This window comes from Kitasatospora sp. NPDC088779 (genome assembly GCF_040685395.1).
Lineage (GTDB): Bacteria > Actinomycetota > Actinomycetes > Streptomycetales > Streptomycetaceae > Kitasatospora.
Window position 1 is genome coordinate 1 of the sequence record NZ_JBFBHW010000051.1, and the last position, 55,790, is coordinate 55,790.

General features: G+C 74.2%; 51 protein-coding genes. 25 read left to right on the forward strand and 26 right to left on the reverse strand.

Annotated elements, in window-relative coordinates:
* Positions 1-116: 116 nt before the first annotated feature.
* The 4 genes from AB0P03_RS32895 to pdxH all read right to left on the reverse strand — a co-directional run bounded on the left by AB0P03_RS32895 (position 117) and on the right by pdxH (position 4,790).
* Positions 117-926: an AAC(3) family N-acetyltransferase gene (locus tag AB0P03_RS32895; protein ID WP_363632238.1), complete on the reverse strand. Its 810-nt coding sequence runs from the start codon at positions 924-926 to the stop codon at positions 117-119.
* 15 nt (positions 927-941) lie between these two features.
* Positions 942-3,302, reverse strand: coding sequence for an FxsB family cyclophane-forming radical SAM/SPASM peptide maturase (locus AB0P03_RS32900; protein WP_363632240.1), 2,361 nt, complete (start codon positions 3,300-3,302; stop codon positions 942-944).
* Between the two features lie 122 nt (positions 3,303-3,424).
* On the reverse strand, positions 3,425-3,607 hold the full coding sequence (gene fxsA, locus AB0P03_RS32905; RefSeq protein WP_350877535.1) for an FxSxx-COOH cyclophane-containing RiPP peptide: 183 nt from the start codon (positions 3,605-3,607) through the stop codon (positions 3,425-3,427).
* A gap of 550 nt (positions 3,608-4,157) precedes the next feature.
* Positions 4,158-4,790 (reverse strand): pyridoxamine 5'-phosphate oxidase, encoded by a 633-nt coding sequence (gene pdxH, locus AB0P03_RS32910; protein ID WP_363585069.1) that lies wholly within the window; start codon positions 4,788-4,790, stop codon positions 4,158-4,160.
* Positions 4,791-5,206: 416 nt separating this feature from the next.
* Here pdxH and AB0P03_RS32915 point away from each other — a divergent pair, with 416 nt between their 5' ends.
* Together AB0P03_RS32915 and serC are read left to right on the forward strand one after the other, a co-directional pair.
* Positions 5,207-6,307, forward strand: a complete 1,101-nt coding sequence (locus AB0P03_RS32915; protein WP_350877533.1) for a citrate synthase 2 — start codon at positions 5,207-5,209, stop codon at positions 6,305-6,307.
* A 194-nt stretch (positions 6,308-6,501) separates the two neighbouring features.
* Entirely contained in the window at positions 6,502-7,620 is a 1,119-nt protein-coding gene (gene serC / locus AB0P03_RS32920; RefSeq protein ID WP_363632241.1) for a phosphoserine transaminase, read from the forward strand.
* A 317-nt stretch (positions 7,621-7,937) separates the two neighbouring features.
* Here serC and thpR read toward each other — a convergent pair whose 3' ends face one another.
* Positions 7,938-8,525, reverse strand: coding sequence for an RNA 2',3'-cyclic phosphodiesterase (thpR, locus tag AB0P03_RS32925; protein ID WP_363632242.1), 588 nt, complete (start codon positions 8,523-8,525; stop codon positions 7,938-7,940).
* 45 nt (positions 8,526-8,570) lie between these two features.
* On the opposite strand from thpR, the gene AB0P03_RS32930 reads away from it, so the two are divergent.
* Positions 8,571-9,089: a GNAT family N-acetyltransferase gene (locus AB0P03_RS32930; RefSeq protein ID WP_363584960.1), complete on the forward strand. Its 519-nt coding sequence runs from the start codon at positions 8,571-8,573 to the stop codon at positions 9,087-9,089.
* Positions 9,090-9,168: 79 nt separating this feature from the next.
* Here AB0P03_RS32930 and AB0P03_RS32935 read toward each other — a convergent pair whose 3' ends face one another.
* Both AB0P03_RS32935 and AB0P03_RS32940 read right to left on the reverse strand, forming a co-directional pair.
* Positions 9,169-10,458 (reverse strand): MFS transporter, encoded by a 1,290-nt coding sequence (locus AB0P03_RS32935; RefSeq protein WP_350877760.1) that lies wholly within the window; start codon positions 10,456-10,458, stop codon positions 9,169-9,171.
* A gap of 357 nt (positions 10,459-10,815) precedes the next feature.
* A complete protein-coding gene (locus AB0P03_RS32940; protein ID WP_063348195.1) occupies positions 10,816-11,250 on the reverse strand; it encodes a MarR family transcriptional regulator in 435 nt (144 codons plus the stop codon).
* A 151-nt stretch (positions 11,251-11,401) separates the two neighbouring features.
* Between AB0P03_RS32940 and AB0P03_RS32945 the strand changes: the two genes are divergently transcribed.
* Positions 11,402-11,821 carry a VOC family protein gene (locus AB0P03_RS32945; protein ID WP_363584958.1) on the forward strand — a complete coding sequence of 140 codons (420 nt, stop codon included), beginning with the start codon at positions 11,402-11,404 and terminating at the stop codon, positions 11,819-11,821.
* A gap of 309 nt (positions 11,822-12,130) precedes the next feature.
* Positions 12,131-12,937: an MHYT domain-containing protein gene (locus tag AB0P03_RS32950; protein ID WP_363584956.1), complete on the forward strand. Its 807-nt coding sequence runs from the start codon at positions 12,131-12,133 to the stop codon at positions 12,935-12,937.
* A 124-nt stretch (positions 12,938-13,061) separates the two neighbouring features.
* On the opposite strand, the gene AB0P03_RS32955 is transcribed toward AB0P03_RS32950, so the two are convergent.
* From AB0P03_RS32955 to AB0P03_RS32965, 3 genes are all read right to left on the reverse strand, one after another.
* The gene (locus AB0P03_RS32955) at positions 13,062-14,774 is read right to left on the reverse strand and encodes a hydrogenase maturation protein (protein WP_363632244.1); all 1,713 of its coding nucleotides are present in this window, start codon (positions 14,772-14,774) and stop codon (positions 13,062-13,064) included.
* Between the two features lie 217 nt (positions 14,775-14,991).
* Positions 14,992-15,915, reverse strand: a complete 924-nt coding sequence (locus tag AB0P03_RS32960; protein WP_363584952.1) for a DUF4231 domain-containing protein — start codon at positions 15,913-15,915, stop codon at positions 14,992-14,994.
* 257 nt (positions 15,916-16,172) lie between these two features.
* Complete coding sequence (locus AB0P03_RS32965) at positions 16,173-17,633, reverse strand: NCS2 family permease (RefSeq protein ID WP_363584950.1); 1,461 nt, start codon at positions 17,631-17,633, stop codon at positions 16,173-16,175.
* 162 nt (positions 17,634-17,795) lie between these two features.
* Here AB0P03_RS32965 and AB0P03_RS32970 point away from each other — a divergent pair, with 162 nt between their 5' ends.
* From AB0P03_RS32970 to AB0P03_RS32980, 3 genes are read left to right on the forward strand one after another with little or no spacing between them, the layout of a single operon-like run.
* Complete coding sequence (locus AB0P03_RS32970; protein WP_363584948.1) at positions 17,796-18,098, forward strand: DUF2530 domain-containing protein; 303 nt, start codon at positions 17,796-17,798, stop codon at positions 18,096-18,098.
* Between the two features lie 52 nt (positions 18,099-18,150).
* On the forward strand, positions 18,151-20,625 hold the full coding sequence (locus tag AB0P03_RS32975) for an HAD-IC family P-type ATPase (protein WP_363632245.1): 2,475 nt from the start codon (positions 18,151-18,153) through the stop codon (positions 20,623-20,625).
* A gap of 57 nt (positions 20,626-20,682) precedes the next feature.
* Positions 20,683-20,940, forward strand: coding sequence for a hypothetical protein (locus tag AB0P03_RS32980; RefSeq protein ID WP_363584944.1), 258 nt, complete (start codon positions 20,683-20,685; stop codon positions 20,938-20,940).
* A gap of 64 nt (positions 20,941-21,004) precedes the next feature.
* Here the strand turns inward: AB0P03_RS32980 and AB0P03_RS32985 are convergent, their stop codons facing one another.
* Both AB0P03_RS32985 and AB0P03_RS32990 read right to left on the reverse strand, forming a co-directional pair.
* The gene (locus tag AB0P03_RS32985; RefSeq protein ID WP_363632246.1) at positions 21,005-24,301 is read right to left on the reverse strand and encodes a molecular chaperone Hsp90; all 3,297 of its coding nucleotides are present in this window, start codon (positions 24,299-24,301) and stop codon (positions 21,005-21,007) included.
* Between the two features lie 169 nt (positions 24,302-24,470).
* Positions 24,471-25,352, reverse strand: coding sequence for a DUF3027 domain-containing protein (locus AB0P03_RS32990; protein ID WP_363585068.1), 882 nt, complete (start codon positions 25,350-25,352; stop codon positions 24,471-24,473).
* 624 nt (positions 25,353-25,976) lie between these two features.
* Between AB0P03_RS32990 and AB0P03_RS32995 the strand changes: the two genes are divergently transcribed.
* The 4 genes from AB0P03_RS32995 (at position 25,977) to AB0P03_RS33010 (ending at position 29,536) form a co-directional block, all read left to right on the forward strand.
* Positions 25,977-27,314: an MFS transporter gene (locus tag AB0P03_RS32995; protein ID WP_363632274.1), complete on the forward strand. Its 1,338-nt coding sequence runs from the start codon at positions 25,977-25,979 to the stop codon at positions 27,312-27,314.
* A gap of 72 nt (positions 27,315-27,386) precedes the next feature.
* A complete protein-coding gene (locus tag AB0P03_RS33000; protein WP_363584940.1) occupies positions 27,387-27,917 on the forward strand; it encodes a hypothetical protein in 531 nt (176 codons plus the stop codon).
* Between the two features lie 10 nt (positions 27,918-27,927).
* Positions 27,928-28,692, forward strand: a complete 765-nt coding sequence (locus AB0P03_RS33005) for a futalosine hydrolase (RefSeq protein ID WP_363584938.1) — start codon at positions 27,928-27,930, stop codon at positions 28,690-28,692.
* Positions 28,685-29,536, forward strand: a complete 852-nt coding sequence (locus AB0P03_RS33010; RefSeq protein ID WP_363584936.1) for a 1,4-dihydroxy-6-naphthoate synthase — start codon at positions 28,685-28,687, stop codon at positions 29,534-29,536. Before AB0P03_RS33005 ends, AB0P03_RS33010 begins: the two co-directional genes overlap by 8 nt.
* 9 nt (positions 29,537-29,545) lie before the next feature.
* Here AB0P03_RS33010 and AB0P03_RS33015 read toward each other — a convergent pair whose 3' ends face one another.
* Positions 29,546-29,929, reverse strand: a complete 384-nt coding sequence (locus tag AB0P03_RS33015) for a cold-shock protein (RefSeq protein WP_063348207.1) — start codon at positions 29,927-29,929, stop codon at positions 29,546-29,548.
* Positions 29,930-30,401: 472 nt separating this feature from the next.
* On the opposite strand from AB0P03_RS33015, the gene AB0P03_RS33020 reads away from it, so the two are divergent.
* The gene (locus tag AB0P03_RS33020; RefSeq protein WP_363584932.1) at positions 30,402-30,644 is read left to right on the forward strand and encodes a hypothetical protein; all 243 of its coding nucleotides are present in this window, start codon (positions 30,402-30,404) and stop codon (positions 30,642-30,644) included.
* A 46-nt stretch (positions 30,645-30,690) separates the two neighbouring features.
* On the opposite strand, the gene AB0P03_RS33025 is transcribed toward AB0P03_RS33020, so the two are convergent.
* The gene (locus AB0P03_RS33025) at positions 30,691-31,317 is read right to left on the reverse strand and encodes an HAD family hydrolase (RefSeq protein ID WP_363584930.1); all 627 of its coding nucleotides are present in this window, start codon (positions 31,315-31,317) and stop codon (positions 30,691-30,693) included.
* Positions 31,318-31,417: 100 nt separating this feature from the next.
* Here AB0P03_RS33025 and AB0P03_RS33030 point away from each other — a divergent pair, with 100 nt between their 5' ends.
* From AB0P03_RS33030 to AB0P03_RS33050, 5 genes are all read left to right on the forward strand, one after another.
* Positions 31,418-32,449 carry an iron ABC transporter permease gene (locus AB0P03_RS33030; protein WP_363632247.1) on the forward strand — a complete coding sequence of 344 codons (1,032 nt, stop codon included), beginning with the start codon at positions 31,418-31,420 and terminating at the stop codon, positions 32,447-32,449.
* Positions 32,446-33,522, forward strand: coding sequence for an iron ABC transporter permease (locus tag AB0P03_RS33035; RefSeq protein ID WP_363632249.1), 1,077 nt, complete (start codon positions 32,446-32,448; stop codon positions 33,520-33,522). Before AB0P03_RS33030 ends, AB0P03_RS33035 begins: the two co-directional genes overlap by 4 nt.
* Positions 33,522-34,328, forward strand: a complete 807-nt coding sequence (locus AB0P03_RS33040; RefSeq protein ID WP_063348212.1) for an ABC transporter ATP-binding protein — start codon at positions 33,522-33,524, stop codon at positions 34,326-34,328. The genes AB0P03_RS33035 and AB0P03_RS33040 overlap by 1 nt, the downstream gene beginning before the upstream one ends.
* A 66-nt stretch (positions 34,329-34,394) precedes the next feature.
* Entirely contained in the window at positions 34,395-35,366 is a 972-nt protein-coding gene (locus AB0P03_RS33045) for an iron-siderophore ABC transporter substrate-binding protein (RefSeq protein ID WP_363584922.1), read from the forward strand.
* Between the two features lie 140 nt (positions 35,367-35,506).
* Positions 35,507-35,950 carry a MarR family transcriptional regulator gene (locus AB0P03_RS33050; protein ID WP_363584920.1) on the forward strand — a complete coding sequence of 148 codons (444 nt, stop codon included), beginning with the start codon at positions 35,507-35,509 and terminating at the stop codon, positions 35,948-35,950.
* A gap of 30 nt (positions 35,951-35,980) precedes the next feature.
* On the opposite strand, the gene AB0P03_RS33055 is transcribed toward AB0P03_RS33050, so the two are convergent.
* The gene (locus tag AB0P03_RS33055) at positions 35,981-36,580 is read right to left on the reverse strand and encodes a short chain dehydrogenase (protein WP_363632251.1); all 600 of its coding nucleotides are present in this window, start codon (positions 36,578-36,580) and stop codon (positions 35,981-35,983) included.
* A 122-nt stretch (positions 36,581-36,702) separates the two neighbouring features.
* On the opposite strand from AB0P03_RS33055, the gene AB0P03_RS33060 reads away from it, so the two are divergent.
* Positions 36,703-37,569, forward strand: a complete 867-nt coding sequence (locus AB0P03_RS33060) for a LysR family transcriptional regulator (RefSeq protein ID WP_363584916.1) — start codon at positions 36,703-36,705, stop codon at positions 37,567-37,569.
* Between the two features lie 32 nt (positions 37,570-37,601).
* On the opposite strand, the gene AB0P03_RS33065 is transcribed toward AB0P03_RS33060, so the two are convergent.
* Together AB0P03_RS33065 and AB0P03_RS33070 are read right to left on the reverse strand one after the other, a co-directional pair.
* Positions 37,602-38,222, reverse strand: coding sequence for a cysteine hydrolase (locus AB0P03_RS33065; protein ID WP_363632253.1), 621 nt, complete (start codon positions 38,220-38,222; stop codon positions 37,602-37,604).
* Positions 38,223-38,294: 72 nt separating this feature from the next.
* On the reverse strand, positions 38,295-39,710 hold the full coding sequence (locus tag AB0P03_RS33070) for an MFS transporter (RefSeq protein WP_363632255.1): 1,416 nt from the start codon (positions 39,708-39,710) through the stop codon (positions 38,295-38,297).
* A 251-nt stretch (positions 39,711-39,961) separates the two neighbouring features.
* On the opposite strand from AB0P03_RS33070, the gene AB0P03_RS33075 reads away from it, so the two are divergent.
* Together AB0P03_RS33075 and AB0P03_RS33080 are read left to right on the forward strand one after the other, a co-directional pair.
* The gene (locus AB0P03_RS33075) at positions 39,962-40,567 is read left to right on the forward strand and encodes a TIGR03086 family metal-binding protein (RefSeq protein ID WP_363584910.1); all 606 of its coding nucleotides are present in this window, start codon (positions 39,962-39,964) and stop codon (positions 40,565-40,567) included.
* Positions 40,568-40,794: 227 nt separating this feature from the next.
* A complete protein-coding gene (locus AB0P03_RS33080; protein ID WP_363584908.1) occupies positions 40,795-41,157 on the forward strand; it encodes a nuclear transport factor 2 family protein in 363 nt (120 codons plus the stop codon).
* A 78-nt stretch (positions 41,158-41,235) separates the two neighbouring features.
* Here AB0P03_RS33080 and AB0P03_RS33085 read toward each other — a convergent pair whose 3' ends face one another.
* The gene (locus AB0P03_RS33085) at positions 41,236-41,712 is read right to left on the reverse strand and encodes a hypothetical protein (RefSeq protein ID WP_363632256.1); all 477 of its coding nucleotides are present in this window, start codon (positions 41,710-41,712) and stop codon (positions 41,236-41,238) included.
* A gap of 54 nt (positions 41,713-41,766) precedes the next feature.
* Entirely contained in the window at positions 41,767-42,417 is a 651-nt protein-coding gene (locus AB0P03_RS33090) for a hypothetical protein (RefSeq protein ID WP_363632257.1), read from the reverse strand.
* A gap of 102 nt (positions 42,418-42,519) precedes the next feature.
* On the opposite strand from AB0P03_RS33090, the gene AB0P03_RS33095 reads away from it, so the two are divergent.
* Complete coding sequence (locus AB0P03_RS33095; protein ID WP_363584902.1) at positions 42,520-43,254, forward strand: TetR/AcrR family transcriptional regulator; 735 nt, start codon at positions 42,520-42,522, stop codon at positions 43,252-43,254.
* Here the strand turns inward: AB0P03_RS33095 and AB0P03_RS33100 are convergent.
* A complete protein-coding gene (locus AB0P03_RS33100; protein ID WP_363584900.1) occupies positions 43,151-43,990 on the reverse strand; it encodes a hypothetical protein in 840 nt (279 codons plus the stop codon). The two genes, AB0P03_RS33095 and AB0P03_RS33100, sit on opposite strands and share 104 nt — an antisense overlap.
* Positions 43,991-44,333: 343 nt before the next feature.
* Here AB0P03_RS33100 and AB0P03_RS33105 point away from each other — a divergent pair, with 343 nt between their 5' ends.
* A complete protein-coding gene (locus tag AB0P03_RS33105; protein ID WP_363632258.1) occupies positions 44,334-46,835 on the forward strand; it encodes a helicase C-terminal domain-containing protein in 2,502 nt (833 codons plus the stop codon).
* A gap of 20 nt (positions 46,836-46,855) precedes the next feature.
* Here AB0P03_RS33105 and AB0P03_RS33110 read toward each other — a convergent pair whose 3' ends face one another.
* Complete coding sequence (locus AB0P03_RS33110) at positions 46,856-47,107, reverse strand: hypothetical protein (RefSeq protein ID WP_280678786.1); 252 nt, start codon at positions 47,105-47,107, stop codon at positions 46,856-46,858.
* Between the two features lie 189 nt (positions 47,108-47,296).
* On the opposite strand from AB0P03_RS33110, the gene AB0P03_RS33115 reads away from it, so the two are divergent.
* Both AB0P03_RS33115 and AB0P03_RS33120 read left to right on the forward strand, forming a co-directional pair.
* Positions 47,297-48,934 (forward strand): DNA repair helicase XPB, encoded by a 1,638-nt coding sequence (locus AB0P03_RS33115; protein WP_063348223.1) that lies wholly within the window; start codon positions 47,297-47,299, stop codon positions 48,932-48,934.
* A 343-nt stretch (positions 48,935-49,277) separates the two neighbouring features.
* Positions 49,278-51,329, forward strand: a complete 2,052-nt coding sequence (locus tag AB0P03_RS33120) for an AAA family ATPase (protein ID WP_363632260.1) — start codon at positions 49,278-49,280, stop codon at positions 51,327-51,329.
* A 57-nt stretch (positions 51,330-51,386) separates the two neighbouring features.
* On the opposite strand, the gene AB0P03_RS33125 is transcribed toward AB0P03_RS33120, so the two are convergent.
* The 5 genes from AB0P03_RS33125 to groL form a co-directional block, all read right to left on the reverse strand.
* Entirely contained in the window at positions 51,387-52,073 is a 687-nt protein-coding gene (locus AB0P03_RS33125) for a copper homeostasis protein CutC (RefSeq protein ID WP_363632261.1), read from the reverse strand.
* Positions 52,074-52,130: 57 nt separating this feature from the next.
* Positions 52,131-53,129 (reverse strand): hypothetical protein, encoded by a 999-nt coding sequence (locus AB0P03_RS33130; RefSeq protein WP_363632263.1) that lies wholly within the window; start codon positions 53,127-53,129, stop codon positions 52,131-52,133.
* Positions 53,126-53,509 carry a PadR family transcriptional regulator gene (locus AB0P03_RS33135; protein WP_363584890.1) on the reverse strand — a complete coding sequence of 128 codons (384 nt, stop codon included), beginning with the start codon at positions 53,507-53,509 and terminating at the stop codon, positions 53,126-53,128. The genes AB0P03_RS33130 and AB0P03_RS33135 overlap by 4 nt, the downstream gene beginning before the upstream one ends.
* A gap of 121 nt (positions 53,510-53,630) precedes the next feature.
* On the reverse strand, positions 53,631-53,987 hold the full coding sequence (locus AB0P03_RS33140; protein ID WP_363632265.1) for a hypothetical protein: 357 nt from the start codon (positions 53,985-53,987) through the stop codon (positions 53,631-53,633).
* Positions 53,988-54,082: 95 nt separating this feature from the next.
* Entirely contained in the window at positions 54,083-55,705 is a 1,623-nt protein-coding gene (gene groL / locus AB0P03_RS33145; protein WP_063348228.1) for a chaperonin GroEL, read from the reverse strand.
* Between the last annotated feature and the right edge of the window lie 85 nt (positions 55,706-55,790).

Here is a 55,790-nt window from a genome sequence, read left to right on the forward strand (position 1 = left end):
GTGGTGGCCTATTTCTCTCTACCATTTGCCGTGCCTTGTAGCTGCGCCGGTGCGGGGGGCGCCCCGGGCCGACGGGAGCAACCGAACTGGAGGAGGGGTGGGGGACGCGCGGGGGCTCAGGGGCGGAGGAGGTGTTCGGCGAGGTCGACGGCTTCGCGGACGGGGACGAGGCGGCAGTCGGTGGTGCCGAGGTGGATGGTGGTGATGCCGGTGGCGGCGGCGAGGACCTGGGTGCCGAGGTCGGCGAAGTGGAGGTCGTCGAGCTCGGGGGCCCGGAAGGTGAGCCAGCCGTCGGGGCCGACGCAGCGGTACTCACGCAGGGGGACGTCGGGCATGCGCTGGTCGGCGAGGTGGAAGGCGGTGAAGCGGGCCATCGGGACGCCGAGCATCAGCACCCTGGCGTCGAGGTCGTAGAGGCGTCCGAGCGGGGACTCGGGGCCGAGGTGGGAGGTGAGGGGGTGGTGGGCGGTGATCTCGCGGGCGTGCCGGCCGAGGGCCGTCCAGGAGGTCTGGGGGTGGCGGCTGCGCAGGGCGCCGGGGCGGGTGCGGATCTCCTCGGAGAGGGCGCCCATGGTCGGCGAGCAGGGGGTGTTCGCCGGGTCGAACCGCGGCATCCGGGCCCGGTAGGCGGCGGTCTCGGCCGGGGTGAGGCCGGCGGTGGCGGTCTGGTGGATGCGCGAGGTGGCGGAGTTCTCGGGGGTGGCGGTGTAGGCGACCAGGGTGCCGCCGGGGCCGAGGACGTGGAGCAGCGCGTCGGCGACGGTGGCGGCGCCGCCGTCCACCGGGCCGAGGGCGCGCAGGGAGGCCTCGACGTGCACCACCATGCCTGGGCGGACGCCGAGTTGGGCGAACCCGGCGGCCAAACCCCCAGCGGTGAGGGCGGTATCGGTGAGGGCGGTGCCGGTGAGAGCAGTGACGGTGCGCATGGCCGCTCCTCTGGGTCAGACCTCGGCGGGGCGGGCGTGGCCGCGCTCGTGGCGGGCCCGTTCGGCGGCCCGTTCGGCGGCGGCGGGCAACGGCACGGCGAGCCACGGAGCGACGCTCTCACGCATGCCGTCGGCGAAGCGCAAGCCGAGCGCCGTGAGGGCGCCGGATCCGGCCAGCCGGTCGACGGCTTCGGCGGTGTACCGGCGCCAGAGCGCGAACTGGGTGCGCGCCCGGTCGGCGGCCTCGCCCGGCAGCCCGTCGTAGGCGAACGCACGGGTGCCCCAGTACTCGGTGACGGCGAGGTGCGCGTAGGTGCCCTGGAGCAGGCCTTCGAGCGGGCGCGGGTCGGGCCGCCAGGGCGCGAGGTACAGCTGGTCGTCGGCCGGGTCGTGGAGGTCGAACAGGTCGAGTACGGCGCCGAGTTTGACGTGCTGGAACTCGTGCGCGAGCAGCAGTGCGAGCGTCGGCGCGGTCGCGGGCCGGGCGATGCCGACCGCGCCGTGGGCCTGCCGGGCGGCCGAGCTGACGTCCCGCCCGGCGGGGCCCGGCCGTAGCGGGGTGATGGTGGTGAGGCCGGCCCGGAGGCCTTCCGCGTACGCGGGCAGGTCGTGCCCGAGCAGTTCCCAGGCTTCGCGCAACGCGCCCGTCCAGTCGAGCAGTTCGCCGTCGGAGAGCCGGCCGGCCACGGCGTGGTCGTGGCTGTCGCGCAGCGGGTCGACGTCCTCCAGGGTGACCGTCCACCCTCCGGCCAGCCGGACCCGCCGCAGCGGCTCGTCCAGGGCGGCGGACACCGATCCGTCGGACGCCCGCACGCTGAACCCGTCGGCCAGGCCGGTGACGACCGCCTCCCCGTCCGGGGCGGCGGTCCGCCCGAGGGTCGGCAGGTGCAGCCACCCGCCGCGCACCGGCACCGCGACCGCGTCCCCCCGCCCGGCGCGGACGGCGGCGGCGGCGGCCAGGGCGGCCAGCGGGCCGAGCCCGACGGTGAGGTCCCCGGCGAGCCGGCGGGCGGCCCAGGCGCGGGCGTACGGGTGGGCGAGGACGGTGTCGACGGCGGCGGGTGCGCTCGCGTCGAGTTCGGACAGCAACGCCCACGCGGCCGATCCGGGCTGCCCGGAGGCGTCCCAGGCGGCGGCCAGCATGGCCCGGGTGAGGGCGAGTTGGGCGCGGGACAGGGCCCGTACGGTGTCCTGGTCCCCGTACCCGCGGGCGAGCTGGTCGAGCTGCCGCTCGGTGAGGGTGGCCGGCACCACCGGCTCCCCGGCCTGGGCGGGGACAGAAGGACCCGCCGCGACAGCGGAAGCGGCGGCGGAACCGGCAGCGGAACCAGAGGCGGAACCGGCGGCGTCGCCGGCGAGTTCGTTGATGAGCTTCATGAGGTCACCGCAGTAGACGGAGGGATTGTCGAAGCCCGTGTCGGCCCGGTACCGGTGGGCGTACAGGCCGCCGCCGCAGCTGCGGACGACCGGGCAGGCCCGGCAGGCGGCGCTCAGCCCGGCCAGCCCCGACTGGCGGGCGGTCATGCCGGGGTGCAGCGCGACCTGGTCGAGGCTGTGCGTGAAGACGTCGTACCCCGTCTCCGGCGCGCCGTCGTAGGCGGTCTTGAGGCTGTCGGCCTGTTCGAAGCTGCCGTCCGTCTCCAGGACGACGAGGTCGGACGGTTCCAGGCCGAGCGATTCGGTGAGGCTGGAGAGCCCGCGCAACGTCCGGTGGACGGATTCGAAGGTGCGGACGGCGAACGGGCGGCCGTCGGCGTCCCATCTCCGGTACACGGCCAACAGCCAGTCCGCGTACGGCGTTCGCGCACCGTCGACGGCCGGTTTCGGCCGGTCCTCCCAGGTGGCGTGCGGCAGCAGGAAGTCGACGGCGGGGGGGTCGAGTTCGGCCAGGGCGCGGTAGACGGCGTCCGGGTCGTTCTCGATGTCGACGGTGCAGAGCAGCCCGGCGTAGAGGTGCCGGTAGGCGGGCCGGCGCAGCCGCTCGACCGCCCGCAGGACGTGCGGGTGGCTGCTGCGGCCGTCGGCGAAGCGGCGGTGGCGGTCGTTGGCGGCGCGGTCGCCGTCGAGCGAGACGCCGACCCTCATGCCGACTTCGGCGAAGAGTTCGCAGTAGGCGTCGTCGAGTTGGACGCCGTTGGTGTGGATGCGCAGGTCGAGTGCGCAGCCGGGCGGCAGGGCCGCCCGGAGCGCCTTGGCCGCGTGGCGTAACCGGTCCGGGCCGGCGAGCAGGGGCTCTCCCCCGTGCAGGACGACCCGGACGGCGGGCAGCCGGTGTGCGGCCGCGTGGTCGCCGATCCGCTCGGCGATCCTGTTCAGGACTTCGTCACCGATGACCTTGGGGCGTCGACGCCAACTGGTGTCGGCGTGCTCGTACACGTAGCAGTGATCGCAGGCGAGATCACACCGGCTGTGCACTTTCACGACGAACTGGGTGAAAGGCAGCGGAGTTGGCGTCATGGTCGATCGGATTCAGCCGGAGCCGATGGTCAGTCGGCCGATCAGATGGAGGAGTTGAAGGCCGCGACCGGCACCGCACCCGCACCGGTGTCGGGCAGGGCTCGTCGGATCCTGGTGGAGAGCTCCTCGGCGCCGAGCTGGGCGAGGTCGGCCAGTGAAGGCCGGGTTTCGCCCTGAGGCTCCGTCAGTTCAGTGCGGGGCATGGTGTCCAGTGCGGGTGTCATGTTCGATTCTCTTCCACGATGGGGGTTAGAGAGAAGCAGGGCCGGGTATATAGGTCGGCCTAGTCGACCAGGGTACTGCCAGCACGTGGGCTGCGCCGTGCTCTTGCGCGCCCCTAACAGCCCACTACCCCCTTCACGCAGCGAAGTCTCGCCAAAAGTTCACCCACTCGGCGGTCGCGTGAAGGCACCTGACCGGCGCACAGGGGACCGGCGTCGCGCCGCCGAACCCACCCTGGCGGCGCCCCTCCGCCGACGTACGGCCGCCGCCCCGGCCCGACCCGCTCCCCCGGCGCGGCCGGAGCCCGCTCCCCCGGCGCTCGCGCCCCATCCGAACCACCGGTCGGCGAAGGCCGGTTGGCGCGATTCGACAGCGCCCCGCACCCCCGCCACCGCACGACAGCCAGCCCGACGAGCCCGATGGCGGACCCGACGAGCCCGACGAGCCCGACGAGCCCGACGAGCCCGATGGCGGACCCGACGAGCCCGACGAGCCCGACGGCGAACCCACCGACGGACGCGCCGGTATTCGAACGCCTCGCAGACCCGCCCGCTACGGGCAGAGCCGCTCCACCCGCCACCCGCCCGCTCCGGCCGGATCGGCGAAGTAGCGCAGCCGGTCGTGCAGCCGGTTCTCCCGCCCCTGCCAGAACTCCACGCTCTCCGGGATCACCCGGTACCCGCCCCAGAACGGCGGCACGGGCACGCCCTCGCCCTCCGGGTAGCGGCGCTCCAGTTCGGCGTAGCGCTGTTCGAGGACGTCGCGCCCGCCGACCGGACTGGACTGCTCGCTGGCCCAGGCGCCGAGCTGCGAACCGTGCGGCCGGGTGCGGAAGTAGGCGGCGGTCTCGTCCCGGCCGACCTTCTCCACCCGCCCCTGGACGATCACCTGGCGGGCCAGCGCGATCCACGGGAACAGCAGCGCGGCGTACGGGTTGGCGGCGAGCTCGGAGCCCTTGCGGGAGCCGTAGTTGGTGAAGAAGACGAAGCCGCGCGCGTCGTAGCCCTTGAGCAGGACGGTGCGCGAGCTGGGCCGCCCCTGGGCGTCGGCGGTGGAGAGCACCATCGCGTTGGGCTCGACCACCCCGGCGTCGTCCGCCTCGTGGAACCAGCGGGTGAACTGGGCGATCGGCTCGGGCGCGAGCTGTTCCTCGACCAGGCCCTCGTGGGTGTAGTGCTTGCGCATCACGGTGAGGTCCGGTCCGGGCCGGGCATCGTCGGCCAGGATCCGGGTGGCGGGGCTCAGGGGCGTCGACTGGGCGCGTTCCGGGGTCTGCACGTCAACATCATCCCGTACGACAAGCAACCGGCACCGCTACCTCCGGACAAACCCCGGTGGGAGATAAGGTGTCCCGCCACCGCTCGACCGCCCCCCGTACGGTGAATTGTCCCGAACCAGGCGTTTGGTTCCGGAGATTCCCGGGCACGACCGACCCTCGGCGGAAAAGTCAAGCGGGCCCAAGCGCAACATCACCATGGTGGTGTATGGCGCAATGCACCCGGTGCCTGTCACTCTGGCACCGAGTGCCAACCACCATTCGGTCACTGGCGCGCCGCCCCACCACGGCGCAGCGCCGATCGCAGAACTGAAGGAGCCGTCGTATGTCCGACTTCGTACCCGGGCTTGAGGGAGTCGTCGCGTTCGAGAGCGAGATCGCCGAACCCGACCGTGAAGGCGGCGCGCTGCGGTACCGCGGTGTCGACATCGACGACCTGGTGGGCCACGTCTCCTTCGGCCACGTCTGGGGCCTGCTGGTGGACGGCAAGTTCAACCCCGGCCTGCCGGCCGCCGAGCCGTTCCCGATCCCGGTGCACTCCGGTGACATCCGGGTCGACGTGCAGTCCGCGCTCGCCATGCTCGCCCCGGTCTGGGGCCTCAAGCCGCTGCTCGACATCTCCGCCGAGCAGGCCCGCGACGACCTCGCCCGCGCCGCCGTGATGGCGCTGTCCTACGTGGCCCAGTCGGCCCGCGGCCAGGGCCTGCCGATGGTCCCGCAGAGCGAGATCGACAAGGCCGAGACGGTCGTCGAGCGGTTCATGATCCGCTGGCGCGGCGAGCCGGACCCGAAGCACGTCAAGGCCATCGACGCCTACTGGACCTCCGCCGCCGAGCACGGCATGAACGCCTCCACCTTCACCGCCCGCGTCATCGCCTCCACCGGCGCCGACGTGGCGGCCGCGCTCTCCGGCGCGGTCGGCGCGATGTCCGGCCCGCTGCACGGCGGTGCGCCGTCCCGCGTGCTCGGCATGATCGAGGAGATCGAGCGCACCGGCGACGCCACCACCTGGGTCAAGAACGCGCTGGACCGCGGCGAGCGCCTGATGGGCTTCGGCCACCGCGTCTACCGCGCCGAGGACCCGCGCGCCCGCGTGCTGCGCCGCACCGCCAAGGAGCTCGGCGCCCCGCGCTTCGAGGTCGCCGAGGCGCTGGAGAAGGCCGCGCTGGAGGAGCTGCACAACCGCCGCCCCGACCGCGTGCTGGCCACCAACGTCGAGTTCTGGGCCGCGATCATGCTGGACTTCGCCGAGGTGCCGGCGCACATGTTCACCTCGATGTTCACCTGTGCGCGCACCGCGGGCTGGTCGGCGCACATCCTGGAGCAGAAGCGCACCGGCCGGCTCGTGCGCCCCGCCGCGCGCTACATCGGCCCCGGCCCGCGCCGCCCCGAGGAGATCGAGGGCTGGGACGCCATCGGCCACTGAGCCCGCCGAGCGCCCCCGAGCGCCCGCCGAACGCCCCCCTAGCGCCCCGGGCGCCCCGCGTCCGCACCACCCCTGAGCAGCGGGTCCGACCTCCGTCGGGCCCGCTGTTTCCGCAGCTGGGAGCCGTGAAGATCACAGTCTCAGCCGGCGGACGACCGTACCCCGGGCGGCTCCCCGGCCGGTAGGCTGCGCGCGTGGCTCAGATCCAGATCCCCGCTGACATCAAGCCCGCAGACGGCCGTTTCGGCTGCGGACCGTCCAAGGTGCGCCCCGAGGCCCTGAGTGCCCTCGCCGCCACCCAGACCTCCCTGCTCGGCACCTCACACCGCCAGGCCCCGGTCAAGAACCTGGTCAAGCGCGTGCGCGAGGGCGTGAGCAGCCTCTTCTCGCTCCCCGAGGGCTACCAGGTCGTCCTCGGCAACGGCGGCTCCACCGCCTTCTGGGACATCGCCGCGTTCGGCCTGGTGCGGGAGAAGTCCCAGCACCTGGACTTCGGCGAGTTCTCCTCCAAGTTCGCCTCCTCGGTCAAGGCCGCGCCGTGGCTCGCCGAGCCGAGCGTCATCAAGACCGCCCCGGGCACCCACCCGCTGCCGGTCGCCGAGGCCGGCGTCGACGTCTACGGGCTCACCCACAACGAGACCTCGACCGGCGTCGCGATGCCGATCAAGCGCCCGGTGGGCGCGGACGAGGGCTCGCTGGTCCTGGTGGACGCCACCTCGGGCGCCGGCGGCCTGCCGGTGGACATCACCGAGACCGACGTCTACTACTTCGCCCCGCAGAAGTCCTTCGCCTCCGAGGGCGGCCTGTGGCTGGCCGCGTTCTCCCCGGCCGCCCTGGAGCGCGCCGCCGAGATCGCCGGCTCCGGCCGGTACGTCCCGCCGTTCTTCGACCTGCCGACGGCCATCGACAACTCGTCGAAGGACCAGACGTACAACACCCCGGCGATCTCCACCCTGTTCCTGCTGGCCGACCAGCTGGAATGGCTGAACGGCAACGGCGGGCTCGACTGGGCCGTCGCCCGTACGGCTGATTCCTCGTCCCGGCTGTACGCGTGGGCCGAGAAGTCCTCCTACGCCAGCCCGTTCGTGGCGAACCCGGCCGAGCGCTCCCAGGTGGTCGGCACCATCGACTTCGACGAGTCGGTGGACGCCGCCGCCGTCGCCAAGGCACTGCGTGCCAACGGCATCGTGGACACCGAGCCGTACCGCAAGCTGGGCCGCAACCAGCTGCGCGTCGCGATGTTCGCGGCGATCGACCCGGCGGACGTCGAGGCGCTCACCCACTGCATCGACTACGTGGTCGAGCAGCTCTGAGCGATCCCGTGCACGGCTGAGGGCCACCGCCTCCGGGCGGTGGCCCTCAGCCGTTGCGGCGGGGTCGACCCACCGGGCCGGGTAGGCGTGCCCGCCGGCCCGGCTACCCGCCGACCATCGAGCTGATCAGCACGACGACCAGCAGCAGCACCAGGGTGCCGGTCACGATACGCATACGAGTCTTGGGATCCACGGTCAACGAGCGTACCTCCGGACCATCCGCCGACGGATCGGAGCCCCGGGCCCAACGGCCACCCCGGGCCCAACGGCCATCCCGGACCCACCCCCCCCCGCCCCGGACCCGGGCGCGCCCCGGCTCAGCTCCAGTCGGCGAGCGGCCAGGCGCGCAGCGAGGAGTAGTGGGCGAAGCCGCCGTCCAGGTCGCTCTGCATCAGGTGCAGCTCGGCGGCCTCCCACTCGGGCCCCCGGTAGTCGGCCAGCGCGGCCGCCAGGGTGTCCAGCTCGGCCGCCGCGAGCCGCTGGACGGCCCGCCGGTGGCCGCGCGAGGAGCCGGCCCGGGCGAGGGTGAGGTGCGGGTGGAAGGTGAAGGCGTCGACCTCCCCGGTCACCGCGGCAGTGGCCTCGGACACGGCCTCGGCGAGCCTGCGCAGTGCCCAGGTCTGCCCCTCCACCCCGGCCCAGAGCACCCGGTCGCCGAACCGCCCGGCGCCGGACAGCCGCAGCCGGTGCACCGGATGCACCTCGGCGACGGCGGCCAGGCCCGCCTCCAGCTCCGGCAGTTCCTCGGCCGGCACCTCGCCGAGGAAGGCCAGGGTCAGGTGCCAGCCCTCGACGGTGGTCCAGCGCAGCCGGTCCGCCCCGGGCAGCCCGCGCACCGGCGCCACCGCGTCCGACAGCCCCTGGAGCGCGTTGACCGGCGGCAGGACCGCCACGAAGAGCCTCATGGGGACATCTTCCCGCGCGAGGCCGTTTGGGCTAGAACCTTTCGTATGAAGATCCGCACCGGGGGACCGGACGACATTCCCGACATCCTCGCCCTGCTCGACGGCGCCGTGGGCTGGCTGGCCGGCCAGGGCCGCACCGGCCAGTGGGGGGACCAGCCCTTCAGCACCATCCCGGCCCGGGTCGAGCAGGTCGCCGGGTACGCCGCCGAACCGTTCCTGATCCGCCTCGCCGAGGACGCCGAGGGCCGCGCCATCGGCTGCTGCGTGCTGTCCGAGCAGCGGGGGAAGTACATCCCCCCGGTGGACGAGCCCGAGCTGTTCGTCCGCATCCTGGTCACCGACCGCAGCCGCAAGGGCTCGGGGATCGGCGCCGCGCTGATCGCCGACGCGGTCGAGGAGACCCGCCGGCGCGGCCTCGGCCTGCTGCGGGTGGACTGCTACGCGGGCGCCGACCGCAGGCTGGTCGGCCAGTACCGGGCACTCGGGTTCACCGAGACCGAGTCCTTCGAGGTCGAGCAGCCGGACGGCGTCTGGCCCGGTCAGGTCCTCGCGATCCGGCTCTGACCCTCGACCCTGCACCGAAGCCCCTCGACCCTGCACCGAAGCCCCGGGGCGGACCACCGCCCCGGGGCATGACGCCTCGTCAGCAGGCGGGCGCCAGCTCCGACTTGTTGGCGGTGACGGTCCGCGGCACGAAGGCCACCACCCGGCCGCCACGGCCGGGGTGCAGGTCGAACCGCACCCGCAGGTCCGCGCTGCGGGCCAGCACCAGGCCCACCACGCCGGCCGCCAGCGCGGACACCAGTCCGCAGGCCAGCAGGCCGAGCCGGGGCCCGTACGAGGCGGTCACCCAGCCGACGATCGGGGCGCCGATCGGCGTGCCGCCGGTGAAGACCAGCACCAGCAGGCCCATCACGCGACCGCGCATCGCGGGGTCGGTGGCCAGCTGCAGCGTGGAGTTGACGGAGGTGTTGAAGCTGAGTCCGAACACCCCGATCAGCGTCAGCAGCACCGCGAAGGTCCAGTAGTCGGGCGCGAACGCGGCCACCACCTCCAGCGAGCCGAAGGCCAGCGCCGCCGCCACCAGCCGGCGCAGCCTGGGCACGCCCCGGCGGGCGGCGAGCAGCGCGCCGGCCAGCGAGCCGACCGCCATCGCGGTGTTCAGCAGGCCGTACTGGCCGGCGCCGACCTTGAAGGTGTCGTAGGCGAAGCCGGAGAGCAGCGTCGGGAAGTTGAAGCCGAAGGTGCCGATGAACCCGGCCAGGACCATCGGCCAGAGCAGTTCGGGCCGCTCCTTGACGTAGCGCAGGCCCTCCCGCAGCTGGCCCTTCTCGCGGGCGATCGGCTCGGTCGGGCGCAGTTCGCTCTCCCGCATGGCGAGCAACCCGCCGATCACGGCGGCGAAGGACAGCGCGTTGACGGCGAACGCCCAGCCACTGCCGACCACGGCGATCAGCAGGCCCGCGACGGCGGGGCCGACCAGCCGGGCGGTCTGGAAGTTGGCGGCGTTCAGGCTGACCGCGTTGGCGAGGTCCTTGGGCCCGACCATCTCGGACACGAAGGCCTGCCGGGTCGGGTTGTCGACCACGGTGACCAGGCCGAGCAGCAGCGCGAAGGCGTACACGTAGTACGGCGTCACGACGCCGCCGATGGTCAGGACGGCCAGGCCGGCGGCCAGCAGGCCCATGGCGCCCTGGGTGTAGATCAGCAGCCGGCGCTTGGGCATCCGGTCGGCGAGCACGCCGCCGAACAGGCCGAGCAGCAGCATCGGCAGGAACTGCATGGCGGTGGTGATGCCGACCGCGAGGGGGCTGCCGGTGAGGCTGAGGACCAGCCAGTCCTGGGCGATCCGCTGCATCCAGGTACCGGTGTTGGACACCACCTGGCCGGCGAAGTAGTAGCGGTAGTTGCGAACGCGAAGGGAGGAGAACATCCCCCCGGGCCTCGTGAAGCGGGCACCTGCGGGAGACGTGGACGCGTGGGTGCGTCCGGGAGCGGCGGGGTCGTCCGCCGCGGTGCGTTCGTCGGGGTCGTCGTCGCCGCTGCCGGGCAGCCCCGTGGGGGCGGGCGCCTGGAGGTCGGCGGCCGCGGCGCCTGCCGCGGCGGGGTCGGTGGTCTGGTCGTCGGTGCGGATGGCGGCGGCGCTGGCTGCGGCCGGCGGTGTCACGGTGGTCTCCCCTCGCGGCGCGGCGGCCCGAACTGCGGCCGTCGTGCTCCTGGTTTCGGTGGTCGGTCCTGCGGTGATGCGGTGCTCCTTCTTCTCCCGGCCGGCGGGCCGGGGTCGGCGTGCCTAGAGGTGTGCGAGCTTGTAGAGCACGGGCGCGGCCTCCCGGAGGACGGCCCACTCCTCCTCGTCGAGCCCCTCGGCGAGCTCGGCGAGCCAGACGTTGCGGCGACGGCGGCTCTCGGCGAGGATCGCCTCGGCCTGCTCGGTGCTGCTGACGACGACCTGGCGGCGGTCCTCGGGGTGCGGCTCGCGCCGCACCAGCCCCTTCTCCTCCAGCATCGCGACGATCCTGGTCATGGAGGGCGGCTGCACGTGCTCCTTCCGGGCGAGCTCACCCGGTGTCGCCTTTCCGCATCTGGCGAGGGTGCCGAGCACCCCCATCTCGGTGGGGCTCAGCGACTCCTCGACCCGCTGGTGTTTGAGTCGACGGGAGAGGCGCATCGTGGACGATCGCAGCTGATTGATCGCTGCGAGGTCCTGCTCGGACATCTCGGGCATGTTCTTTAGCTTACGTCATTACTCTCGCTAAGGAAAATGCGTTCCCAGTCCACCCCGCCGGCCCCGTCCGTTCACCGCGCGCCGGAAGATCGGCCCGGTGCGATGCTGGTGCTGGGTCTCGAATGATCTCGACTGGAAGGGCCGACCAGACATGTCCGACCTCGCCGCCGACCCCGCCTCCGGCCTCGCCGCCGAGCCGGACGACACCGGCTTCGCCCGCCTCGCCATGGTCACCATCGACTGCGCCGACCCGATCGCGCTGGCCGGGTTCTACGGCGAGCTGCTGGGCTGGGAGAGCCGCCACCTGGACGAGCAGTTCGCGATCCTGGACAACCCGGAGGGCGGCAGCCCGCTGGGCTTCGGCCGGGTCTCGGGCTACCGGCCGGAGCCGTGGACGGAGCCGGACGGCGGCAAGCACTTCCACCTGGACTTCTACGTGGACGACCTGGACGAGGCGATCGCGAAGGCGCTCGCGCTCGGCGCGACCGAGCCGACGTACCAGCACGGCCGGACGCTCAAGGTGCTGATCGACCCGGCCGGCCACCCGTTCGGGCTAGCCCCGCTGGAGTGACCAACCCGGAGTAACGAACCCGGAGTAACGGACGAACCGCCCGGCGGCCGTGCGCAGGCGGTGTCAGGAGTTGGTGCCAAGATCATGCAGACCGCGTAAAGGTCCATCCTGACCAGGGACTTCACGAAAAGCGCGAACCTTGTGCGACCGTCCGGTAGTGGTTACTGTCCCCCGTTGTCAGGGGCACCACACGCCAGGTCTCCCTTCGGCGGCGCCGTTCCCGCGCCCGTTGCCGCGTTCCCTCCCGACCACCCGTGTCCGCCCGAGGCCTGGCGCCCTTCCTCCCCCGCATCCGTCCTGGGAGCTCTCTTGGGTGAGATCCATCATGCCGACCACGGCTGGGTGACACCGGCGGTCTCGTACTTCGTCGCCTGCCTCGGCGCCTTCGTCGCCCTGCGCAGCGCCCGCTGGGCACTCGTCTCGCAGGGCCGCACCCGGGTGCTCTGGCTGCTCTTCGCCTCGACCTCGCTCGGCGCCGGGATCTGGTCCATGCACTTCATCGCGATGCTCGGCTTCTCCGTCACCGGGGTCGACATCAGCTACCGGCCCGGACTGACCGTGCTCAGCCTGCTGGTCGCCATCGCCGTCGTCGGCATCGGCCTGTTCACCGTCGGGTACAGCCGCCGGCCTGTCCTGTCCCTGCTGGCCGGCGGGCTGACCACCGGCCTCGGGGTCGCGGCGATGCACTACCTCGGAATGGCCGCGATGGTCCTGCCCGGCCACCTCGGCTACGACCGGCTCACGGTCGGACTGTCCGTCGCCATCGCCGTGTTCGCGGCCACGGCCGCGCTGTGGGCCACCCTGAACATCCGCGGCACGCTCGCCGTCCTGGCGGCCGCGCCGGTCATGGGCGTGGCAGTGTGCGCGATGCACTACACCGGCATGGCGGCGCTCTCGGTGCGGCTCGACTTCTCGCACTCCACCCAGGGCGGAGTGATGGCGCTGCAGTTCATCTTCCCGCTCGGGGTCGGGCTCGGCTGCTACGTCTTCTTCGGCTCGCTGGCCTTCGCGGTCTCGCCGAGCCGCGGCACCACGCAGCCGCTCCTGCTCGGCCCGGCGGCCCCGTTGGTCCCGCGCCAGCCGCGGCGGCGGGACGAGGCCGGCGTCAGGCGCTGAGCCGGGCGGGTCCCACCCCCCCCCCAAGCCCCGAGGGCGTCCGACCGGGTCCCCCACCCCGGCCGGGCGCCCTCGGCTCACTTCCGGCGACCTCCCCCGCCTCGCTCCCGCGACCACCCCTGCCTCACTCCGGCCGCCCCAGCAGCCCGGTCAGGTGCGCGGGCGTGGCCACCGGGCAGACCTTGTGCACGAAGTCCCGCCGCAGCGCGTGGTAGGGCTCGCCCGCCCGGTAGAAGTTGGCGTGCATCCGCCGCAGTTCCTCCGCCCGGTACTCGGCCAGCGGCTTCGCCTCCTCGTCGGCGGACCGGCGGCGCTTCTTGTCGACCAGCCGCCCGGTGAGTTCGGGCGAGGCTCCGAGCGCGGCGGCCTCCCGGACCACCCAGCGCCGGAAGGCCGCCGCGTCCCCGCCGCAGGTGCGGTCCACCAGGCCGATCCGGCGGGCGTGTTCGGCGCCGACCGGCAGCGCCTCGGTGGTCAGCCGCGCGGCCTGCTCGTCGCCGACCCGGCGCGGCAGGGTGTACGTCCAGTACTCGGAGCCGTAGAGGCCCATCAGCCGGTAGTGCGGGTTGAGCACCGCCGACTCCCGGCACCACACCTCGTCGGCGGCGAGGGCCGCCATCAGGCCGCCGGCCGCCGCGTTCCCGGCCAGGGCGGCGACGGTGAGCTTGTCGGTCGTGGTGAGGACCGCGTGGACCAGGTCGTCCATCGCGTTGATGTTCTCCCAGGACTCCAGTGCCGGGAACGCCGCACCCTCGATGACGTTGAGGTGGATCCCGTTGGAGTAGAAGTCCCGGGGCGCCCCGAGCACCAGCACCGAGGTGGGCCGGCCGGCGGCCTCGCGGTAGGCGGCGAGCAGCCGGCGGCACTGCCCGGTGCTCATCGCCCCGCCCGCGTAGGCGAATTCGAGGTAGCCGACGTCGCCCTCCTCGCGGTAGCGCAGCTCCGACCAGGTGTCCCGGTGGGCCGCCGAGGTCGGCGTCACCGGGACTTCGCGGACCCGGTGCAGGCGGCCGGCGAGCACCGTCGCGGCCGGCTGCTTGAAGGTGGCAGGCCCGCCCGGGGTGCGGCGCGGGCGCAGCTGGGGGATCCAGACCGCGCCGTCCACGGTGGCACGGCAGATCGCGCCGTCGCGGGTGGCGAGCACGGCGCCGGGCACCGGGCCGCGCAGCTCGTCCTCGGGGTGGCCGCCGTGCAGGAAGTACTCGCGTCCGAACAGCTCGTCGAGCACGCCGGGTTGGGAGTCGGCGGCGCGGAGCTTGCGCAGCACGGTGGCGGTGTCGTCGGCGGCCCAGTCGATCCGGCGCGCGTCCTGCCGCAGCAGGGGCCGCAGCCTGCCGTGGACGTCCGGCCGGTCGTAGTCGAGCGGTTCGGGGGTGAACAGCCCGCCCTCGAAGCGCTGGACGGCGAGCAGGACGGCCTCGACGGCGGCGTCGGCGACCTCGCCCCGGTACAGCTCGCTCTTGCCGCAGCCGGTGACGGGGAACTCGACGGACGCCCAGATGTCACCGGCGTCCATCTCCTCGACGGCCTGGAGGACGGTCACGCCCCAGCGGTCCGCCCCCTCGGCGATCGCCCAGTCGAGCGAGGAGGGGCCGCGGTCGCCCTGGGGCCCGGGGTGCACGATCAGGACGGTCCGGGTGGACCAGATGTCCTGCGGGACGGCCTTGGTGAGCATCGGACAGATGATCAGCTCGGGGTCGGTACGGTCCACCGCCGTCCTCATCGCCTCGTCGCCGAGGGCGAGTTGGACGGCGACCTGGTGGCCGCGCCCGCGCAGCTCGGTGTGGACGCGCTGGGTCAGGCTGTTGAACGCGCTGGCGATCAGGAGAATGCGCAAGAGGGCCTCCGGACAGGGACTGGGGTCGCGCGCAGGCGATGAAACCAGGGCATGGACACGTAATGATTACGTTCTACGCCTTCCCGCCCGACCCTCACGCACTCCGCACACCTGTGCCCTCGGCGTGGCGTCCGCTTCGCCGGATCTCCCCAGCCCCTCCCCTGAGTTGACGGCAGCGACAGACCCGGCCGATCCCCGGCGTCGACGGCCCCGGCCGTTACCTCGGAAACGCCCGGCGGGCCCGCCAGGTGGTGTGCTCGCGGGACACCGCGTCCTCCGCCTCGGCGGCCATCCGGGCCCAGCGCGCCTCGGCGTCCGGCGTCTTGAGGTCGAGGTCGGAGAGCTGGTTGCCGACGTTCTCCAGTTCGCGCGCGGCCAGCTGGTAGGCGGCGGCCAGCGGGCGCAGCTGCTTGAGCTGGGTCCAGGCGATGACGGCGGCGGCCGCGGCCGAGCTGGCGCCGAAGACGTGCACCTGGAGGGCGCCGGTGGCCTGGGCGACGGCCGCCGCCGCGCCGATGATGATCAGCGCCGCGATGCCGAGCCCCCAGGACACCGCCTGCGTCTCGCAGGCCTCGGCCCGGGCGCGGTACCAGGTGCGCTGGCCCTCGACCCGGGTGCGCAGGTAGAGCATGCGGCGGGCGGTCAGGCTGTCGGCCCGCATCCGCCGCATCTCCGGGGTGATCTCGGGGACGGTGCCGGGCGGCACGATCTCCGGGTCCTCGAAGGCCCGCAGCACGTCCTCGACCTGGAGCAGGTAGCCGCGGTCCACGTCCGCGGACTCCGCCTCACCGTCGAACGGCCGGGCCCGGACGGTGTACTTCCAGGCCAGCGTCTTGACCGACTCGGCCGCCGCCCGGGCCTCGTACCAGCGGCCCTGCGGGTTGCTGCGGCGCAGCCGGGACCAGAAGTAGCCGGCGATCAGGAAGGCGCCCACCGAGTACAGCGGCACACTGTCGAAGGAGCCGCGGTCCTTCGGCCCGGGGAACGAGCCGATCACGGCGGCGATCACCAGCATGGCGATCAGTCCGCGGTACCAGCGCAGCGTCTCGCGCTGGCCGTCCAGCGAGGCCTTGTCCGCCGTCCAGAACAGCTCCGGCAGCAGCTTCGCCTCGTCTCCCCCGGGCGGATCCTGTTGCACCATCGGTCGAGCCCCCTCCCCGTGTCCGTCCAGGCAGTATTCCCTCCGTCAACTTCGCTACACAGGCCCCTTTTTGACATTCTTCCCGGCGGCGATCGCTCCGCCCCCTCGAGACCGGTACGACCGGTTGCAGCTCTGCGTTCACCGACGGCCGACCCCAGGGCCACCGGCCCCGGGATCGAAGGCGCCCCCGGGAACGGCAGCGGCCCCACCCTTCCCCCAGGGGGAGAGGACGGGGCCGCCGGTGGAGCGGTACGGCGTCAGAGCAGGCCGAGGGCCGGCATCAGGTAGTAGAAGGCGAACACCGCCGCCACCGCGTACAGCGGGACGGGCACGCTGCGTCCGCGCCCGGCGGCCAGGCGCAGGACGCAGAAGGCGATGAAGCCGAAGCCGATGCCGTTGGTGATGCTGTAGGTGAACGGCATCATCACGATCGTCAGGAAGGCCGGGATCGCGATGGTGTGGTCCGACCAGTCGATCTCCTTGATCGAGCCCGCCAGGATCAGGAAGCCGACGGTGACCAGGGCCGGGGTCGCGGCCTGGGCCGGGACCATGGTGGCGAGCGGCGTGAGGAAGAGCGCGACCACGAAGAGCAGGCCGGTGACGATCGAGGCGAAGCCGGTCCGGGCGCCCTCGCCGACACCGGCGGTGGACTCCACGAAGCAGGTGTTCGCGGAGGCGGAGGTGGCGCCGCCGGCCGCGGTGGCGATGCCGTCGACCATCAGGATCTTGTTGATGCCCGGCAGGTCGCCGTTCTCGTCGAGCAGGTGGGCCTCGTCGGCGACGCCGAGGATGGTGCCCATCGCGTCGAAGAAGCAGGACATCAGCACGGTGAAGACGAACAGCACGCCGGTCAGCACGCCGACCTTCTCGAAGCCTCCGAACAGGCTGACCTTGCCGACCAGGCCGAAGTCGGGGGCGGCGACCGGGTTGCCCGGCCAGGCCGGGACGGTCAGGCCCCACTTGAGCGCCGGGACGTCGACGAGCTTGTCGATCACCACGGCGAGCGCGGTGCTGACCACGATGCTGATCAGGATGGCGCCGGGCACCTTGCGGATCAGCAGGACGAGGGTGAGCAGCAGGCCGAACACGAAGATCAGCACCGGCCAGCCGAGCAGGTGCCCGCTGCCGCCGAGTTGCAGCGGGACGGTGGTGTGCGCGGCGTCCGGCATGCGGCTGACGAAGCCGGAGTCGACCAGGCCGACGAGGCTGATGAACAGGCCGATACCGATCGCGATGGCCTTGCGCAGCCCGAGCGGCACGGCGTTCATGACCCGCTCGCGCAGGCCGGTGGCGACCAGCAGCATGATCGCGAAGCCGGCCAGCACGACCATGCCCATGGCGTCCGGCCAGGTCATCTTGGGGGCGAGCTGGAGCGCCACGATGGTGTTGACGCCGAGGCCGGCGGCCAGGCCGATCGGGACGTTGCCGATCACGCCCATCAGCAGGGTGGTGAGACCCGCGGTGAGGGCGGTGGCGGTGACCAGTTGGGCGCTGTCCAGGTGGGCCCCGGTCATGTCCGTGGCGCTGGCCAGGATGATCGGGTTGAGCACCAGGATGTACGCCATGGTAAAGAAGGTGGCGACGCCGCCGCGGATCTCGCGCGGCAGGGTGGAGCCGCGCTCGCTGATCCGGAAGTAGCGGTCCAGGGCGCCGGCGGGGGGCTTGGGGGCGCTGGAGGCGGGTTCGGGCGACTCGGTGGTCGGCTGGACCACAGGCATGCGTGCGTCCTCTGTGGGGGAGCTGAGGAGGGGGGACGCCCGGGGCGACGGTGGCCGGGCGGGGAGTTTTCAGTATGGTTTCCCGATCGCACACGCGCTATCTTCGCGCGTAGAAGCCCGAGGGCCCCTGAGGGCCGGCCGCCGCACCGTACGCTAGGCCCCATGCCCAAGAAGCCGCTGCACCCCTCGCCCCCTCCGCTGGAGGCCAACGACGTCGCCATCGTCGGCGGCGGCACGGTGCTGTGGTTCGTCGCCTTCCTGGCGCTGCTCCCCTTCCAGGGCACCCTCTCCGACCACGGCCACGGCACCTGGCCGTGGATCTGCCTCTCCGGCGGCCTGCTCGGCCTGATCGGCCTCTGGTACTGCCGCGCCCGACGGGACGCCATCGCCCGCGACCGCGCCGCCGAGGCCGCGAACCGGGCGGCCGGAAACGACGGCCAGGACCCGGCCACCCGGTCGGACTGAATAGTCCTTTAGTAGCACGCACCGGACATAAGGCACCCGTAGAGTCGGTGCCATGACGCAGCCTGCCCACCCCGCGGAAGAGCAGCCCGGCGACGCCGACCGCCCCGACGGTGCGCACCCCCTCGGGCTGCTGCCCGGCCGGCGCGGCGGACTGACCTCCGCCGAGGTGGCCGAACGCGTCGCGCGCGGACAGGTCAACGACGTCCCCGTACGGTCCAGCCGCTCCGCCAAGGAGATCGTCCGGGCCAACGTCTTCACCCGCTTCAACGCGATCATCGGCGTGATGTTCGGGATCATCCTGATCGTCGGTCCGATCCAGGACGGCCTGTTCGGCCTGGTCATCGTGGCCAACACGGCGATCGGCATCATCCAGGAGCTGCGCGCCAAGAAGACCCTGGACAGCCTGGCCCTGATCGGCGAGGCCCGCCCCGAGGTCCGCCGGGACGGCACCGTCGAACAGATCGCCGTCGCCGAGATCGTGCTCGACGACACGGTGCTGCTCGGCATCGGCGACAAGGTGATCGTCGACGGCGAGGTCACCGAGGCGGACGGCCTGGAGATCGACGAGTCGCTGCTCACCGGCGAGCCCGACCCCGTCCTCAAGCAGCCCGGCGACCAGGTCATGTCCGGCAGCTTCGTGGTGGCCGGCGCGGGCGCGTTCACCGCCACCAGGGTCGGCCGCGAGGCGTACGCGGCGCAGCTCGCCGAGGAGGCCAGCCGGTTCACCCTGGTGAAGTCGGAGCTGCGCAGCGGCATCAACAGCATCCTTCGCTTCATCACCTACCTGCTGATCCCCACGGCCATCGGCCTGATCATCAGCCAGCTGGCCGTCGAGGGCCGCGACTGGCGCGAGGCCGTGCGCCGGATGGTGGCCGGGATCGTACCGATGGTCCCCGAGGGGCTGGTCCTGCTGACCTCGGTCGCCTTCGCGATCGGTGTGATCCGGCTGGGCCGAAAGCAGTGCCTGGTCCAGGAGCTCCCGGCCATCGAGGGCCTGGCCCGGGTCGACACCGTCTGCCTGGACAAGACCGGCACCCTCACCGAGGGCGGCATGGACGTCGTCGACCTGCGGGTCCTCTCCGACGGCGAGCCCGGCGCCCTCGACCCGGACACCATCAAGCACGCGCTCGGCGTGATGGCCGGCGCCGACGCCCGCCCCAACCCCTCCATGCAGGCGGTCATCGACGCCTACGGGCGCGGCGACGGCGGCGCCCCGGGGGCCGGCGGCGCCCCGGCCGCCGACGGCTGGCGGGTGATCGAGGCGATGCCGTTCTCCTCCGCCCGCAAGTGGAGCGGCGTGCAGTTGCTGGAGCCGCAGGGCGGCGAGGCCAGCTGGCTGCTCGGCGCCCCCGACGTGCTGCTACCCGCCGGGCACCCGGCGCTCACCGAGGTCGACGAGCTGGGCGCCAAGGGCCTGCGGGTGCTGCTGCTCGGCCGCACCCCCACCCCGCTGGACTCCCCCGACCCGGCCGCCGGGCTCGCCCCGCTCGCCCTGGTGGTGCTCCAGCAGCGGCTGCGCCACGACGCCGCCGAGACCCTGCGCTACTTCGAGGGCCAGCAGGTGCAGGCCAAGGTCATCTCCGGCGACGCCGCGGTCTCGGTCGGCGCGGTCGCCGGCCACCTCGGCCTGCCCGGCGCCGACCACCCGCTGGACGCCCGGACGCTGCCCGCCGAACCGGACGCCCTCGCCGACACGGCCGAACGGACCACGGTCTTCGGCCGGGTCACCCCGCAGCAGAAGCGCCAGCTGGTCGCCGCACTGCAGTCCCGCGGACACACCGTGGCGATGACCGGCGACGGCGTCAACGACGTGCTCGCGCTCAAGGACGCCGACATCGGCGTGGCGATGGGCACCGGCAGCGACGCCACCAAGGCGGTCGCCCAGATCGTGCTGCTCAACGACTCGTTCGCCACCCTGCCCTCGGTGGTCGCCGAGGGCCGCCGGGTGATCGGCAACATCGAGCGGGTCGCGGGCCTGTTCCTGGTGAAGACGGTCTACTCGGTCCTGCTGGCTCTGCTGGTGATCTTCACCCACTCGCCGTACCCGTTCCTGCCCCGGCACTCCACCGTGCTCTCCACCCTCACCATCGGCGTGCCGGCCTTCTTCCTCGCCCTCGCCCCCAACAACGAGCGGGCCCGCACCGGCTTCGTGAAGCGCGTCCTGCGGCTCGCCGTGCCGGGCGGCGTCATCGCCGGCACCGGCACCTTCGTCGCCTACGCGCTGGCCCGCGCCGACCACGCGACCGACCTCAAGGCCGACACCAGCGTGGCCACCCTGACGCTCTTCCTGATCGCCATCTGGGTGCTCGCCATCGTCGCCCGCCCCTACAGCTGGTGGCGCCTGCTGCTGATCGGCACCATGGGCGGCGCCTTCGCCCTGGTCCTGCTGGTGCCCTGGCTGGCGGAGTTCTTCCAGCTCTCGCTGGTCGGCACCCGCGACCCCCTGGTCGGCGTCGGCATCGCGGTGGTCTGCGGCCTGGCCCTGGAGATCGCCTGGCGCTTCATGAAGCGCCGCGGGATGGAGTGAGGCCCTGGCACCCCCAGCCCGCAGCCTGGATGATGGATCACGGAAGGGGGTGCCGACATGGCCCGCACAGGTGGGGAAACCGAGCGCGAGACCGGGCAGGTGGAGGCGTTCGCCGCCTTCCTGGCCGGCCTGCTGGCCGCCGGACTGACGGTCCTGGCCCTGATGGGCGGCCGCTGGCTGACGAACGCCGGCGAGGTGACCGCCCCGGCGCTGCCGTGGGTGCCGACAGCCGTGAAGGCCCTGGTGGCGGCCGTCTGGCTGGCCACCACCACCGCCGTCTACCTGCGGTTCAAGCGCCGCGGGCGGGCCCGCTGAGCGCCCAGGTCCTCCCTTTCGGATCACGTCGGATCAGCGCCCGGCGTGATCCGGAAGAAAGTGCCTAGCCCTCGAAGTCCCGCGCCGCGGACAGCTCGTACGCCCGGTCCGGATCGGTGAGCGCGGCCAGCACCTCGAACCGCCGGTGCCACTGCCCGACCGACCAGGCGAGCCCGGCCGCCAGGCCCTCCGGGGTGGCCGCGTGCAGCAGCCCGGGCACCGGCGGGAGCTCGAACTCGTCGTCCTCGTCGGCGGCCTCGGCCGCGTCCGGGTCGTAGGGCGCCTCAGGGGCGTCCGCCTCGACGTCCCAACGCCAGTCCACGGCGGCGTCGTTGCCGTCCGGGCCGACCACCAGCAGCTCCTCGTGCTCCTCGTAGGCGACCGGGCAGCCGGGCAGCAGCTCCCGCACCACGGCGGGGACCCGGTGCAGCACGCCCTCGGAGAGCACCCGCCCGCCCGCCACCTCGCTGGCGAGCGAGACGTGCAGCCGCTCGGCGAGGTCGGCGGCGAGCGCCGGGGCGACCGGCACCAGCGGGTACGGGTGCAGGAGCTGGACGAGGTCGGGCGCGTCGGCGACGACCGCCCTGGAGGCGTCGACGATCACCGTGTGGGCCGGCCGGCGGCCGGTGTCCGGGTCGAGCGGCGGCAGCGCCCGCACCACGTCGACCGGTTCGATCCGCTCGATCTCGACCCGCGCCAACGCGCTGTGCAGGCCGTGCAGTTGGCGGTGGCCGACATCGGAGGCCTGATCGGTGAGCCGGTCCAGCACCTCGTCCGGGCCGTGCGGTTCGGCGAGCAGCGCGGCCAGCGTGGTGCGTACCCCGAGCGCGTGCAGGAACTGCTCGTCCAGGGTCGTCCGGGCCTCGTCGTAGAGGCCGCGCAGCAGCGGGTCGGCACCGGCCGCGCGCAGCCCGGCGGGCTCCCGGCCGTCCAGCACCGGGTGGTCGCGCAGCCACCAGGCGGTGTACGGCGGCAGGTCGGTGTAGGAGCCGTCCGGCAGCAGGGTGCGGACGGGGTTGACCACGGCGTCCCGGTACGGCGGGCGGGAGAGCGCGGCGAGCGCCTCGGGCCAGGCGTCGTCGTCGACCAGGTCGAGGTCACGGACGGCCAGCAGTTCGGCGGCCACCGGCGGGACGCCCACGACGTCGTCGGCCTGCAAGGCTTCGAGGGCGTCCTCGGCCCAGTCGGCGAGGCCGTCGGGCGCCTCGTCGAGCAGCCCGGTGGGGTGGCCGCCGGCCGCGCGGTCGGCGGGCGCGGTGGGGTCGAGCCGTTCCAGGTCGTCCGGGTCGAGCACCACGTCCTCGGCGCGGACGAGGACGAAGTCGGCGAGCACGCCGACGGCGGTGAGCACCTCCGGGCCCCAGCGCTCCAGCAGCTCGTCGTCCACCCAGCCGGCGTCCTCCTCGCGGGCGAGGGCCGCGAACGGGCTGCCGGGCAGGACGAGTTCACCGGCGCGGGCGGGCTCGCCCTCGTCGTCGAGCAGGGCCAGCCGGGCCAGCCAGGGGTGCTCGCCGGCGGTCGGGCCGGCGACCTTGACCAGCGCCAGGACGGCGTCGGCCAGTTCGAGCGCGGCCTCGACGTCGTCCTCGGCCACCTGGTAGGAGCGGGCGACGGCGGCCCGCACCTCGGGGGTGTCGAGCACCCCGGCCGGGGTGGCGGTGCCGGCGCCGAGCTTGGCGAGCAGCGGGTGGGCGGCCTCGGGGTGGGCGAGCCGCAGGTCGAGGGCGGCGAGCGCGTCGGCCAGCGACTCGGGGTAGCCGGGGAAGGCCGCCCAGTCGGCGTCCTCGGAGGGCAGCAGGACGCGCCGGGGCCCGGTGATGGTCCGGCCGTCGGCGAGTGGGACGGGCAGCGCGCCGAGCGCCTCCGGGTCGGCGGCGCCGAGCGCCGCGTACAGGTTGCGCCACCAGGCGGGCTCGCGGTCCAGACCGCCGAGCTGGTCGACCACGTCGGCCAGCGGCACCCGGCGCACGTTCAGCACCCGCAGCTCGGTGCGGCGCTCCAGCCCGGCCGGCAGCAGCCCGGGGAAGATCGGCGCCAACGCCTCGACCACCGAGCCGTCCGCACCCTCCAGCAGGGTGGCGTCCCGGGGGCGCAGCGCGGGCGTGCCCGCCTCGACCGGCGCCGGGTGCGGCAGGAACGGCGTGCCGGGCAGCCGGGAGAGGACGGCCCCGCGGAGCGCGTTGTCGAGCGCGCCCTGGCCGAGCGGCCCGGGGACGAGACCGAGCGAGCCGAGGTCGGCGCCGCGGGCGCGCAGCAGGTCGGCGTAGCTGTCGGCGGCGCGCTCGGTGAGGAAGTCGGCGAGCGCGCCGGGGGCGACGTGCCGGCGGGTGGAGTCCAGCGGGTAGGAGGCGATGAGCAGCGCGGGCAGGCCGATCGGCTCGTCGCTGGGGGTGGGCGCGTGCAGCACCGGCGCGATGCCGGGCGCCTGCGGGGTGCCGTCGGCGGCGACCGGGACGGCCCAGGTGACCGTCCAGTACGGGCGGGCGCGCTCCTCGGTGGGACGGTCGGCGAGCAGCTCGGCGGCCAGGGTGCCGGTGGCGCCGGCGGTCTGCCAGCGGGTCCGCCGCGGCCGGCCGTCCGCGTCGTCGGTCACGGTGACCTCGGTGACGCCGTCCGGGCGGGGCTCGGCGGCGGCGCGGGTGAGCGTCCGGGTGCCCTCCGGGGTCTCCACCACGACCTCGGCGAGGCCGGGCAGGGTGAGCAGCAGCGCGTCGTCGATGCCGGCGAGCAGACGGCGGGTCAGGTCCTCGGCGGCGGCGTCCCGCAGCGGCAGCACGACCACCGTGTCGTAGCCCTCGGGGGCCGGGCCCTCGGCGGCGAACGGCAACCGCAGCAGCGGCACGTGGCCGTCCCGGCGGCGCAGTTCCTCGGCCAGCGCGGGCTGCGCCTGGGCCAGCGAGCGGGCCTCGCCGAGCGACCAGCGCACCCCGCCGGCGGCGCCGAGCACGGCGGGCTCGTCAGTGACGGCGAGCACGGCGGCGAAACCGACGCCGAACCGGCCGACGGCGGGCGTCTCACCGCGCTTGGAGGAGGCGCGCAGGGTGGACAGCGACTCGACGGCGGCCGCGTCCAGCGGGGCTCCGGTGTTGGCTGCGGCGAGCACGCCGTCGGCGAGGGTGAGCCGCAGCCGGCCGGGCCCGCGCCCGGCCCGGACCGCCGCGTCGGCCGCGTTCTGCGCCAACTCGACGACCAGGCGGTCGCGGTAGCCGCCGAGCGCGAGTTCCTCCTCGGCGTTGGCGTCCTCCCGGAACCGGGCCGGCGAGGCGGCCCAGGCGTCCAGCACCCGCCGGCGCAGCGCGGCGCTCCCGAAGGGGTCCGCGAGGTGCTCGTCCGTGCCGCTGCCGATGATCCGAGGTTCCACTGGACCTGCCGCCTTCCGCCGCCCTGTACTTCGTACGGGGGGCATTCTCCCCCGCCCCGGCCGCTGCTCCGGACCGCGCCCCCGCCGCCGGGCGCCCGCAGGGCCCCCACCCGCACGAACGCCGCGGCCCGCCCCACCGGTTCGGTGGAGCGGGCCGGAGCACACATCGTCAGGAGTGCCCGAGCTCCTCCGCCGGGGCGTCCGGCTCGACCGAGCCGGAGGTGCGGTCCGGGTGCAGCTGCATCGGCTCGACCACCAGCTCGTCCAGGATCAGCTCGGACGGCGCCGGCGGGGCCGGGATGACGGCCGCCTCGGAGTGCCCGCCGCACCCGTACGCGAAGGAGACGATCTGCCCGTCCGCCGGCCCGAACTCGTTGCCGCACACGCCGAAGGCCTGTCCGAGCGAGCCGCCGATCGGGATCAGGAAGCCGCAGCTGCCGCACGCGGCGGGCGCGGCCTGCGCCATCGGCGTCTGCGCGCCGTGCGCCTTCTCCCAGCGGTCGGCGGCCAGGTGCAGGCCGAGCCGGGAGAGCACCCGGCTGCGGCCCATGCCGAGCTCCTCGGCGACGGCGTTGATCCGGGCCCGGGCCGGGGCGGGCTGGATGCCCGGGTCGGTGACGACCACGTCCTCCTCGGCCGCGAGGGCGACCGCGGAGTTCGGGGCGGGCTCGTCCTCGCCGCTCCAGCCGGGTTCCAGGCGCGCGTCGTCGGCGCCGGTGGGCAGCAAATCACCCGGGCCCATGTCGCCGGGGCGCAGCCGCTCGCTCCACGGCACCCACTGGGGGGCGAGGACGGCGTCGGCACCGGGCAGCAGGACGACCTCGTCGAGGGTGACGTTCTTGGCGCGCGGGGCACGGGCGACGGTGACCGCCCAGTGCCAGCCACGGTAGGCGGCGTCCAGGCACTCGAAGGTGTGGGTGACGACGCGGTCGGCGTCCGCCTGGGCGCCGAGATGTGGTCCGACGGTCTCCGGGCCGACGGCCTCCTCGGCCGCCTTCCGGGCGAGTTCGACGGCCTCGGCACAGAGCCGATCGGGGGTACGGCTTCGCATCGCAGCACTCACGGCGTCGATTCTCTCCCAGTTCTTCTGTCGCCCACGGCGTGTTGCCTGTTCCGTCGCGGCTCGATAGTCCCTTGTCCATTCTGCGCGACCAGGGGCCGCCGCGGATACCGGCCGCGCCGCTCGTCCGGGCCTGCCGGCGCCCCGGCGCTCGGCGCGCGGCCCTTGGGCAGGCTACCCGCCGGTCGGCGCCCCGGCACAGTCCGGGGCGGTGGCGGCCGTTCCGGGGCCGCGCCGAGGGGGGTGGATTCCCGCGTCACTGCGGCGATTCTGGGGCAGGATGGGCATGTGGCGGACGAGGACCCGTCGCAGCACGCACTGCACGCCTCTCAGGCCGGCAGCCCCGACCAGGCGGACGCCGTGCCGCGACAGCAGTCTCCGGCCCCCGCTGCGGGCGAACCGCAGCCGGGGGGCGATTTCGAGTCGCCCGCCGCCCCCGTGAGCCTCGTCAAGACCGGCGCCGCGATCGCCACCCTGACCGACACCGGCCCAGACCCGGCCGTCCACGCCCGGCGGCTCGCCGCCCTGGACGGGGACCCTGGCGAAGAGGATCCCGAGCCTAGCCGCAACCTCCTGGTCCGGACCGCCTCCGCCGCCGGCGCCCGCACCGGCCGGGTGGTGCACGGCACCGGCCGCCGGATCCGCAAGGCCACCTCCGCGGAGGGCGCGGGCGAATCCGGCCTGGCGAAGCTGATCGAACTGCACGCGCTGAACTCCTTCGGCGACATGCTGATCACCGTCGCGCTGGCCTCGACCATCTTCTTCTCCGTGCCCACCGGCGAGGCCCGCGGCCGGGTGTCGCTGTACCTGCTGATCACGATGGCCCCGTTCGCCCTGCTGGCCCCGGTGATCGGCCCGCTGCTGGACCGGCTGCCGCACGGCCGCCGGGCGGCGATGGCGATGTCGATGCTGGCCCGGGCGGTGCTGGCCTGGACGATGGCCGGGGTGATCACCGGCGGCGGCCTGGCGCTGTACCCGGAGGCGCTGGGCGTGCTGGTGGCGTCCAAGGCGTACGGGGTGGTGCGCAGCGTGGTGGTGCCGCGGCTGCTGCCGAGTCGGCTGTCGCTGGTGAAGGCGAACTCCCGGGTCACCCTGGCCGGGCTGCTGGCCACCGGGGTGGCGGCCGGGGTGGGCGGCCTGCTGCACCTGATCGGGCCGGGCTGGCCGCTGCGCGGCGCGTTCCTGGTCTTCGTGATCGGCACTCTGATGGCCTTCCACCTGCCGCACGCGGTGGACTCCGCCAAGGGCGAGCAGCGCGCCCTCCTGCACTCCGAGATGCACGCCGAGGTGCACGGCGGTGTGCACGGCGGTGTGCACGGCGCGCGGGCGCCGGAGGACGCCCGGGCCCCGAAGGCCTCGCTGCGCACCGTCGGCCCGTCGGTGATCCTGGCGCTGCGGGCGATGTCGGCGCTGCGCTGGCTGGTCGGCTTCCTGGTGATGTTCCTGGCGTTCCTGCTCCGCGACGAGCCGATCGGGGGCCTGCGGCCGACGCTGGCGCTGGGCCTGGTGGCGCTGGCGGCGGGGACGGGCAACGCGCTGGGTTCGGTGCTGGGCTCCTGGCTGCGCACCCGGGGCTCGGAGGCGACGGTCACCGCGATGCTGCTGCTGGCGACCGGCGCGACGGCGGCGGCCGCGCTCTGGTACGGCGTGGTGACGGTGGTCCTGGTCGCCGGCGTGGCCGGGGTGGCGGCCTCGCTGGGCAAGCTGGCGCTGGACGCGCTGATCCAGCGGGACGTCCCGGAGGCGGTGCGGACCTCGGCGTTCGCGCGGTCGGAGACGCTGCTCCAGCTGTCCTGGGTGGCCGGCGGCGCGGTCGGCATCCTGCTGCCGCTGAACGGCGTGCTGGGTCTGTCGGTGGCCGCCGGGGTGGTGGGTCTGATGCTGCTGTGGACGGTCCGCACGCTGTTCCGGGTGGGCCTGCGGCGGCGCCCGACGGCGCCCAGGGTGGCCTGAACCGGCCACGGGCAACACGCGGTGGCCGACCCCCGCGTAGCGTGATCGGCGAAGCCCGGTAGATTCTGACGCATGAGCCTCAATACCCGTGCCATCGCCGCCCTCGGCGCCGTCGTCGTGGTCGGTGCTGCCACGGTCGGCACGTCCGTCGCCATCGCGAGCGGCCAGACCGAGCACAGCTCCCACCGCGCGACCCTCACGGTCGGCAACTCCTCGATCGTCGCGGACCCGCTGTGCTTCAACGGCGGCAGCCCGATCACGGAGGACCTGCAGCAGGAGTGCCAGCAGAAGGCCACCCAGGCCCTCGCGGAGGGCACCCTCCCGACCTCCGACGTCGTGGTGAGCGACCGGGTCGGCGTCGGCGTCTCCCCGAACGTGGCCGACAAGGGCTGGTGGGCCTTCAGCAACGGCGGCTCGCAGGGCCAGGGCGGGCGCTACAGCCTGTTCTCCTACGCCAAGGGCCCGACCTTCTCCGGCTCCCAGCCGGCGAGCCAGGTGCTGAACGCCTCCGGCAAGACCCTGGTCACCGTGGTCGAGGGCGACAAGAACTCGGACAACCCGGTCGCCGTCTGGTACTTCCAGCTGAACACCCAGGACAGCTGACGCTCCCGCGATGACCGCACACGCCGTCACGGACGAGCGCGACGAGCAGCCGGGCCCCGACCGGGCCCGGCTGCTCGTCGTCGTCGCGGTGCCCGCCGAGGCCGAGGCCGTCCTGCGCGGCCTGCCCGGCCCGGCCGCCGTGCTGCCGTTGCCCGGCGGTGCGCTGCACCGGGCCGCGGGCGCCCCGGTGGACGTCCTGGCGGGCGGGGTCGGCCCGGCCGCCGCCGCGGCCGCCGCCGCCGCCGCACTGGGGGCGCGGGCGGCCTCGGGGGGCCGCTACGGCCTGGTCGTCTCGGCCGGGATCGCCGGCGGGTTCGCCCCGCACGCCCCGGTCGGCACCACCGTGCTGGCCGACGCGATCGTCACCGCCGACCTCGGCGCCGAGACCCCCGAGGGCTTCGCCGACGTCACCGAACTGGGCTTCGGCACCGTCCGGCACACCCCTCCCCCGGCCGCCGTCGCACTGGCCGCCCGGGCCCTGGGCGCCGCCACCGGCCCGGTGCTGACCGTCTCCACTGTCACCGGCAGCGCCGAGCGGGCCGCCGCGCTGGCCGCCCGCCACCCGGGCGCCCTGGCCGAGGCGATGGAGGGCTTCGGCGTGGCCGAGGCCGCCGCCCGGTACGGCGTGCCGGTGCTCGAACTGCGGACCGTCTCCAACCCGGTCGGCCCGCGCGACCGGGCCGCCTGGCGGATCGGCGAGGCGCTGGCCGCCCTGGAGCGGGCCTTCGCCGCACTGCCCGTCCACGAACTGATCGAGGAGGCCGGCCGTGGCTGAACGGCTGAGCATCGCGTACTCGCCCTGCCCGAACGACACCTTCGTCTTCCACGCCTGGGCGCACGGCCTGGTGCCCGGGGCGGACGCCCCCGAGGTGACCTTCGCGGACATCGACGTCACCAACGGCCTGGCCGAGCGCGGCGAACTGGACGTCCTGAAGATCAGCTACGGCGCGCTGCCCTGGGTCCTGGACGAGTACACCCTGCTGCCCTGCGGCGGCGCGCTCGGGCGCGGCTGCGGCCCGCTGGTGCTCACCCGGCCGGGCACGGACGCCCCCGCGGACCTCACCGGGAAGACGGTGGCGGTGCCGTCCGAACGCTCCACCGCCTACCTGCTGTTCCGGCTCTGGGCCGCGAAGGCGGTGCCCGGCGGCTTCGGCGAGATCGTCGTCCTGCCGTTCCACGAGATCATGCCCGCCGTCCGGGACGGCCGGGTGGACGCCGGCCTGGTGATCCACGAGGCCCGGTTCACGTACCGGCAGTACGGCCTGCACAGCCTGGCCGACATGGGCGAGGCCTGGGAGCAGGAGACCGGCCTGCCGATCCCGCTCGGCGCGATCGTCGCCCGGCGCTCGCTCGGTGCCGAACGGCTGCGCGCGCTCGCCGACGCCGTCCGCGCCTCCGTCCGGCAGGCCTGGGCGGACCCGAGCGCCAGCCGGGAGTACGTGCTGGCGCACGCCCAGGAGATGGACCCGGCCGTCGCCGACCAGCACATCGCCCTGTACGTGAACGAGTTCACCGCGGACCTCGGCGAGGAGGGCTACGCGGCCGTCCGCGCGCTGCTCACCCGGGCCGCCGCGGAGGGGCTGGTGCCGCCGCTCGACCCGGGTGCGCTGGCGTTCTGATCCCCCCGGTCAGACGTCGAACTGGTCGGCCACCGCGCGCAGCAGGCCGGCCAGCTTCTGGCCGGTCGCCTTGGCCGGGTAGCGGCCGTGCTGGAGGCCCGGCAGCACCGCGTCCAGCGTGGTGATCAGGTCCTGGACGATCGGCGCCATGTCGTCGGCGCTCTTGCGCTGGGCGGCGGCCACCGACGGCAGTGCGTCCAGCAGCTGCACGGCCATCGCCTGGTCGCCGCGGTGGCCGGCGACCACGCCGAACTCGACCCGCTGGCCCGGCTTCAGCACGGTGACACCGGCGGGCAGCGCCTTGGTGTGGACGAAGACGTCGCCGCCGTCGTCGCGCGACAGGAAGCCGAAGCCCTTCGTCTCGTTGAACCACTTGACCTGGCCGGTGGGCATCTCGACAGTCCTCGAATGGGTGTGAGGGATCCCGGCCCTGGCCGGGGATCACTGGGTGGTGGGGAAGGCAGCCGACCTCGACTCGGCGCCCGCGGGCGCTCATGGTCAGCACGCTGTCAGGAGCAGACTAACGGTCCGTCACTGCCTCATCCGCGTTCCGCGAAAGATCCGCGTTCCAAGGCCCGTTGGGGGCGGTACGGGCGCGGCGTTCTCGCGATCACGGGCGACCCGGTACTGGCACGGCCGGGGCGCGGCTCAGCACGGTCCATCGGCTCACACCCCCGGGTCTGAGGAAACGGGGCGCACCTGTCGCACCCCTCGGCACCCCCTGCATACCCCCGCCCAGCAGGGATCAAAACGTTCAGCTTCCGAGAAACTGCGCAACGTGACCGGGCCGCTCCGGTGGCGGGGGCCGGCGGCCGCTCTGCCAGACTGGACCGACCGCCCGACCAGCCCCGAGGAGCGAGCAGACGTGAGCAGCCAGAGCGCCGACCCCGGCGACGTGTACGTCAAGGCCGGAACGATCGTCTTCGGTCTGGGCGCGCTCGCCACCCTGGTCACCTTCGTCCCGCTGTTCCTGCACCTGACGCCGCTGCCGACGGCCGCGTACTGGCTGAGCATGCTGATGCCGGCGGGCTTCCTGGCCGCGCTGACCGGGCTGCTCCTGAACGCGCGGGCCCAGCGGCGCCGGGTGGAGTCCGCGGGCGCGTCCTAGGCCCCGGTCCCGGGACGTGGCTCCGGGCGTGCCCCGGGGCCGGGGCTCAGTCGGCCAGGTGGGCGTCGAGCCAGGCCGGGAAGCCGGTGAGGTCCGCCAGCACCACGTCCGCCCCGGCCGCGCGCAGTTCGTCCGCGCTGTACGGGCCGGTGGCCACGCACACCGCGACGGCGTCCGCGTGCCGGGCGCCCCGGATGTCGCCGAGGTGGTCGCCGACGTAGACGCTCGCGCCGTGCTCGCGCAGCGCCTCGCCCTTGGTCTCCGCCCAGAGGTCGCCGACCAGCGCGTCCGCGTGCAGCCCGGCGTGCTCCAGGTGGAGGCGGGCGTTCGGCTCGTACTTGCCGGTGATCACCGCGACCCGGCCGCCGTGGTCGCGGACCGCCTCGACGGCGGCGTGCGCGCCGGGGAGGGCGACGGTCGGGGCGAAGGCGAGGTCGCGGTAGAGCTCGCGGTAGCGGGTGACGGCGCGCTCCACCTCGTCCTCCGGGAACCAGTTGCGGATCTCGTCCAGCAGCGGCGGGCCGAGCCGGGTGACCACCAGGTCGGCGTCGATGCGGGCGCCGGTCTCGGCCGCGAGCGCCAGGTAGGTGGCGTGGATCCCCGGCCGGGTGTCCAGCAGCGTCATGTCGAGGTCGAAGCCGACGGTGAGCGGGGCGGTGCGGGTCTCGGGCATGCCGCCAGGCTATCCAACGGGCGGTTCGGGGGGACGAGGCAATTTGCCCCGGCTTCCGACGGGAACTTAGGTTTACCTGAGTTGTCTGCGGAGAGGGCCCATGACCGACACCACCGCGCCACCCGGCGCGCGACGGACAGCGCGCCGCCGAATACTGTGGCTCGCCGCCGCGCTGGCCGTCCTGGCCGCCGCGGTGCTGCTGAGCCTGGCGGTCGGCAGCCGCACCATCCCCTTCGGCGACACCCTCGACGCCCTGCTGCACGGCGGCGACACGGCCAACGCCGTCGTCGTCCGCGAGCTGCGGGTGCCGCGCACCGTCGTCGGGCTGGCCGTCGGCGCGGCGCTCGGCCTCGCCGGAGCCGTCATGCAGGGCCTCACCCGCAACCCGATCGCCGACCCCGGCATCCTCGGCGTCTCCCAGGGCGCGGCGGCCGGCGTGGTCCTCGCCATCTCCGGCTTCGGCGTCTCCACCCTCACCGGCTACGTCTGGTTCGGCTTCGCGGGCGCCGTGATCGCCACCGTGCTCGTGTACGGCCTGGCCGGGCGCGGCCGGGGCGGGGCCACGCCGATCAAGCTGGCGCTGGCCGGCTCGGCGATGTCCGCGTTCATCGCCTCGCTCAACACCATGGTGCTGACGACCGACGCGGCCACCATGGACCAGTTCCGCTTCTGGCACGTCGGCTCGCTCTCCGGGCGGACCTCGGACGTGGCCTGGCAGCTGCTGCCGTTCCTCGCCGTCGGCACGGTGCTGGTGGTCGCGGTGGCCCGCGGCCTGGACGCGCTCGCGCTCGGCGAGGACACCGCCAAGGGCCTCGGCGCCAAGACCGGCCTGGTCCGGGCGGTCGGCGCGCTCGGCGCGACGGTGCTGACCGGCTCGGCCGTCGCGGCCGCCGGGCCGATCGCCTTCGTCGGCCTCGCCGTCCCGCACGCGGCGCGGGCCGTCGCCGGCGCGGACCACCGCTGGGCGCTCGCCTTCTCCGCCGTCCTCGGCCCGGCCCTGCTGCTGCTCGCCGACACCCTGGGGCGGGTCCTCTTCCCGCCGTCGGAGGTCCCGGCGGGCGTGATGACGGCGCTCGTCGGCGTCCCGGTCCTGGTCGCGCTGGTGCGCCGCCGGAAGGTGGTCGCGTCATGAGCGCGCAGGGTGTGCGAACCGTCGGGCGCGGCGCCGTCTCCCCGCGCGGGTACGCCGTGCTGCGGGCCGGGCGGGCGTCCGTGCTGCTGCACCGCCGGTCGGCGGTGGTGGCGCTGGGCCTGCTGGTCGCGCTGGCCGGGACGGTCGTCGCCTCGCTCTGCCTGGGCGAGTCGGCCGTGTCCCCGGTCGAGGTGGTGAAGGTGGTGCTCGGGCAGCCGAGCCCGCACGAGCTGGTGGTCGGCGAGTTCCGGCTGCCCCGGGTGGTCGTGGGCCTGCTGGTCGGCACCGCTCTGGGGCTGGCCGGGGCACTGATCCAGACCGTCGCCCGCAATCCGCTGGCCAGCCCCGACGTGGTGGGCGTGACCTGGGGCGCGACCGCCACCGTCGTCGGGCTGATGGCGTACGGCGTGGTCGGCTCGACCGGTCAGGCCCCGTACGCGGCGGTGGCGGGCGGGCTGGTGGCCGGGCTGCTGGTGTACGCGCTGGCGTGGCGGCGCGGCCTGCACGCGCAGCGCTTCGTGCTGATCGGGATCGGGATCAGCGTGGCCCTGTCCTCGCTGACCTCCGTGTTCCTGACCAAGGGCGACGGCTTCCAGGCGCAGGCCGCGAAGGTCTGGATGACGGGCAGCCTGAACGGCGCCGGCTACGACCAGGCCGGCTGGCTGGCCTGGGTGCTGCTCGCCGCCGTGCCCGTCGTCCTGTGGGCGGCGCGGGCGCAGCGCTCGATCTCCTTCGACGACGCGACGGCCGTCGGTCTGGGCCTGCGGCTGGACCGGATCCGCCTCGGCATGGCGCTGCTGGGCATCGTGCTGGCCTCGTGCGCGGCGGGCGCCGCCGGGCCGGTGGACTTCGTGGCGCTGATGGCCCCGCAGATCGCGCTGCGGCTGGTCCGGTCCGCGCAGGTCCCGCTGTTCTGCTCGGCACTGACGGGCGCGCTGGTGGTCGTGCTGGCCGATCTGATCGCCCGGCGGCTGGTGGCGCCGACCGAGCTGCCGGTGGGCGTGGTGACCGGCATGGTCGGCGCGCCGTACTTGATGTGGCTGCTGATTCGTTCCCGTCGTGGAGGTTCCTGATGTCCGCTCACCGTCTGGAGGCCCGGGGCCTCACCCTGGCCTACGAGGCGCGCACGGTCGTCGAGGGCCTGGACGTCGGCATCCCGGACGGGCGGGTGACGGTGATCGTCGGCCCGAACGCCTGCGGCAAGTCGACGCTGCTGCGGGCCCTGGGGCGCCTGCTGAAGCCGGTCCGGGGCGCGGTGCTGCTGGACGGCGAGGAGCTGGCGCGGATCCCGACGAAGCGGATCGCCCAGCGGCTGGGCCTGCTGCCGCAGTCGCCGACGGCGCCGGAGGGCATCTCGGTGGCGGACCTGGTCTCGCGGGGCCGCCAGCCGCACCAGAGCTGGTGGCAGCAGTGGTCGCCGGAGGACGAGGCGGCGGTGACGGAGGCGCTGGAGCGGACGTCCACGGCGGAGCTGGCCGAGCGCAGCATGGACGAGCTGTCCGGCGGCCAGCGGCAGCGGGCGTGGATCGCGATGGCGCTGGCGCAGGGCACGGACATCCTGCTGCTGGACGAGCCGACCACCTACCTGGACATCGCGCACCAGGTGGAGGTGCTGGACCTGGTCCGCCGGCTGAACGTCGAGCGCGGCCGGACGGTGGTGGCGGTGCTGCACGACCTCAACCAGGCGGCCCGGTACGCGGACCACCTGGTGGCGATGCGGGACGGCCGGGTGGTGGCGCAGGGCGCGCCGACCGAGGTGGTGACGGCCGAGCTGGTGCGGGAGGTGTTCGGGCTGGAGTCGGTGGTGGTGCCGGACCCGGTGACGGGCACGCCGTTGGTCGTTCCGGGGGCCCCGTGGGCGGCGGCCGTGGACGCCTGACGGCAATTCCACACCAAACCGGACATAATCGGCGCGCCCCCGAAGCCTCACTCCCGAGGACCGCCGATGCACCGGATCGCCCGCCGTTCGTTCCTCGCCGGTCTCGGCGGGGCCGCGCTCGCGGCCTGCACGACCCGGCGGTCGGCGCCGCCGACCGCCGACGGCCTGGGCGCGTCCGCCTCGCCCACCCCGGTGCCGCCGGTCACGGTGGACGCGGCCACCGGGCCGGTGCTGGTGCCGGGCGAGCCGCTGCGGGTGGTCGTCCTCGACACGGACGTGCTGGACTCCGCGCTGACCCTCGGCATCACCCCGGTGGGCGCCGCGCTGCCGGCCGCCGACATCCGGTTCCCCGCCTACTGGCCGGCCTCCCGGGTCGCCGGGATCCACCGGGTCGGCCTGGCCGGCGCCCCGGACCTGGTCGCGATCCGGGCGCTGCGGCCTGACCTGATCCTCTCCAACCAGGCGCGCGACGGCGACCGCTACGACCAGTTGCGGGAGATCGCGCCGACCGTGCTCACCCAGACCACCGGCGCGCCGTGGAAGGCCGACTTCCAGGTGCACGCCCAGGCGTTGAGCCGGGAGGCCGCGGCGGCGGCCTTCGTCTCCTCGTACCAGCGGCACGCCAACCAGGTGGTGCAGGCCCTGTCGGCGGCGAAGGCGTCCGGCCGGAAGGTGAGCCTGGTGCGGTTCGTGGAGGGCGGCGGGATCCGGCTGTTCGGGAAGCAGAGCTTCCCCGGGATCGTGCTGTCGGACGCCCAGGTGGGGCGGCCGGACGCGCAGAACGTCGACCAGTCCGACGTCGAGATCCCGCTGGACCAGATCGCGAAGGCGGACGGCGACCTGCTGCTGTACGCCACCTCCGGCGATCCGGCCCTGGCCGGCACCGACGCCGCACTGGAGAGCCCAGGTTGGCAGGCGCTGGGGGCGGTCAAGGCGCACCGGGCGTTCCCGGTGGACGACCAGCTGTGGTTCCAGGGGATCGGGTACACCGGCGCCAACTTCATGCTGGCCGAGCTGCAGCGCTTCCTGGAGGCATGACCCGCCGCGCGGCGTCGGGAGAGTCCGTACCGGACAGGCCAGGGCGTGGCGCGAGGATCCGCCGGACGGTCGGCCCCGCCCCCGTACGCCGGGGTTCCGGCGCCGGTCGGGGCGGCTGCGCCCTGCCATAAGCTGGCACGGTGAGTAGCGAACCGGCCCCGCCCGAGGACACCGCCGTCGAGCTGATGCGCGCGATGACGCGGCTGCGGGCGCGGCTGCGCACCGAGGCCCCGATCGACGACCTGCCGTGGAACTGGTCGCACCTGACCACCCTGCACCGCGTCGTGCAGGAAGGCCCGGCGACCGTGACCGAACTCGCCCAGGCCGAGCACGTGCGCCGCCAGTCCATGGCGGAGACCGTGGCCGCGCTGCGGGCCGGCGGCCTGGTCAGTGCCGCCAAGGACCCGAACGACGGGCGCAAGTCCCTCTTCAGCGCGACCCCGGCCGGAGCCGACCTGTGCGAGCGGATCCCGGCGGCGCGGGAGGCGTGGCTGGCCGAGGTGATCGGATCCACCCTCCGGGCCGGCGAGCGCAAGACGCTCGACCGGGCGGCGGAGATCATGAACCGCCTGGCGGACAGCTAGGGCCCGTCCTTCGCGCCGGCTCGGTTGCTTCTAGCGGACCCGGTAGATCTGGCCGGTCTGCGCGCCCTCGATCGAGCGGACGTACGCCGTCGCCACGCGGGTCGCGGGTACCGCCTCCATGCCGGGGAAGAAGGGCCCGTAGGCGGGCAGGGACTCCTCGACCACGGTCGGGCTCACCGCGTTGATCCGCTGGGGCGGGAGTTCGATCGCGGCGGCTCGTACGAACGCCTCGACGGCACCGTTCGCCGCGGATGCGGCCGCCCCGGCCACGATCGGCTCCTCGGTGAGGATCCCGCTGACCAGAGTGAACGAGCCGGTCCTGGCTACGTGTGAGGCGCCCTGGCGGACCAGCTCCAACTGGCTCAGCGCCTTGCCGCGGAACGTCGCCGCGACATCGCCGGCGGTCAGCTCGCCGAGCGGCTTGAACACGGCGGCGCCCGCCGCGACCGCGACCGCGTCCAGCGGGCCTGCCTGCGCGTACAGCCTGGCCACCGCTTCCGGGTCGGTGACATCGGCCACCAGGTCCCCGCCCGTGCGGCCCGCGCCGATCACCTCGTGGCCGCGCTCCGCGAGCGCCCGGCGCACCGCGCTGCCCAGCGTTCCACTCGCACCGACCAGAAGAATCCTCATGACCCACACCGTCCATCACGTCTCGGGACCGAACCCCGGGAACCGCCCCGGGTACCTGTGACGCTACGGATCACGCCCCGTCCCCGGAAATGCCGTTTGGGCAGGGACTATGCTCCACAGGCATGGATGATGTGGAACTGCGCCATCTCAGGGCCCTGGACGCGCTGGCCGAGGCGGGCACCGTCACCGCCGCCGCGGCCCGGCTACACATGACGCAGCCCGCCCTCTCCCGCACGCTTGCCCAGATGGAGACCCGCGTCGGCGTCCGGCTCGTCGACCGCTCCTCCCGGCACCTGGCCCTCACCCAGGCCGGCACCACCCTCCTCGAACACGCCCGGGCGATCCTCGCCCACCTGGATGCGGCCCTCGCGGACGCCCGGACGATCTCCCGCCCCCTACGGCTGGGCTACACCTGCGCGGTGCTCGGACAGCAGACCGTCCCGCTGCTCCGGTCGTGGCGCCGCACACACCCGCACGCCCCGCTCGAGGTGGTCCGACGGGACAACAGCACCGCGGGCCTCGCCACCGGGGACACCGACGTGGCGGTGCTCCGCACCGTCCCCGCCGATCCGCGTATCCGCACCGAGGCCCTCTACACGGAGGGCCAGGTCGCGGCCCTGTCCGACGACCACCCCCTTGCGGACCGGGACGGGGTGCTGCTGGCCGAACTCACCGTCGGCCAGGACCTCCCGCTGGCCCTGTGGCCGGGTGTCGGTACCGCCTCACCGGACCTGTGGCCCCCGGAGCAGTGCCCGGTCGGGACGGTCGAGGTGGGCAACGTGGACGAGTGGCTGAACCTCATCGCCACCGGCGGTGCGTTCGGCCTCGGCGCGGCAGGTACCGCGGAGAGCCACAGCCATCCGGGCGTCCGCTTCCTCCCGGTCTCGGACGCCCCTGGCGCCACCGTCTACCTCGCCCACCCCGCTCACCCCACCCATCCCCGGACGGCGGACTTCCTCACGGCGGTCCGGGAAGTGGTGAGCGGCTAGCGCCAGACCCCGTCGCACGTCTCCGCCGCGCCTCACCGGCTCCCGGGCACGCTCAGGGCGGCCAGGTCCGCGATGGCGACGATCCAGGCCTGGCGCGGGAAGACCTTCTCCATGAGCACCCGGTGCACCTCCGGGTCGGGGTCGGCGGTGGCGTCGGCCAGGACGAACAGGCGGTAGTCCTCGTCGGCCGCCTGCCGGAGGGTGGTCAGCACCACCCCGCTGGTGGAGAGCCCGGCGAGGACCAGGGTGTCCACGTCCCGCCCGCGCAGTTCGGCGCGCAGATCGGTGTCACCGGCGAAGACGCCGAAGCGCGTCTTGCGCACGGTCACGTCGTCCTCGCGGATCTCCAGGGACTCGTGCACGGCCGTCGCGGGGTGGCCGTCGGCGAGGTGGCCGGCCTCGGCGACCCGGGCGAAGGCCTTGTTGCGGGCGGGGACGGCGGCGAGGTCCGCCTCGGCGAACGCGACGCGGACGAAGACGACGTGCGTGCCGTGGGCGCGGGCCCAGGCCAGTGCCTCGCCCGCGCGGGCCAGCAGACCCTCCGGGTCGGGGACGGCGCCGAGGGCGGCGGGCTGGAAGTCCATCAACAGCAGCGCGGTGCGCGCGGGGTCGATCGCGGGCGCGGTCTCGGTCACGGTGGTCATGGTGGTCATGTCGTGGATCGGCTCTCTGCGGGTTGAGGTGGGCCCGGGCCGGGTGGGTCCGGGCCGGTTCGCCTGCGGCGGCTAGGACTCGGCGAGTCGGCGGTCGCAGGCGGTCAGGACGAGGAGGAGGGCGGAGATCGCGACCAGCACCCAGGCGATGGAGTGCAGGCCGGCGTCGCCCACCCGGTCGTGGAAGGCGGCGCCGGTGATCGCCGCCGAGGCGATGGAACCGAGGTAGCCGAAGGTGCGCAGCAGTCCGGAGGCGGTGCCGACCGTCGCGGCGGGGGCCTCCTGGTAGAGGACGGTCTGGTTGGCGACCGTCCCGGCGCCGGAGGTCAGCCCGAACACCGCGCTGACGGCGACGACCGCCGCCATCGGGGTGCCGACGCCCACGAACAGCACGGCCACCGCGCCGAGCAGCAGCAGCACCGCGCAGGCGATCAACGGCAGCCGCACGCCCGTCCGTCGTGCCACCGCCCGGGCGGTCACGGCGCTCAGGACGCCCATCGGCATCAGCGCCAGGCCGGCCTGGTAGGCGGACAGCCCGCGGGCCGCCTCCAGCCACTGGGTGAGCCCGTAGAGGATCACGTACGTGCCCATCAGCGTCAGGCCGTTGCGCACGTAGGTGCGGGTCAGGGCCCCGTTGGAGGCGAGCAGCCGGACGTCGAGGAACGGGTGGGCGGCGCGCAGTTCCCAGCCGACCAGCACGGCGGCGAGGACGAGGGCGGCGGCGAGCGCGGGCCAGTCCGGGCGCGGCAGGGCGGCGAGGAAGACCATCAGGGCGGTGAGCGAGCCGCCGAAGCCCAGCATGCCGGGCAGGTCGAGGCGGGAGGCGAGGGCGCGGGGTGAACCGAGGCGCACCGGGTCGGGGTCCGGCGCGATCCCGACCACGGCCAGGACCAGGGCGACGGCGGCGACCGGAATGTTGATCCAGAAGGCGGTCTGCCAGCCGAACCAGCCCACCAGCAGTCCGCCGAGGGCGGGGCCGACGGCGACGGTGGCGGCGCCGGTGATCGCCAGGCCGCCGAGCACCCCGCGCGGCGGGGCCTGGTAGCCGGCCTGTTCGGCGCGGCGGCGGATCAGCAGCATCGCGGCCGGGTAGCCGGCCGAGGTGCCCGCGCCGATCAGCACCCGGGCCGCGATCAGGGCGGCCATCGAGTGGGCCAGCGTGCCGACGATCCCGGCCGCGAACACCAGCACGATGCCGGCGACGAAGATCCGCCGGGGCCCGAACTCCTCGGCGAGCCGCCCGGCGGCGGGCTGGGCCAGCGCGCTGGTGAGGTACAGGCAGGAGATCAGGACCGCGGTGTCCCCGACGGGGAGGTGCAGGGCGGCCGCGATGGCCACCAGCGCGGTCGCGATGATCGAGCTGTTGACCGGGTTGAGCGAGGCCCCCAGGTACAGCGGGGCCACGAAGCGCGGGCCGAAGGGGTTGCCGGTGGGCGTCGCGGTCGTGGCCGTCTGCTGCGGGGTGTGGGTGTCACCGGGGAGAGGCATGTCGGCCCCCTTCCTCCGGAACCTCTGCGACGGAGCTGGCCTGCTGGGGAGGTCCCGGTAGAGATAGGCAGGCTGCCTGCTTAATATTAGCAGTCTGCCTGCCTACTCTGAACCGGTTGCCGCAGCCGGGGCGGCCACCGCGGGCCCCGGGCCGGCGCTCCTGGCCGGGGCCCGCGGCGTCGCTCCTGGTCAGGGCACCGGCCGTCGCGTTTCTTCAAGACCCGGCGGCCCGACCGGCGCAGGATCGGGGCATGAACGATCACCCGACCCGGGACACCCACCCGCTGCACCCCCTGCTGGCGCGCGCCGCCGCGGCCGCCGCCCGGGTCGCCGACGGCGTCCCGGCGGACCACCCGCTGGACGGCCCGACACCCTGCACGGACTTCGACGCCCGTGCGCTCGTCAACCACTGGGTGCTCTACACCTCGCACGGCCTGGAGCACCGGGCCCGCCGCACCGAACTGCCCGAGGAACTGGTCGACCGCGACTTCACCGCCGACCCCGGCTGGCCCGCCGCCTACGCGGCCCGGCTGGACCGCGCCGTCGCGACCTGGGCCGACCCGGCCGTCTGGGAGGGGCACGTCGACCTCGGCGGATCCTCGGCACCGGCGGAGGGCATCGCCCGGATGCTGATCGCGGAGCTCGTCCTGCACGGCTGGGACGTCGCCCGGACGACCGGCGGTCCGATCGGGATCGACGAGGAGCTCGCGCAGCTGGTGCTGGCGGTCGTCGAGGAGAACGCCGAGCTGTACCGCCGGTACGGCGGCTTCGCCGCCCCGGTGGCGGTGCCGGACGGCGCTCCGACGCTGGACCGCGCGCTGGCCGCCTCCGGGCGCGATCCGCGCTGGAACGGCTGAGCGCCTGGCTGCCCAAGCGCCCAAGCGCCCGACCGCCCGACCGCCCGACCACCTGACCGCCTGACCGCCTGGCTGCCCGAGCGCTCAGCCGGCCGCGCTCAGTCCGCCGCCCGCAGGGACGCACGGAGCCGGGCGTGCAGCAGGCGCACGGCCGGCGAGTGCTGGTCGGGTCGGGCGACCAGGCCGAGGCGGGCCCGGACCGGTGCGTCGACGACGGGGATGGAGGCATGACGACGACGAAGACTGCACGTGGGATTTCCGAGACCTACTTCGCGGCCTGGCAGGCGGGCGACTTCGAGACGCTGCGGGGGCTGCTGGCGGAGGACGTCGACTTCGTGGGCCCGCTGGCCACGGTGTCGGGGGTGGAGGAGGCCCTGGCCGGACTGAAGGGGCTCGGGCAGGTGCTGGAGAAGATCGAGGTGCACGCCCGGGTCGCCGAGGGGGACGACGTGATCACCTGGTTCGACCTGCACACGAGCATCGCGCCACCGGCGCCGACGGCGAACTGGAGCCACGTGGAGAACGGGAGGATCACCCGGATCCGGGTGACCTTCGACCCGCGGGGGCTGCTGGCGGGCTTCGCGCGCTGAGCGGAGGTCGCACCGGCCGCCGGGCTGAGCGATCCGGGCCCGACAGGGCGGGCGATCCGGGCCCGGCGGGGCGATGCCCTACTCGGCGTCGCTGTCCTGGATCTCCTCGGGCGGCGGCGCGAGGATGATCGGCCAGTCGTCCTCGGAGGCGAGGAGGTCTTCGAGCGGGGTGCCGGGGCCGGCGGTGAAGACGGCCAGCCCCTCGTCGAACCAGGCGGGCAGCACCGGATCGACGGTCGTCCCGGCGCGCAGGACCAGGTGGGCGCGCGGGTCGACGGTCGAGCGGTCGGGGAAGTCGGCGGGGTCGACGCCCACCTGCTCCAGCGCCACCGGGTAGACGGCCACCGAGATCGCCAGCCGGTCCCCCTCCAGGGAGGGCTCGAACCAACCGTCCGTCTGCACCAGGTAGAACACCCCGTCGCCCTCGTAGCAGTACGAGCCGAGCCGGTCCAGGGCGCGCTCACCGGGGGTGCCGTCGGGGTCGACGACCAGGACCGCGGCGGGCGCGTCCGGTTCGTCGGGATTCGGGCCGGGCCGTACGTACAGGCGGGCCATCGGGCACCTCCGGGTCGTGGCGGGTCGGGCGGGGCTCAGCGGGTCGGGCCCAAGCTACCGTCGCGCCAGGCGACCGCGAACCGCCCAGGCCACCGCACCGAGGGCGAAGCCGTAGACCGCCACCAGGCCGTGTCCGTTGTCCTGGGCGAGCCACATGGCGAGGCCCAGCACCGGGACGCCGACCGCCAGGGCGCGCTCCTTGGGGAGGCGGGTGCGGGTGAGGAAGGCGAGGGCCAGGGTGGCGCCGAGGAAGTAGGTGGCGCCGGAGCTGCCGGCGAAGTTGCGGGGGTCGGTGCTGGGGCCGTCGCCGAAGCCGAGCAGGTCGTCGATCCGGCCGGGCAGCAGGATGCCCGCGAGGAAGAACGCGAGGGTGAGCGGGCCGCCCCAGTACCACTGGGCGAGCACGGCGACGGCGGCGAGGGTGGCGAGGTTCCACAGGCCGCCGCCGAGGCCGCCGTTCTGCATGAACACCGAGGTGAACTCGCGCCACCAGCCGGACTTGGCGGGGTCGGCGTCGAGCGCGTCCATGGCACCGGACCAGAGCAGCTGGAGCAGCACGCCGCCGACGGCGAGCGCGGTCAGGGCGACCGCCGCCCACGGGATCGGCCGCCCCCGCAGCGTGTCCCGGCCGACCACACCGAGCCCGCAGTTGACCATCATGACCATCAGCGCGGCCGTGGTCACGTTGAACAGGATCGCCCCCATGACTGCCCCTCCCCCATCACATTCCAACGCCGTTCGAAAACCGGGCAGGGCAAAGCTAGCACAGTTTTCGAACAGTGTTGGAAAGCGTTGTACGGTGGAGCCATGAAGCTCACCAAGGAGCGCATCGTCGATGCGGGCATGGCCGTCTTCGCGGAGGTCGGCTACCACAACCTGTCCATGCGCCAGGTCGCCGACCGCCTCGACGCCCACGCCGGCAGCCTCTACTACCACGTGCGCGGCAAGGACGAGTTGCTCACCCTGATGGCCGACCGCGTCTGCCGACAGGCCTACGACACCGGCACCGCGGCCCTCGCCGCCCTCCCCCCCGACGCCACCTGGCGGGACCGGGTCGAGGCCCAGGCCGCCACCCTGCGCCGCAGCATCCAGCAACACCCCGGCGGCGCACTGCTCCTCGCCGAGAGCCCCGGCGTCCTCAGCTCCGGCGGCCTCTCCCTGATGGAACGCCTGCTGCGCACCCTCCTCGACGCCGGCCTGCCCACCGTCCACTGCGGCATCGCCGCCGACATCCTGCTCAGCCACGTCACCGGCTTCGTCCTCCAGGAACAGAACCAGCCACCGGCCCCACCACCCGTCAGCGCCGAGCTCTACGCCGACCTGTGCGCGGAGTTTCCGCTGATCATGGGCGAGTTGATCCCCCGAATCGGCCAGGACGAGAAGTTCACCCAGAGCATCCGACTGCTCTGCACCGGCTTCGCCGCCCTCGTCCCGGGCGTCAGCCCTGCTGCGGCGGACGACGGCGCAGGCTCAACAGCAGCAGCACCACCGCCGACAGCACCGCCGACAGGCGCAGCACGCCCGGGGCCGCCGACCAGCTGATCTGACTGAACTGCGCACCGGCCTGCACGCCCGCGCCGCCCTGGGCGCCCGGCTTGGCCTGCATGGCGTGCAGGGTGGCCGCGCTCATCGTGATCAGCGGGATCCCGAGGATGACGAACTTGCGCATCAGATCGGAGAGTTGGCGGGACAGGTAGCCGAGGGCCCAGCCGACCAGCATGGCCGGGAAGAAGCTCATGGCGGCGCCGCCGATCAGCAGCCCGCAGGAGAGCAGGACCAGCAGGGACGGCCGACGGGCCCCGACGCCCGCGCCCGCACTCGCGCCCGCACCGGCAGTTGCGCCCGCACCGGCACCGGCCTGGCCGGCGGGGGCGGTCGGCTGCGCCTTCGCCTTCCCCGCGGCGGTCGCCCTCCCCTTGGCCTTGCGCTGCTTCTTCCCCTTCGCCGAGGCCGCCGCAGCCGCCCCAGCCACAGCCCCCGCCGGATCGGCGGCCTGCGCACCCGCCGCTCCCGCCCCGTCCCCGGCACGCTGCTCGGGGATCGGCTTCGGCGGAGCCTGCGGCGCGTCCGAGAAGTTGAGCAGCACCAGATCCCAGCCGTTCGCGCCGGAGCTGTACACCTGGGGCGGCGGGATGGAGCCCGGATCGTCCTCGGGCCCGTCGAAACGCGGCTTGTCCAGCTGGACGGGCGGCGCCCCGGCCCCCGGGGTGCGCGGCGTCCGGGGCGGGTCCAGCGGCACCGACGGGGTCCCGCCGCCCGGCGCCGCCGTGTCGTACACGCTGTCCCCGTCGGAGGCACCGGACGGACCGGACGGACCGGAGGCGCCGGATGCACCCGAACCGCCCGAACCGCCCTTGTCGCCGGCAGCACCGGACCCGGCAGACCCGCCGGAGGCCCCCGCCCCGCCCCCCGAACGGCCGCTCCACGGCCCGCTCCTGCGCCACCACTCGCCGTCCGTCATCACCGACACCCCGCCTCGCGCCCGAACCCCGGCCCACCGAACCACCCTCGGCCGTGACGCTACCCACCCCGCCCCCGCCCGCGCGAGTCCTGAGGACCGGTCCACCACGGGCCGCCGCACGGACACCCCGCCGTCCGCCCGCCCGACTAACCTAGGTCGAATGACCACACAGCAGGGCCCTCAACGCCAGGGCAGGTCCGCCGCCGGCCCCCGCACCCTCGCCGAGGAGTTGCGCGCCCGCCCCGACGACGCGCTCGCCGCCCTGCTCCGCTCCCGCCCCGACCTGCTCAACCCCGTCCCCGGCGACCTCACCCAGCTGTCCGCCCGGCTCTCCTCCCGCGCCTCGGCGCTGCGCGCCCTGGAGCGCCTGGACCGCTTCACCCTGCAAGTCGCCGAGGCCCTGGCCACCGCCCCGGACGGCACCGGCCTGGCCACCGTCCGCACCCTGCTGACCGGCCCGGCCAAGGTCAAGCCGCACCCCGGCGCGACCCCGCTGACGCCCGCCGACCGGTCCGCCGTCGCCGCCGCCCTCCCCCGGGCGATCGCCACCCTGCGCGACCGGGCGCTGCTCTGGGGCCCGGACAACGGCCTGCGGCTGGTCCTCGCCGTCCGCGAGGCACTCGCCCCGACGGCCGCCAACCCCGGCCGCACCGGCCTCGGCCCGACCCTCTCCGACGCGACCGTCGGCATGTCCCCGGCCCGGCTGCAACAGCTGCTCGCCTCCGCCGGGCAGCCCGCCACCCCGGACCCGGTCACCGCCGTCGACGCGCTCACCTCCCTGCTGAACGACCGCGCCCGCTGCGCGGCGCTGCTCGACACCGCCCCCGAGGCCGCGCTGCGGCTACTGGAACGGCTGGTCTGGGGGCCGCCGACCGGCACCGTCCCGGACGCCACCCGCCCGGTCACCGCCGAGGACGCGCAGAGCCCCGTCGAGTGGCTGCTCGCCCGCGGGCTGCTGCTGCCCAGCGGGCCGGGCAGCGTCGTCCTGCCGCGCGAACTGGCCCTGCACCTGCGCGGCGGCCGCACCCACCGCGCCGTCGAGCCGGTCCAGCCCGAGCCCGCCCCGGCCGCCGCCCCGCGCGATCCACAGGCTGTGGACGGCGCGGCGGCCGGCCAGGCCCACACCGCCGTCAAGACCGTCGAGGAACTCCTCGACACCTGGGGCCTCACCCCGCCGCCCACGCTGCGCGCCGGCGGCCTCGGCGTCCGCGACCTCAAGCGCACCGCGCAGGCCCTGGAGACCACCGAGCAGCAGTCCGCCTTCTGGCTCGAACTCGCCTACGCCGCCGGACTGCTGGCCCCCGACGGCGAGGCCGACGAACGCTGGGCCCCGACCCCGGCCTACGACGGCTGGCTCCAGCGGGACACCGCCGAACGCTGGTCCGTCCTCGCCGCCGCCTGGCTCGCCGCCACCCGCGTCCCCGCCCTCACCGGCACCCCGGACGGCAAGGGCAAGCCGCGCGCCGCCCTCGGGCCCGAACTCGACCGCACCCTCGCCCCGTCCGTCCGCCGCGCCACCCTCGCGCTGCTCGCCGAGCTCCCGCCCGGCACCCCCGCCACCGCCGCCGAACTCCTGCCCACCCTGCGCTGGCAGCGCCCGCTGCGCGGCGGCCCGACCGGCCCGGACGGCCACGAGCTGCGCGACGACCTCACCGCCTGGACCCTCGCCGAGGCCGAACTCCTCGGCGTCACCGGCCGCGGCGCCCTCGCCGCCCCCGCCCGCGCCCTGCTCACCGCCGAATCCGACCCGGCCGAGGTGCTCGCCCCGCTGCTGCCGCAGCCGCTCGACCACGTGATCCTGCAACCGGACCTCACCGCGATCGCCCCCGGCCCGCTGCTCACCCCGCTCGCCCAGGCCCTCGCGCTGTGCGCCGACATCGAGTCCAAGGGCGGCGCCACCGTCTACCGCTTCACCCCGGTGTCCGTCCGCCGCGCCCTCGACGCCGGACGCACCGCCGCCGACCTGCGGGCCTTCCTGGAGCAGCACTCCCGGACGCCCGTCCCGCAGCCGCTCGCCTACCTGATCGACGACGTCGCCCGCCGGCACGGCATCCTGCGGGTCGGCGCCGCCTCCTCCTACCTGCGCTGCGACGACCCGTCCCTGCTGAACGAGGTCCTCGCCGACCGCCGCTCCGCCGACCTGCGGCTGCGGCTGCTCGCCCCCACCGTCCTCGCCGCCCAGGCCGCCCCGGACGCCCTGCTCGCCGCCCTGCGCGCGATGGGCTACGCCCCGGCCGCCGAGTCCGCCGAGGGCGACGTCCTGATCACCCGCCAGGACAGCCACCGCACCCCGCCCCGCACCGCCCCCGCGCCCGTCCCGGACGGCCCGCCGACCCCGGACGACACCCTGCTCGCCGCCGCCATCAAGGCCATCCGGGCCGGCGACCGCGCCGCCACCGTCAACCGCCGGGACTCCACCCCCGACCCGCGCCAGCTGCCCCGCACCGCCGCCGCCGAGACCCTCGCGGCCCTGCAGACCGCCGTCCTGCTCGGCGAACGGATGTGGATCGGCTACCTCAACGCCGAGGGCATCGCCAGCCAGCGGATCATCGACCCGGTCAAGGTCGAAGGCGGCTTCGTCACCGCCTTCGACCACCACGCCGACGAGCTCCGCACCTTCGCCCTGCACCGCATCACCGGCGTCGCGGAGCTCGACGAGTAACCCCGGCGGCAGGGCCGGGCTCAGTGCCCCTGCGACTCCTTCATCTTCTCCTTGACGGCCTTGTCCGCCAGGCTGCCGATCTCCCCCTGCCCGACCGGCAGCGAGCCGCCGCCGACCTGGTCGGCGATCAGGAATCCGGGCGCGGCGAGCAACCCGCCGGGCCCCTCCCCGATCCCCGCGAGGGCGTGCGCGGAGCCGGCGGACGAGGCGGTGGCCGCGAAGGCCGTGCCCATCAGGGCGAGAGCGGTGAGAACGCGCTTCGACTTCTTCATGACCGGCTCAACGAGCGATGCGCACCGTGGTCACCCGGCGCCGTCGCCCGGAGCGCGGGCTCGGTCGCCCGTACGAACGGAAGGAGCCCGTTCCCGTTCGGAAGGAGCCCGACCACGTTCGCCGCGGAATGCGCGACACTGGAGGGTCTGCGTCAATCCAGCCTGTCAGCCAGTGGAGGGCTTCCCCGCGTGAACGACGGACCGCTCATCGTCCAGAGTGACAAAACTCTTCTCCTGGAGATCGATCACCCCAAGGCCGCCGAGTGCCGCCGCGTCATCGCGCCGTTCGCCGAGTTGGAGCGCGCCCCCGAGCACGTGCACACGTACCGGGTGACTCCGCTCGGGCTGTGGAACGCGCGGGCGGCGGGGCACGACGCTGAGCAGGTGGTCGACGCCCTGGTGACGTACTCGCGCTACCCGGTGCCGCACGCGCTGCTGGTGGACGTGGCGGACACCATGGGCCGCTACGGGCGGCTCCAGCTGCTCAAGCACCCGACGCACGGGCTGGTGCTCGCCACCACCGACCGGCCGGTGCTGGAGGAGGTGCTGCGCTCCAAGAAGATCGCGCCGCTGGTCGGCGCCCGGGTCGACCCGGACACGGTGGTGGTGCACCCCTCCGAGCGCGGCCAGATCAAGCAGGTGCTGCTCAAGCTCGGCTGGCCGGCCGAGGACTTCGCCGGGTACGTGGACGGCGAGGCGCACCCGATCGAGCTGGACGAGGACGGCTGGCGGCTGCGCCCGTACCAGGCGCAGGCCGTCGAGGGCTTCTGGCACGGCGGCTCGGGCGTCGTGGTGCTGCCCTGCGGCGCCGGCAAGACGCTGGTCGGCGCGGCCGCGATGGCGCACGCCAAGTCGACGACGCTGATCCTGGTCACCAACACCGTCTCGGCCCGCCAGTGGAAGCACGAGCTGGTCAAGCGCACCTCGCTCACCGAGGAGGAGATCGGCGAGTACAGCGGGACGCGCAAGGAGATCCGCCCGGTCACCATCGCCACCTACCAGGTGATGACCACCAAGCGGAAGGGCGCCTACGCGCACCTGGAGCTGTTCGACGCCCGCAACTGGGGCCTGGTGGTCTACGACGAGGTGCACCTGCTGCCGGCGCCGGTGTTCAAGTTCACCGCCGACCTCCAGGCCCGCCGCCGCCTGGGCCTGACCGCGACGCTGGTGCGCGAGGACGGCCGCGAGGGCGACGTGTTCAGCCTGATCGGGCCCAAGCGCTTCGACGCGCCGTGGAAGGAGATCGAGGCACAGGGCTACATCGCGCCCGCCGACTGCTGCGAGGTGCGGGTCACCCTGACCGACTCGGAGCGCCTGGCGTACGCCACCGCCGAGCCCGAGGAGCGCTACCGCTTCTGCGCCACCACGGCGACCAAGCGGCGGGTGGTGGAGGCGCTGGTGAAGAAGCACGAGAAGGACCAGACGCTGGTCATCGGCCAGTACATCGACCAGCTGGACGAGCTCGGCGAGGTGCTGGACGCGCCCGTGATCAAGGGCGAGACCAGCAACGCCCAGCGCGAGAAGCTCTTCGAGGCGTTCCGCAACAAGGAGATCGGCGTCCTGGTGGTCTCCAAGGTCGCGAACTTCTCGATCGACCTGCCCGAGGCCACCGTGGCCATCCAGGTCTCCGGGACGTTCGGCTCCCGCCAGGAGGAGGCCCAGCGCCTGGGCCGCGTCCTGCGTCCGAAGGCGGACGGCCACTCGGCGCACTTCTACTCGGTGGTCGCCCGGGACACCGTGGACCAGGACTTCGCCGCCCACCGGCAGCGCTTCCTGGCCGAGCAGGGCTACGCGTACCGCATCATCGACGCGGACGACGTGCTGTAGGACGTGCGGTAGGACACGCCCCGGTACCGGACACCGTCGCGCCCGAGGAGGACCACGCGCGCGGCGGTGCCCGGGGCGGCGCCGCCGTCGCGCACGTCCTCCGGGCCGTACGGGGGCCGGGACCCGCGGGCCCGGGACCTGCGGGGCTGGGACCTGCGGGGCTGGAACCCCGGGGCGCCCGGGTCTAGGATCGTCCGTCTGCCCCCTCCCGAACCGTGGTACCCGCTGAAGTCGCGCGGGCAGCCGGGGGAGGCGCCGACCGCACGGCAACCGGTCGGCCGTACCCACCGTGAGCTCCATCGATCCGCTGCGCCCGCTTCCGGCGCAGCCGGGAAGGTTCGCTGTGCCCGCCACCCCCACCACCGACCCCCTCCAGCGCGAACGCGACCACCTGGCCGCGTCCCGGTCCGCGCTGCGAGCGATGCGCGAGGACGTCCAGTCGCTGGACCTGCGCGACGTGACCGGCACCTGGGTGTCCGCCGCCGTCCTCCAGAACCAGATCGAGGCCCGGATCGCCGCCCTCGCCGACCTCTCGCACACCCCGCTGTTCTTCGGCCGCCTGGACTACCTGCACACGATCAGCGAGGAGCTGAGCGAAGGAGGCGGCGGGGAGAGCTTCTACATCGGGCGCCGGCACGTCCACGACGCCGACGGCGACCCGATGGTGATCGACTGGCGCGCGCCGGTCTCCCAGCCGTTCTACCGGGCCAGCCGCACCGAGCCGCTGGACGTCGAACGCCGCCGCCGCTTCGGCTACACCGGCGGCGAGCTCACCGCCTACGAGGACGAGCACCTGAGCGACCCGGCGGAGGCGGACACCGCCTCCGCCCTGCTCGCCGCCGAGATCGAGAAGCCCCGCGTCGGCCCGATGCGCGACATCGTCGCCACCATCCAGCCCGAGCAGGACGAGATCGTCCGCTCCGACGTGACGGGCACCATCTGCGTCCAGGGCGCCCCCGGCACCGGGAAGACGGCCGTGGGCCTGCACCGCGTCGCGTACCTGCTCTACGCGCACCGCGAGCGCCTCGCCCGGACGGGCACGCTGGTGATCGGGCCGAACAACGCCTTCCTCTCCTACATCGAGCAGGTGCTCCCGGCCCTGGGCGAGCTGGACGTCAACCAGGCGACCGTGCAGCAGCTGGTCGGGCACGTCGAGGTGCGCGGCGAGGACGACCCGCGGGCGGCCCGGCTGAAGGGCGACGCCCGGATGGCCGAGGTGCTGCGCCGGGCGGTGCGCGCGGGCATCACGCTGCCCACCGAGCCCTGCGTGGTGGTCCGCGGCTCCCGCCGCTGGCGCGTCCAGGTGCACGAACTCACCGCGATCATCGAGGAGTTGAAGAGCCGCGAGGTGCGCTACGGCGCCGCCAGGGACGCCCTGCCACAGCGGATCGCGCACACCGTGCTGCTGAAGATGGAACAGTCCGGCGAGGCCCCCGACGACCGGGTGCAGGACGCGGTGGCCCGCAACCCCGCGGTCAAGGCGGTGGCCAAGGAGTGCTGGCCGGCGGTCGACCCGGCGAAGCTGGTGCTGCGACTGCTCTCCGACCCGGAGTTCCTGGCCGCCTGCGCGGAGGGCGTGCTGACCCCGGAGGAGCAGCAGGCGGTGCTGTGGCCCAAGCCGGGCCGCTCGGTGAAGACGGCCCGCTGGACGCAGGCCGACGCCGTCCTGGTCGACGAGGCGACGGACCTGGTGCAGCGCACCCCCTCGCTCGGGCACGTGGTGCTGGACGAGGCGCAGGACCTCTCCCCGATGCAGTACCGCGCGGTCGGCCGGCGCTGCACGACCGGCTCGGCGACCGTCCTCGGCGACCTCGCCCAGGGCACCACCCCGTGGGCGACGGCGAGCTGGCCGGACGCGCTGCGCCACCTGGGCAAGCCGGACGCCCACGTCGAGGAGCTGACCAAGGGCTTCCGGGTGCCGGAGGAGGTCATCGCGTACGCCTCCCGGCTGCTCCCGGCGATCGCCCCGGGCCTGGCCCCGGCGACCTCCGTCCGCGACGCCCCCGGCTCGCTGACGATCCGCCGCCTCCCGGACGCGGAGGCCGTGCCCGCCGTCGTGGCGGCCTGCCGCGAGGCGCTGGAGCACGAGGGCTCGACCGGGCTGATCGCCGCCGACGCCCGGATCCCGCTGCTCGCCGAGGCGCTGACCGCGGCCGGCCTGCCGTACCTGTCCCCCGGCGCCGAGACCAGCGCCGAGGCCCGGCTGACGCTCGTGCCGGCCTCGCTGGCCAAGGGTCTGGAGTACGACTACGTGGTGCTGGACGAGCCGGCCGCGGTGATCGCGGGCGAGCCGGACGAGCGGACCGGCCTGCGGCGGCTGTACGTGGCGCTCACCCGTGCCGTCTCCGGCCTGACGGTGCTGCACGGCGAACCGCTGCCCGCGCAGCTGCGCTGAGGAACCGAGCGGCGGGGGCCGGCCCCACCGGGACCGGCCCCCGCCCTCCGCGCACGCTCAGGCGTCGATCAGGGCCCGCCACTCGGCGACCTTGGCCGCGTCCACCGGCGTCCGCCAGCCGTCGACCCGCACCGCACCGCCGACGTGGAAGCCGTCGAAGCCCTCGGCCCGCAGCCCCTTCAGGTGTTCGGCCCGCAGGCCGCCGCCGATCAGGATCCGCTGCCCGTACCCGGGCTCGCCCGCGCGGGCCTGCTCCGCCAGCAGCACCTCGTACCCGGCGTCGACGCCGGCAGGCGCGCCCGAGGTGAGGAAGGTGTCCAGCCCGGGCAGCGCGCCGACGGCGGCCCGCAGGGCGGCCCGGTCGGCGCTGTGGTCGATCGCCCGGTGGAAGGTCCAGCGGCAGCCGGCCACCGCCTCGGCGACGGCGGCGGTGGCGGCCAGGTCGACGGTGCCGTCGGCGTGGAGGAAGCCGAAGACGAACTCCTCGGCGCCCTCGGCCCGCAACGCGGCGGCCCGGGCGGCCAGTTCGTCCAGGCCGCCGGGCGCGAAGCCGTCCCGGACCCGGAGCATGACGCGCAGCGGGATGTCGACGGCGGCCCGGATCCGGGCGAAGTCCTCGACGGACGGGGTGAGCCCGTCCGCGGCCATGTCGGTGACCAGTTCGAGCCGGTCGGCGCCGCCCGACTCGGCAGCCTGGGCGTCCTGGGGCGTCAGCGCGATGACTTCGAAAATTGGTCTAGACATATCAGTAGGTTGCCACATCCGGCCGGGCCCGGCGAGCACTTCGCCCCGCCCCCCGGGTCACGCCAGGCTGCGCCCCTTCCCGGAGTCCCCGCCGAACCATCCGCCGAACCGTCCGCCGGGCCCGTCGCCGGCCCCGATCCGGCGCATCGCCACCGCGGCCGCCACCAGGAGCAGCAGCACCGGCGCCGCCATCGGCAGCACGTGCCAGAACCCGCGGCCCTCGCGCCAGATGTTGAACAGGCCCGCGAACATCGTCAGCGACAGCACCGCGACCCCGACGGCCGCCGGCAGCACCCGGCCGCGCAGCGCGGTGAAGGTCAGCAGCAGCGGCCCGATCAGCAGCGCCGCGAACCACTGCATGTCCAGCGGGAAGGTGGAGTCGCCCCAGTGCTGGAGCGCCACCAGCAGCCCGCCCCCGAGGACCGAGGCCAGCGCCAGCCCGCCGGAACGCCAGGAGGCCCTGGGCAGCAACTCCGTCGGCGCCGCGGCCAGCAGCAGCGCCCCCAACACGAACGGCATGGTGGCCACGCTGCTGTCCCCCACCCCCCAGAGGTCGAATTCCGGCGGCAGCACGACGGCCTGCGCCAGCACGAACAGCGCGGAGACGGCCTGGAGCAGCGAGATGACCCGCACCGCCGTCCAGCGCCCCGTCACGACGGCCACCGCGAGCAGCAGCGCGATCACCGGCGGCGCGATGGTCAGCGCGTACGTGGTGTACGAGGGGTCCCAGGTCAGCCGGCGGGCGGCCCGCTCCGCATCGCTCACCCACGGCACCAGCGCCGCACCGGCCAGCGCCCCGGCGACCATCGGCGCGGCCAGCGCGAGCACCCGCCCGGCCAGCGAGGAGCCGGTCAGCCCGAGCCGCACCCGCAGCCCGTACGCGGCCAGGTCGAACGCCTCACGGGCGACGGCCGAGCGGCCCGCCTCCGCCGTGGTGTCGGCGAACACCGCGGCCAGTTCCTCGCCGCGCTCCCGGCGGTAGCGGGGCGGGTAGAACTGCAGCGCCGCCCGCAGCGCGGTCGAAGGCGCCCCCATCGTCGGTGTGGTCATGGTCATGCGAAGAACCCCCTCATCATCGACTTCCCCTCCGGCTCCGGCTTGCCCTGGAGCGCCGACCAGACGTTCGCGAGACGGCGCTCCGCCTCGGTGGCGACGGCCCGCAGCCGCTCCGCCTCGGAGGCCAGCGCCTCCCGGCCGACGCTGGTCAGCGCGTAGCTGCGCCGCGCCCGCCCGTCCACGACCTCCTCCGCGGCGACCTCGATCAGCCCCTGCTGGAGCAGGCGGTCGAGGGCGCCGTACAGGGTGCCGGTGCGCATCTTGACCCGGCCCTCGGAGATGGCGGCGATCTCCTGGATGAGGGCGTAGCCGTGTCTCGGGGCGTCCGCCAGAGCGGTGAGCAGCAGCAGCGTCGGCTCCTGCATCGAGCGTTCAGTCATACGACTACATATATCGTCAACCTACCTATAGGTCCAGTACTCCCGCCGCCCGGTCCACGACGCGGACCACGAGCGGACTGGGAACGGACCAGGAGCGGGCTGGGAGCGGACCACGAGCGGGCTAGGAGAGCTCCCCCACCGGCGCGACCACCGCGCCCTGCTTGCCGCACACCCAGTGCGGCTCCGGCCCCAGCTCCGGCTCCACGCCGAGCGCGTGCGGGTCCCCGTCGGCGGCGCAGGCGGTGCACAGCGGCCAGCGCCCGTACGCCTCCAGCAGCGCGTCCTGGACGTCCTGGGCGACCAGCCCGAGCACGTACCCGGTGCCGTCCGGCCACTGCTCCAACCACCAGCGGCGGTGCGTCACGGCCTGCTCCACCAGGGAGACGACGGCGGCGTCCGCCACGTCCCGCGAGGTGAGGTCGGCCAGGATCAGCGCCCGCGCGTTGTACAGCGCGGTCTCGATGTCGTCGGAAGCCATCTGTCCATTCTCCGGTAGAACGCCGTGTGGGCGGCCCCCCGAAGGGGACCGCCCACACGATCAGGAACCAGCCGATCCGATCGGTGCGATCAGGATCAGAAGTCCATGTCACCGCCCGGCATGCCGCCGCCGGCGGCCGCAGCGGCCTTCTCCGGCTTGTCGGCGATGACGGCCTCGGTGGTGAGGAACAGCGCCGCGATGGAGGCGGCGTTCTGCAGCGCGGAGCGGGTCACCTTGGCCGGGTCGATGATGCCCTCGGCGATCAGGTCGACGTAGGTGTTGGTGGCCGCGTTCAGGCCGTGACCGGCGGGGAGGTTGCGCACCTTCTCCACCACGACGCCACCCTCCAGGCCGGCGTTGGTCGCGATCTGCTTGATCGGGGCCTCCAGCGCGACCTTGACGATGTTGGCACCGGTGGCCTCGTCGCCCTCCAGCTCCAGCTTGTCGAAGGCGACCGAGGCCTGGAGCAGCGCGACGCCACCACCGGCGACGATGCCCTCCTCGACGGCGGCCTTCGCGTTGCGGACGGCGTCCTCGATGCGGTGCTTGCGCTCCTTGAGCTCCACCTCGGTGGCCGCGCCGGCCTTGATGACGGCCACGCCGCCGGCCAGCTTGGCGAGGCGCTCCTGGAGCTTCTCGCGGTCGTAGTCCGAGTCGCTGTTCTCGATCTCGGCGCGGATCTGGTTCACGCGGCCGGCGACCTGCTCGCTGTCACCGCCACCGTCGACGATGGTGGTCTCGTCCTTGGTGATGACCACCTTGCGGGCGGTGCCCAGCAGGTCGATGCCGGCGTTCTCCAGCTTGAGGCCGACCTCCTCGGAGATCACGGTGCCACCGGTGAGGATGGCGATGTCGCCGAGCATGGCCTTGCGGCGGTCGCCGAAGCCCGGGGCCTTGACGGCGACGGACTTGAAGGTGCCGCGGATCTTGTTCACGACCAGGGTCGACAGGGCCTCGCCCTCGACGTCCTCGGCGATGATGACGAGCGGCTTGCCGCTCTGCATGACCTTCTCCAGCAGCGGCAGCAGGTCCTTGACCGAGCCGATCTTGGAGTTGGCGATGAGGATGTAGGGGTCCTCGAAGGTCGCCTCCATGCGCTCCAGGTCGGTCGCGAAGTAGGCGGAGATGTAGCCCTTGTCGAAGCGCATGCCCTCGGTGAGCTCGAGCTCCAGACCGAAGGTGTTGCTCTCCTCGACGGTGATGACGCCTTCCTTGCCGACCTTGTCCATGGCCTCGGCGATGAGCTCGCCGATCTGGGTGTCGGCGGCCGAGATGGAGGCGGTGGAGGCGATCTGCTCCTTGGTCTCCACGTCCTTGGCCTGGGCCAGCAGCTGGTCGGAGACGGCGGCGACGGCCTTCTCGATGCCGCGCTTCAGGGCCATCGGGTTGGCGCCGGCGGCGACGTTGCGCAGACCCTCGCGAACCAGGGCCTGGGCGAGCACGGTGGCGGTGGTGGTGCCGTCACCCGCGACGTCGTCGGTCTTCTTGGCGACCTCCTTGACGAGCTCCGCGCCGATCTTCTCGTAGGGGTCCTCGAGCTCGATCTCCTTGGCGATGGAGACACCGTCGTTGGTGATCGTGGGGGCGCCCCACTTCTTCTCCAGCACGACGTTGCGACCCTTGGGGCCGAGCGTGACCTTCACTGCGTCGGCGAGCTGGTTCATGCCACGCTCAAGGCCGCGGCGAGCTTCCTCATCAAAGGCGATGATCTTGGCCATCAGAAGTGGTCCTCCGGGACACGGTCGACTGCTCGGACCAAGGGGTGCCCGCGACGGACGGCCCTGGTGTGCGGGGGTCCTTTCC

Bases quoted from the DNA above. Each gene is read 5' to 3' on its own strand.
- AB0P03_RS32895 (WP_363632238.1), bottom strand. From the start codon at position 926: ATGCGCACCGTCACTGCTCTCACCGGCACCGCCCTCACCGATACCGCC.
- fxsA (WP_350877535.1), bottom strand. From the start codon at position 3,607: ATGACACCCGCACTGGACACCATGCCCCGCACTGAACTGACGGAGCCT.
- pdxH (WP_363585069.1), bottom strand. From the start codon at position 4,790: ATGCGCAAGCACTACACCCACGAGGGCCTGGTCGAGGAACAGCTCGCG.
- AB0P03_RS32915 (WP_350877533.1), top strand. From the start codon at position 5,207: ATGTCCGACTTCGTACCCGGGCTTGAGGGAGTCGTCGCGTTCGAGAGC.
- thpR (WP_363632242.1), bottom strand. From the start codon at position 8,525: ATGAGGCTCTTCGTGGCGGTCCTGCCGCCGGTCAACGCGCTCCAGGGG.
- AB0P03_RS32930 (WP_363584960.1), top strand. From the start codon at position 8,571: ATGAAGATCCGCACCGGGGGACCGGACGACATTCCCGACATCCTCGCC.
- AB0P03_RS32935 (WP_350877760.1), bottom strand. From the start codon at position 10,458: ATGTTCTCCTCCCTTCGCGTTCGCAACTACCGCTACTACTTCGCCGGC.
- AB0P03_RS32940 (WP_063348195.1), bottom strand. From the start codon at position 11,250: ATGCCCGAGATGTCCGAGCAGGACCTCGCAGCGATCAATCAGCTGCGA.
- AB0P03_RS32945 (WP_363584958.1), top strand. From the start codon at position 11,402: ATGTCCGACCTCGCCGCCGACCCCGCCTCCGGCCTCGCCGCCGAGCCG.
- AB0P03_RS32960 (WP_363584952.1), bottom strand. From the start codon at position 15,915: ATGGTGCAACAGGATCCGCCCGGGGGAGACGAGGCGAAGCTGCTGCCG.
- AB0P03_RS32965 (WP_363584950.1), bottom strand. From the start codon at position 17,633: ATGCCTGTGGTCCAGCCGACCACCGAGTCGCCCGAACCCGCCTCCAGC.
- AB0P03_RS32970 (WP_363584948.1), top strand. From the start codon at position 17,796: ATGCCCAAGAAGCCGCTGCACCCCTCGCCCCCTCCGCTGGAGGCCAAC.
- AB0P03_RS32975 (WP_363632245.1), top strand. From the start codon at position 18,151: ATGACGCAGCCTGCCCACCCCGCGGAAGAGCAGCCCGGCGACGCCGAC.
- AB0P03_RS32980 (WP_363584944.1), top strand. From the start codon at position 20,683: ATGGCCCGCACAGGTGGGGAAACCGAGCGCGAGACCGGGCAGGTGGAG.
- AB0P03_RS32990 (WP_363585068.1), bottom strand. From the start codon at position 25,352: ATGCGAAGCCGTACCCCCGATCGGCTCTGTGCCGAGGCCGTCGAACTC.
- AB0P03_RS33000 (WP_363584940.1), top strand. From the start codon at position 27,387: ATGAGCCTCAATACCCGTGCCATCGCCGCCCTCGGCGCCGTCGTCGTG.
- AB0P03_RS33005 (WP_363584938.1), top strand. From the start codon at position 27,928: ATGACCGCACACGCCGTCACGGACGAGCGCGACGAGCAGCCGGGCCCC.
- AB0P03_RS33015 (WP_063348207.1), bottom strand. From the start codon at position 29,929: ATGCCCACCGGCCAGGTCAAGTGGTTCAACGAGACGAAGGGCTTCGGC.
- AB0P03_RS33025 (WP_363584930.1), bottom strand. From the start codon at position 31,317: ATGCCCGAGACCCGCACCGCCCCGCTCACCGTCGGCTTCGACCTCGAC.
- AB0P03_RS33030 (WP_363632247.1), top strand. From the start codon at position 31,418: ATGACCGACACCACCGCGCCACCCGGCGCGCGACGGACAGCGCGCCGC.
- AB0P03_RS33035 (WP_363632249.1), top strand. From the start codon at position 32,446: ATGAGCGCGCAGGGTGTGCGAACCGTCGGGCGCGGCGCCGTCTCCCCG.
- AB0P03_RS33040 (WP_063348212.1), top strand. From the start codon at position 33,522: ATGTCCGCTCACCGTCTGGAGGCCCGGGGCCTCACCCTGGCCTACGAG.
- AB0P03_RS33045 (WP_363584922.1), top strand. From the start codon at position 34,395: ATGCACCGGATCGCCCGCCGTTCGTTCCTCGCCGGTCTCGGCGGGGCC.
- AB0P03_RS33055 (WP_363632251.1), bottom strand. From the start codon at position 36,580: ATGAGGATTCTTCTGGTCGGTGCGAGTGGAACGCTGGGCAGCGCGGTG.
- AB0P03_RS33060 (WP_363584916.1), top strand. From the start codon at position 36,703: ATGGATGATGTGGAACTGCGCCATCTCAGGGCCCTGGACGCGCTGGCC.
- AB0P03_RS33065 (WP_363632253.1), bottom strand. From the start codon at position 38,222: ATGACCACCATGACCACCGTGACCGAGACCGCGCCCGCGATCGACCCC.
- AB0P03_RS33070 (WP_363632255.1), bottom strand. From the start codon at position 39,710: ATGCCTCTCCCCGGTGACACCCACACCCCGCAGCAGACGGCCACGACC.
- AB0P03_RS33075 (WP_363584910.1), top strand. From the start codon at position 39,962: ATGAACGATCACCCGACCCGGGACACCCACCCGCTGCACCCCCTGCTG.
- AB0P03_RS33080 (WP_363584908.1), top strand. From the start codon at position 40,795: ATGACGACGACGAAGACTGCACGTGGGATTTCCGAGACCTACTTCGCG.
- AB0P03_RS33085 (WP_363632256.1), bottom strand. From the start codon at position 41,712: ATGGCCCGCCTGTACGTACGGCCCGGCCCGAATCCCGACGAACCGGAC.
- AB0P03_RS33090 (WP_363632257.1), bottom strand. From the start codon at position 42,417: ATGGGGGCGATCCTGTTCAACGTGACCACGGCCGCGCTGATGGTCATG.
- AB0P03_RS33095 (WP_363584902.1), top strand. From the start codon at position 42,520: ATGAAGCTCACCAAGGAGCGCATCGTCGATGCGGGCATGGCCGTCTTC.
- AB0P03_RS33105 (WP_363632258.1), top strand. From the start codon at position 44,334: ATGACCACACAGCAGGGCCCTCAACGCCAGGGCAGGTCCGCCGCCGGC.
- AB0P03_RS33110 (WP_280678786.1), bottom strand. From the start codon at position 47,107: ATGAAGAAGTCGAAGCGCGTTCTCACCGCTCTCGCCCTGATGGGCACG.
- AB0P03_RS33125 (WP_363632261.1), bottom strand. From the start codon at position 52,073: ATGTCTAGACCAATTTTCGAAGTCATCGCGCTGACGCCCCAGGACGCC.
- AB0P03_RS33130 (WP_363632263.1), bottom strand. From the start codon at position 53,129: ATGACCATGACCACACCGACGATGGGGGCGCCTTCGACCGCGCTGCGG.
- AB0P03_RS33135 (WP_363584890.1), bottom strand. From the start codon at position 53,509: ATGACTGAACGCTCGATGCAGGAGCCGACGCTGCTGCTGCTCACCGCT.
- AB0P03_RS33140 (WP_363632265.1), bottom strand. From the start codon at position 53,987: ATGGCTTCCGACGACATCGAGACCGCGCTGTACAACGCGCGGGCGCTG.
- groL (WP_063348228.1), bottom strand. From the start codon at position 55,705: ATGGCCAAGATCATCGCCTTTGATGAGGAAGCTCGCCGCGGCCTTGAG.